This window comes from Allobosea sp. P5_A5 (assembly GCF_056400625.1).
Genome location: NZ_JBFUKY010000012.1, coordinates 1 through 56,059 on the forward strand (window position 1 = coordinate 1; position 56,059 = coordinate 56,059).

The 56,059-nt window shown below is 62.4% G+C and carries 56 protein-coding genes and 1 pseudogene (1 of these 57 cut by a window edge); 39 read left to right on the forward strand and 18 right to left on the reverse strand.

All coding sequences use genetic code 11. The annotated features are described in order from the left end of the window. Positions 1 to 1,891 (reverse strand): methyl-accepting chemotaxis protein (locus AC1DR6_RS19530; RefSeq protein ID WP_476830934.1); only part of this gene is annotated, 1,891 nt, incomplete at its 3' end. A 212-nt stretch (positions 1,892 to 2,103) separates the two neighbouring features. Beyond that, on the reverse strand, positions 2,104 to 3,282 hold the full coding sequence (locus AC1DR6_RS19535) for a DNA recombination protein RmuC (RefSeq protein ID WP_476830935.1): 1,179 nt from the start codon (positions 3,280 to 3,282) through the stop codon (positions 2,104 to 2,106). A gap of 113 nt (positions 3,283 to 3,395) precedes the next feature. Between AC1DR6_RS19535 and def the strand changes: the two genes are divergently transcribed. From def to truA, 3 genes are read left to right on the forward strand one after another with little or no spacing between them, the layout of a single operon-like run. After that, positions 3,396 to 3,932 (forward strand): peptide deformylase, encoded by a 537-nt coding sequence (def, locus tag AC1DR6_RS19540; RefSeq protein ID WP_476830936.1) that lies wholly within the window; start codon positions 3,396 to 3,398, stop codon positions 3,930 to 3,932. A 52-nt stretch (positions 3,933 to 3,984) separates the two neighbouring features. After that, positions 3,985 to 4,914: a methionyl-tRNA formyltransferase gene (gene fmt, locus AC1DR6_RS19545; RefSeq protein ID WP_476830937.1), complete on the forward strand. Its 930-nt coding sequence runs from the start codon at positions 3,985 to 3,987 to the stop codon at positions 4,912 to 4,914. A 56-nt stretch (positions 4,915 to 4,970) separates the two neighbouring features. Continuing rightward, positions 4,971 to 5,711: a tRNA pseudouridine(38-40) synthase TruA gene (gene truA / locus AC1DR6_RS19550; protein ID WP_476830938.1), complete on the forward strand. Its 741-nt coding sequence runs from the start codon at positions 4,971 to 4,973 to the stop codon at positions 5,709 to 5,711. Between the two features lie 26 nt (positions 5,712 to 5,737). Here the strand turns inward: truA and dapE are convergent, their stop codons facing one another. Continuing rightward, positions 5,738 to 6,937, reverse strand: coding sequence for a succinyl-diaminopimelate desuccinylase (gene dapE / locus AC1DR6_RS19555; RefSeq protein ID WP_476830939.1), 1,200 nt, complete (start codon positions 6,935 to 6,937; stop codon positions 5,738 to 5,740). Next, positions 6,934 to 7,365 (reverse strand): DUF805 domain-containing protein, encoded by a 432-nt coding sequence (locus AC1DR6_RS19560; protein ID WP_476830940.1) that lies wholly within the window; start codon positions 7,363 to 7,365, stop codon positions 6,934 to 6,936. The genes dapE and AC1DR6_RS19560 overlap by 4 nt, the downstream gene beginning before the upstream one ends. 219 nt (positions 7,366 to 7,584) lie before the next feature. Between AC1DR6_RS19560 and AC1DR6_RS19565 the strand changes: the two genes are divergently transcribed. From AC1DR6_RS19565 to AC1DR6_RS19610, 10 genes are all read left to right on the forward strand, one after another. Then, the gene (locus tag AC1DR6_RS19565) at positions 7,585 to 8,199 is read left to right on the forward strand and encodes a ribonuclease D (protein WP_476830941.1); all 615 of its coding nucleotides are present in this window, start codon (positions 7,585 to 7,587) and stop codon (positions 8,197 to 8,199) included. A gap of 123 nt (positions 8,200 to 8,322) precedes the next feature. After that, positions 8,323 to 9,093, forward strand: a complete 771-nt coding sequence (gene lptC / locus AC1DR6_RS19570) for an LPS export ABC transporter periplasmic protein LptC (RefSeq protein WP_476830942.1) — start codon at positions 8,323 to 8,325, stop codon at positions 9,091 to 9,093. Between the two features lies 1 nt (position 9,094). Then, positions 9,095 to 9,808, forward strand: a complete 714-nt coding sequence (locus tag AC1DR6_RS19575; protein ID WP_476830943.1) for an LptA/OstA family protein — start codon at positions 9,095 to 9,097, stop codon at positions 9,806 to 9,808. Beyond that, positions 9,735 to 10,763 carry an LPS export ABC transporter ATP-binding protein gene (lptB, locus tag AC1DR6_RS19580; RefSeq protein ID WP_476830944.1) on the forward strand — a complete coding sequence of 343 codons (1,029 nt, stop codon included), beginning with the start codon at positions 9,735 to 9,737 and terminating at the stop codon, positions 10,761 to 10,763. Before AC1DR6_RS19575 ends, lptB begins: the two co-directional genes overlap by 74 nt. 144 nt (positions 10,764 to 10,907) lie before the next feature. Beyond that, on the forward strand, positions 10,908 to 12,437 hold the full coding sequence (gene rpoN, locus AC1DR6_RS19585) for an RNA polymerase factor sigma-54 (protein WP_476830945.1): 1,530 nt from the start codon (positions 10,908 to 10,910) through the stop codon (positions 12,435 to 12,437). A gap of 129 nt (positions 12,438 to 12,566) precedes the next feature. Continuing rightward, complete coding sequence (gene hpf, locus AC1DR6_RS19590) at positions 12,567 to 13,151, forward strand: ribosome hibernation-promoting factor, HPF/YfiA family (RefSeq protein ID WP_476830946.1); 585 nt, start codon at positions 12,567 to 12,569, stop codon at positions 13,149 to 13,151. 74 nt (positions 13,152 to 13,225) lie between these two features. Next, the gene (gene ptsN, locus AC1DR6_RS19595) at positions 13,226 to 13,687 is read left to right on the forward strand and encodes a PTS IIA-like nitrogen regulatory protein PtsN (RefSeq protein WP_476830947.1); all 462 of its coding nucleotides are present in this window, start codon (positions 13,226 to 13,228) and stop codon (positions 13,685 to 13,687) included. 132 nt (positions 13,688 to 13,819) lie between these two features. Further along, positions 13,820 to 15,448, forward strand: coding sequence for a fumarate hydratase (locus tag AC1DR6_RS19600; protein ID WP_476830948.1), 1,629 nt, complete (start codon positions 13,820 to 13,822; stop codon positions 15,446 to 15,448). Next, the gene (locus AC1DR6_RS19605) at positions 15,445 to 15,774 is read left to right on the forward strand and encodes a hypothetical protein (RefSeq protein ID WP_476830949.1); all 330 of its coding nucleotides are present in this window, start codon (positions 15,445 to 15,447) and stop codon (positions 15,772 to 15,774) included. The genes AC1DR6_RS19600 and AC1DR6_RS19605 overlap by 4 nt, the downstream gene beginning before the upstream one ends. A 134-nt stretch (positions 15,775 to 15,908) precedes the next feature. Further along, complete coding sequence (locus AC1DR6_RS19610) at positions 15,909 to 16,565, forward strand: MBL fold metallo-hydrolase (RefSeq protein ID WP_476830950.1); 657 nt, start codon at positions 15,909 to 15,911, stop codon at positions 16,563 to 16,565. 305 nt (positions 16,566 to 16,870) lie between these two features. On the opposite strand, the gene AC1DR6_RS19615 is transcribed toward AC1DR6_RS19610, so the two are convergent. Further along, positions 16,871 to 17,389 (reverse strand): DUF1993 domain-containing protein, encoded by a 519-nt coding sequence (locus AC1DR6_RS19615; protein ID WP_476830951.1) that lies wholly within the window; start codon positions 17,387 to 17,389, stop codon positions 16,871 to 16,873. Positions 17,390 to 17,477: 88 nt separating this feature from the next. Then, positions 17,478 to 18,095, reverse strand: coding sequence for an elongation factor P (gene efp / locus AC1DR6_RS19620; RefSeq protein ID WP_476830952.1), 618 nt, complete (start codon positions 18,093 to 18,095; stop codon positions 17,478 to 17,480). Positions 18,096 to 18,228: 133 nt separating this feature from the next. On the opposite strand from efp, the gene epmA reads away from it, so the two are divergent. The 3 genes from epmA to AC1DR6_RS19635 are packed head-to-tail and all read left to right on the forward strand — an operon-like array spanning position 18,229 to position 21,039. Beyond that, entirely contained in the window at positions 18,229 to 19,293 is a 1,065-nt protein-coding gene (gene epmA, locus AC1DR6_RS19625) for an EF-P lysine aminoacylase EpmA (protein WP_476830953.1), read from the forward strand. Then, the gene (locus tag AC1DR6_RS19630; protein ID WP_476830954.1) at positions 19,290 to 20,357 is read left to right on the forward strand and encodes a lysine-2,3-aminomutase-like protein; all 1,068 of its coding nucleotides are present in this window, start codon (positions 19,290 to 19,292) and stop codon (positions 20,355 to 20,357) included. The genes epmA and AC1DR6_RS19630 overlap by 4 nt, the downstream gene beginning before the upstream one ends. A gap of 16 nt (positions 20,358 to 20,373) precedes the next feature. Further along, on the forward strand, positions 20,374 to 21,039 hold the full coding sequence (locus tag AC1DR6_RS19635) for a DsbA family oxidoreductase (protein WP_476830955.1): 666 nt from the start codon (positions 20,374 to 20,376) through the stop codon (positions 21,037 to 21,039). A 20-nt stretch (positions 21,040 to 21,059) separates the two neighbouring features. Here the strand turns inward: AC1DR6_RS19635 and AC1DR6_RS19640 are convergent, their stop codons facing one another. Further along, positions 21,060 to 23,387: a molybdopterin guanine dinucleotide-containing S/N-oxide reductase gene (locus AC1DR6_RS19640; protein WP_476830956.1), complete on the reverse strand. Its 2,328-nt coding sequence runs from the start codon at positions 23,385 to 23,387 to the stop codon at positions 21,060 to 21,062. 213 nt (positions 23,388 to 23,600) lie between these two features. Here AC1DR6_RS19640 and pyrF point away from each other — a divergent pair, with 213 nt between their 5' ends. From pyrF to terL, 6 genes are all read left to right on the forward strand, one after another. Continuing rightward, positions 23,601 to 24,308: an orotidine-5'-phosphate decarboxylase gene (pyrF, locus tag AC1DR6_RS19645; protein ID WP_476830957.1), complete on the forward strand. Its 708-nt coding sequence runs from the start codon at positions 23,601 to 23,603 to the stop codon at positions 24,306 to 24,308. Positions 24,309 to 24,352: 44 nt separating this feature from the next. Continuing rightward, entirely contained in the window at positions 24,353 to 24,640 is a 288-nt protein-coding gene (locus tag AC1DR6_RS19650) for a DUF1330 domain-containing protein (protein ID WP_476830958.1), read from the forward strand. A 3-nt stretch (positions 24,641 to 24,643) separates the two neighbouring features. Then, positions 24,644 to 24,952, forward strand: coding sequence for a DUF1330 domain-containing protein (locus AC1DR6_RS19655; protein WP_476830959.1), 309 nt, complete (start codon positions 24,644 to 24,646; stop codon positions 24,950 to 24,952). Positions 24,953 to 25,634: 682 nt separating this feature from the next. After that, positions 25,635 to 27,092, forward strand: a complete 1,458-nt coding sequence (locus AC1DR6_RS19660) for a site-specific DNA-methyltransferase (RefSeq protein WP_476830960.1) — start codon at positions 25,635 to 25,637, stop codon at positions 27,090 to 27,092. Continuing rightward, complete coding sequence (locus AC1DR6_RS19665) at positions 27,082 to 27,486, forward strand: DUF5681 domain-containing protein (RefSeq protein ID WP_476830961.1); 405 nt, start codon at positions 27,082 to 27,084, stop codon at positions 27,484 to 27,486. Before AC1DR6_RS19660 ends, AC1DR6_RS19665 begins: the two co-directional genes overlap by 11 nt. Beyond that, on the forward strand, positions 27,479 to 28,909 hold the full coding sequence (terL, locus tag AC1DR6_RS19670; RefSeq protein ID WP_476830962.1) for a phage terminase large subunit: 1,431 nt from the start codon (positions 27,479 to 27,481) through the stop codon (positions 28,907 to 28,909). The genes AC1DR6_RS19665 and terL overlap by 8 nt, the downstream gene beginning before the upstream one ends. Positions 28,910 to 28,931: 22 nt before the next feature. Here the strand turns inward: terL and AC1DR6_RS19675 are convergent, their stop codons facing one another. The 5 genes from AC1DR6_RS19675 to AC1DR6_RS19695 form a co-directional block, all read right to left on the reverse strand. After that, on the reverse strand, positions 28,932 to 29,240 hold the full coding sequence (locus AC1DR6_RS19675; RefSeq protein WP_476830963.1) for a hypothetical protein: 309 nt from the start codon (positions 29,238 to 29,240) through the stop codon (positions 28,932 to 28,934). An 81-nt stretch (positions 29,241 to 29,321) separates the two neighbouring features. Then, positions 29,322 to 29,675, reverse strand: a complete 354-nt coding sequence (locus AC1DR6_RS19680; RefSeq protein ID WP_476830964.1) for a hypothetical protein — start codon at positions 29,673 to 29,675, stop codon at positions 29,322 to 29,324. Further along, a complete protein-coding gene (locus AC1DR6_RS19685; RefSeq protein WP_476830965.1) occupies positions 29,669 to 30,340 on the reverse strand; it encodes a lambda exonuclease family protein in 672 nt (223 codons plus the stop codon). The genes AC1DR6_RS19680 and AC1DR6_RS19685 overlap by 7 nt, the downstream gene beginning before the upstream one ends. Positions 30,341 to 30,342: 2 nt before the next feature. Continuing rightward, positions 30,343 to 31,116, reverse strand: a complete 774-nt coding sequence (locus tag AC1DR6_RS19690) for an ERF family protein (RefSeq protein WP_476830966.1) — start codon at positions 31,114 to 31,116, stop codon at positions 30,343 to 30,345. Between the two features lie 192 nt (positions 31,117 to 31,308). Next, positions 31,309 to 31,710, reverse strand: coding sequence for a hypothetical protein (locus AC1DR6_RS19695; RefSeq protein WP_476830967.1), 402 nt, complete (start codon positions 31,708 to 31,710; stop codon positions 31,309 to 31,311). Positions 31,711 to 31,827: 117 nt separating this feature from the next. Between AC1DR6_RS19695 and AC1DR6_RS19700 the strand changes: the two genes are divergently transcribed. After that, positions 31,828 to 32,046: a helix-turn-helix domain-containing protein gene (locus tag AC1DR6_RS19700; protein WP_476830968.1), complete on the forward strand. Its 219-nt coding sequence runs from the start codon at positions 31,828 to 31,830 to the stop codon at positions 32,044 to 32,046. 214 nt (positions 32,047 to 32,260) lie between these two features. Here the strand turns inward: AC1DR6_RS19700 and rfbA are convergent, their stop codons facing one another. The 6 genes and pseudogenes from rfbA to AC1DR6_RS19730 form a co-directional block, all read right to left on the reverse strand. After that, positions 32,261 to 33,160: a glucose-1-phosphate thymidylyltransferase RfbA gene (gene rfbA, locus AC1DR6_RS19705; RefSeq protein WP_476830969.1), complete on the reverse strand. Its 900-nt coding sequence runs from the start codon at positions 33,158 to 33,160 to the stop codon at positions 32,261 to 32,263. A gap of 6 nt (positions 33,161 to 33,166) precedes the next feature. Beyond that, on the reverse strand, positions 33,167 to 34,060 hold the full coding sequence (gene rfbD, locus AC1DR6_RS19710) for a dTDP-4-dehydrorhamnose reductase (protein WP_476830970.1): 894 nt from the start codon (positions 34,058 to 34,060) through the stop codon (positions 33,167 to 33,169). Between the two features lie 18 nt (positions 34,061 to 34,078). Further along, complete coding sequence (gene rfbC, locus AC1DR6_RS19715; RefSeq protein WP_476830971.1) at positions 34,079 to 34,636, reverse strand: dTDP-4-dehydrorhamnose 3,5-epimerase; 558 nt, start codon at positions 34,634 to 34,636, stop codon at positions 34,079 to 34,081. 17 nt (positions 34,637 to 34,653) lie between these two features. Then, entirely contained in the window at positions 34,654 to 35,709 is a 1,056-nt protein-coding gene (gene rfbB, locus AC1DR6_RS19720; protein ID WP_476830972.1) for a dTDP-glucose 4,6-dehydratase, read from the reverse strand. A gap of 187 nt (positions 35,710 to 35,896) precedes the next feature. After that, a pseudogene (locus AC1DR6_RS19725) lies at positions 35,897 to 36,190 on the reverse strand (hypothetical protein); the annotation flags it as partial. 15 nt (positions 36,191 to 36,205) lie between these two features. Then, complete coding sequence (locus AC1DR6_RS19730) at positions 36,206 to 36,328, reverse strand: hypothetical protein (RefSeq protein WP_476830973.1); 123 nt, start codon at positions 36,326 to 36,328, stop codon at positions 36,206 to 36,208. A 211-nt stretch (positions 36,329 to 36,539) separates the two neighbouring features. Here AC1DR6_RS19730 and AC1DR6_RS19735 point away from each other — a divergent pair, with 211 nt between their 5' ends. The 16 genes from AC1DR6_RS19735 to AC1DR6_RS19810 form a co-directional block, all read left to right on the forward strand. After that, positions 36,540 to 37,232, forward strand: coding sequence for a winged helix-turn-helix transcriptional regulator (locus tag AC1DR6_RS19735; RefSeq protein ID WP_476830974.1), 693 nt, complete (start codon positions 36,540 to 36,542; stop codon positions 37,230 to 37,232). Beyond that, entirely contained in the window at positions 37,229 to 37,687 is a 459-nt protein-coding gene (nusG, locus tag AC1DR6_RS19740) for a transcription termination/antitermination protein NusG (protein ID WP_476830975.1), read from the forward strand. Before AC1DR6_RS19735 ends, nusG begins: the two co-directional genes overlap by 4 nt. Positions 37,688 to 37,812: 125 nt before the next feature. Then, positions 37,813 to 38,808 (forward strand): NAD-dependent epimerase/dehydratase family protein, encoded by a 996-nt coding sequence (locus AC1DR6_RS19745; protein WP_476830976.1) that lies wholly within the window; start codon positions 37,813 to 37,815, stop codon positions 38,806 to 38,808. A 67-nt stretch (positions 38,809 to 38,875) separates the two neighbouring features. Beyond that, positions 38,876 to 40,747: an asparagine synthase (glutamine-hydrolyzing) gene (gene asnB / locus AC1DR6_RS19750; protein WP_476830977.1), complete on the forward strand. Its 1,872-nt coding sequence runs from the start codon at positions 38,876 to 38,878 to the stop codon at positions 40,745 to 40,747. A gap of 59 nt (positions 40,748 to 40,806) precedes the next feature. Beyond that, positions 40,807 to 41,607 carry an ABC transporter permease gene (locus AC1DR6_RS19755; RefSeq protein ID WP_476830978.1) on the forward strand — a complete coding sequence of 267 codons (801 nt, stop codon included), beginning with the start codon at positions 40,807 to 40,809 and terminating at the stop codon, positions 41,605 to 41,607. 1 nt (position 41,608) lies between these two features. Further along, complete coding sequence (locus AC1DR6_RS19760; RefSeq protein ID WP_476830979.1) at positions 41,609 to 43,024, forward strand: ABC transporter ATP-binding protein; 1,416 nt, start codon at positions 41,609 to 41,611, stop codon at positions 43,022 to 43,024. A gap of 87 nt (positions 43,025 to 43,111) precedes the next feature. Then, the gene (locus AC1DR6_RS19765) at positions 43,112 to 44,677 is read left to right on the forward strand and encodes a glycosyltransferase (RefSeq protein ID WP_476830980.1); all 1,566 of its coding nucleotides are present in this window, start codon (positions 43,112 to 43,114) and stop codon (positions 44,675 to 44,677) included. Beyond that, entirely contained in the window at positions 44,677 to 45,612 is a 936-nt protein-coding gene (locus tag AC1DR6_RS19770) for a methionyl-tRNA formyltransferase (protein ID WP_476830981.1), read from the forward strand. Before AC1DR6_RS19765 ends, AC1DR6_RS19770 begins: the two co-directional genes overlap by 1 nt. A 55-nt stretch (positions 45,613 to 45,667) precedes the next feature. Continuing rightward, positions 45,668 to 46,807, forward strand: coding sequence for a DegT/DnrJ/EryC1/StrS family aminotransferase (locus AC1DR6_RS19775; protein ID WP_476830982.1), 1,140 nt, complete (start codon positions 45,668 to 45,670; stop codon positions 46,805 to 46,807). A gap of 16 nt (positions 46,808 to 46,823) precedes the next feature. After that, positions 46,824 to 48,365: a glycosyltransferase gene (locus AC1DR6_RS19780; protein WP_476830983.1), complete on the forward strand. Its 1,542-nt coding sequence runs from the start codon at positions 46,824 to 46,826 to the stop codon at positions 48,363 to 48,365. Then, complete coding sequence (locus AC1DR6_RS19785) at positions 48,352 to 49,797, forward strand: glycosyltransferase (protein WP_476830984.1); 1,446 nt, start codon at positions 48,352 to 48,354, stop codon at positions 49,795 to 49,797. Before AC1DR6_RS19780 ends, AC1DR6_RS19785 begins: the two co-directional genes overlap by 14 nt. An 8-nt stretch (positions 49,798 to 49,805) precedes the next feature. Further along, entirely contained in the window at positions 49,806 to 50,930 is a 1,125-nt protein-coding gene (locus AC1DR6_RS19790; protein WP_476830985.1) for a glycosyltransferase, read from the forward strand. 6 nt (positions 50,931 to 50,936) lie between these two features. Further along, positions 50,937 to 52,826 (forward strand): asparagine synthase (glutamine-hydrolyzing), encoded by a 1,890-nt coding sequence (asnB, locus tag AC1DR6_RS19795; protein WP_476830986.1) that lies wholly within the window; start codon positions 50,937 to 50,939, stop codon positions 52,824 to 52,826. After that, positions 52,786 to 54,366, forward strand: coding sequence for a glycosyltransferase (locus AC1DR6_RS19800; RefSeq protein ID WP_476830987.1), 1,581 nt, complete (start codon positions 52,786 to 52,788; stop codon positions 54,364 to 54,366). Before asnB (AC1DR6_RS19795) ends, AC1DR6_RS19800 begins: the two co-directional genes overlap by 41 nt. 80 nt (positions 54,367 to 54,446) lie before the next feature. Next, positions 54,447 to 55,571, forward strand: a complete 1,125-nt coding sequence (locus AC1DR6_RS19805; RefSeq protein ID WP_476830988.1) for a class I SAM-dependent methyltransferase — start codon at positions 54,447 to 54,449, stop codon at positions 55,569 to 55,571. A 10-nt stretch (positions 55,572 to 55,581) separates the two neighbouring features. Beyond that, on the forward strand, positions 55,582 to 56,059 hold the 5' portion of the coding sequence (locus tag AC1DR6_RS19810; RefSeq protein WP_476830989.1) for an NAD-dependent epimerase/dehydratase family protein. It continues 401 nt past the right edge of the window; 478 of the gene's 879 nt are visible here — the first part of the coding sequence; the start codon lies at positions 55,582 to 55,584; its stop codon lies beyond the right edge, outside the window.

The window sequence follows — 56,059 nt, forward strand, 5'->3', positions numbered from 1 at the left end:
CCAGCAGGTTGGTCTGGAAGGCGATGTCGTCGATCACCCGGATGATGTCGGAGATCTTCTGCGAGGCCGTCTCGATGCGGGCCATGGCCTCGACCGCCTGGCCGGCGATGACGCCGCCCGACTGCGCCATCTGCATCGCATCGTCGGCGATGCGCGCGGCCTCCTTCGAGCCCTGCGCGGAGGCCTTCACGCTCGCCGCAAGCTCCTCGGTGGTGGCGGCGGTCTCTTCCAGCGAGCTCGCCTGTTCCTCGGTGCGCTTCGAGAGATCGTCGGCGCCCATGTTGATCTCGCGGGCAGCCAGCCCGACATCGCCCGCCGTGACCTGGATCGTCGAGACCGTCACGGACAGACGATCCACCGTCTCGTTGATCGCCGCCTTCAGATCGGCGAAGCGGCCGCGATAGCCCGTCTCCACCCGGTTGGTCAGGTCCCCGCCCGCGATCGCCTGCAGCGCGCCTGCAAACTCCGTCGTCGCGCTGTCAACCACCGCGTTGATCTCGTTGATGCCGGCGACGAGCTTCTGCATCTGCGCATCGGCATCCTGGATCTGAAGCCGCGCCGAGAAATCGCCCGCCGCCGCAGCAGCCACGACCTCGCCCACATCCGAGACCACAGCCTCCATCGACTGCGCTCGCGCCAGACGTGCCGCGGATGCGGACCGCTCCTGCTCCTCGAGCGCACGGACCTTGATGGCGTTCTGCTTGAAGACGCCGAGCGCATGCGCCATCGCGCCGATCTCGTCCTTGCGGTCGGCATGGGGCACATCCGCCGTCAGGTCCCCATCGGCCATGGTCTTCATCGCATGTGTCATGGCGACGATCGGGCGCGACACCCGCGCTGAGACCAGCCGCAGGCTGGCGGCGGCGAGGCCGAGCGTCAGCAGCAGCAGCCCGCAATACATCACCAGCTCGAAGGTCGCACCGGATGCCTGCATGGCCGCCGTCGTCCGCAGCAGTTCGATGGAGATGCGCGTGACGGCCGCGATCTGGTCGAGCGCTGCGGTGACCTGATCGCGCCAGGCGATGACACCGATCGTCGGTATTTTGCCGCCGGTGACTTCGTCGACGAGCGTATCGTGGACCGCTTTGAAGGGGCCTGAGAAATAGGCGGCCTGCGCTTTTGCGACGGCGTCCTTGAGCTCACCCGGAGCGCTGGGGCCACCGACGATGGCGCGGACATTCTCCCAGCCGAAGTTCATCCGCGCCTGGGCAACGATGAGCGCCTGCGTATCCTTCGCTGTCAGGGCGCGCGCTTCGGCCACGGCCGGATTGAGGATGACCGCCTCCGTGCCGCCCGCCGCCCGGGCCGCCCAGCTCATGGCGCGAACGGCGACCAGGTTGGCGAAACCGGGATTGAGCGCGCGGATCTCGTTCTCGACCGCATTGGTGGTCGCTTCCAGTGCCTCCAGCAGCGTCGAGCCTTGCGCGAGAATGCGACCGCCGACAGCCTTGTCACGCCCTTCGAGCGGCTGCTTCAACGCGGTGTCGACAGCGGTCCGGATGGATTTGATGTCGCCATAGGACGCATCGAGCGTGGTACGGCGGGCCTTGAGTTCGTTGGAGGGCGCATCCGCCAGAGCCGCGAGAGCCGCGCTAAGGGCCGTGTCGACCGCCTTGCGGCGAGACAGGACGCCCTCCACGCTCTGGCTGTTCTTGTCCTGCGGCAGCGTCAGCGCGGTCGGCGTATCGCCACGCTCGGAGCGGAAGTTGAGCAGGGCCGCGAACAGATCGCCGTTGATCACCGTCAGCCGCCTGACCTCCTGGGCAGAGGCATAGGCGCGGTAGGAGGTCCAAAGCTCCCCGACACAGAAGGCTGTAACGAGGCAACTCAGCAGTCCGATGATGCCCATCAGCATCGTCTTCAGGGACAGGGAGCGGACAGATGGCGTCATGACAGGAAACTGCACCGGAGAAAGAGTTATGCTGCGGTGCAATATCGATCAGAATAGGTTGCGATATCCTTGCATCTAGGCGGATTTGGGCCAAAAAAATCCTGCGGTTCCGCATTTTTGCATCAAACCGCCGTTTTCACCGATCGTGAGCCGCGCCATGATACGACCTCAGGTGGTTCCGAAAACCGCCGGCACCCAGGACGCGCGGCGTCTTACTCGGCCGCGGCCTTGAGCTGTGCCCCCTTCGCGAAGGGCAACTTCGGCTCCTCGTCGTCGAATTCCAGCGCGCCGATTTTTTCGGCCCGGCCCGTGACCTTGCCGGCGGAGGTCTTGATCTGGCCGACATCCTCCTGCGCCTGGCGAAAATGGGTGTCGAGCTTGTCCACGCGCTCGCCGAGCCGCCGCACATCATCGAGCAGCTTTCCGACCTCGGTCTGGATCACGCGGGCCTCTTCGCGCATGCGCGAATCACGAACCAGCGATTGCATCAGCTGGATCGCGAGCGCCAGCAGCGAAGGTGAGACGATCATGATCCGCGCCCGATGCGCGCGCTGCACGACATCGTCGAAATGCTCGTGCAGATCGGCGTAGATCGATTCCGATGGCACGAAGAGCAAAGCGAGATCCTGCGTTTCACCCGGCAGGAAATAACGCTCCGCGATGTCCTTCACATGGACGCCGACATCGCTGCGCACGCGTTGCCCGGCCGCTTTCCGCGCCTCTTCGCCGCGCGCCTCTTTCAGCAACGTGAAGCTCTCGAGCGGGAACTTGGCGTCGATGACAAGCCCGCGCCCGTCTCCCGGCAGCGTCACCATGCAGTCGGGCCGGCGGCCGTTGGACAGCTGCGGCTGGAACGAGAAGAACGCGGCCGGCAACCCGTCGCGGATGATCGCTTCCATCCGGCCCTGGCCGTAGGCGCCGCGCGCCTGCTTGTTGGCGAGGATGTCCTTCAGCGTCACCACTTCGGTGGTGAGGTCGGTGAGGTTCTTCTGCGCCGTGTCGATCACGGCCAGCCGCTCCTGCAGCTTCCCGAGGCTTTCGGTCGTCTGCTGCACATTGCGCTCCAGTCCGGAGCCGACCTGCTGGCGCAGCCCGTCCATCCTGTCCGCGACGAGACGGGCAAGGTCGCCCTGCCGTGTCGAGAGAATCTCCGCCATGGATTGCAGCCGCCCCGAGAGTTCGGCCTGGGCGCGGTTCATCTCCGCGACCTTGTCGTCCATTTCGCGGGCCCGCTCGGCGGCCATCGCCGCTTCGACGGCGCGATTGCGTCCGCCGCGCCAGGCTGCCATCGCGGTCAGGGCCAGCAGCAGGATGGTGGCTGCCCCGAACCCGAACAGCGCCTGCGCCCAGGTGACGGGTTGGTCGAGCAGCGTGAAGGCGATCGCGTTCATGGCCCGACGCTAGCCGATTCTCCTCCGACTGGCGAACGAAAGTGGAACGGTTTGACCGTTTGCCCACAAATGCTTATGTCGCCCGCTGTTCAGATTTTCTCGCGCGGAAAACCATGGCCATTCGCCCGCTTGTCATCCTGCCCGACACCCAGCTTCGCCTTGTCTCGAAGCCGGTCGAGAGCGTCACGCCGACGATCCGCGCGCTCGTCGACGACATGTTCGACACGATGTACGAGGCGCCGGGGATCGGGCTCGCCGCCATCCAGATCGGTGAGCCGGTCCGCGTCGTGACGATCGACCTCGCCAAGCCGGCTCCCGAGGGCGAGCCGGCGGTGCCGAAGGAGCCGCAGGTCTTCATCAATCCAGAGGTCACCTGGTCTTCCGACGAAGTCGCCAGCTATGAGGAGGGCTGCCTCTCGATTCCGGAGTATTACGAGGAAGTCGAGCGGCCGGCCTCGGTCAAGGTCCGTTTCATGGACCTCGATGGACAGACGCGGGAGATCGAGGCTGACGGCCTGCTCGCGACCTGTCTGCAGCATGAGATCGACCACCTCGACGGCGTGCTTTTCATCGACCATCTCTCGCGGCTGAAGCGCGAGCGCGTCACCAAGAAATTCGCCAAGGCGGCCAAGCGCGAACGCGCGGCTTGAGCGGCCGACAGGGCCGCCGGCCCGATGCCGCATGTGAGGTAAAGTCGAGCGTATGAGTTTGCGCGTCATCTTCATGGGCACGCCCGATTTCGCCGTCCCGGTGCTGACCGAGATCGTCGGCCAGGGGCATGAGGTCGTGTCGTGCTACACGCGGGCTCCGGCGCAGGCGGGGCGGGGCCTTGAGCTGAAGCCTTCCCCGGTGCATCGCGCTGCCGAGCGCTTCGGCATTCCAGTATTCACGCCCGCGACGCTGAAGACGCCGGAGCAGGCGGAGATCATCGCCTCGCAGGATGCGGACGTCGCGGTCGTCGTCGCCTATGGCATGATCCTGCCCCAGGCGATCCTCGACCTGCCGGAGCTGGGGTGCCTGAATGTGCACGCCTCGCTTCTGCCGCGCTGGCGGGGTGCCGCCCCGATCCAGCGGGCGATCATGGCGGGCGATGCCGAGAGCGGCGTCTGCGTGATGAAGATGGAAGCCGGGCTCGATACCGGCCCGGTCGGCATGGCCGAGCGCCTCGCCATCGGCCCCGACATGACGGCCGGCGAACTTCACGACAGGCTGAGTATCCTGGGCGCCGATCTGATGGTGCGGGCCCTGGCGGCGCTGGCCCGTGGCGGCCTGCACTTCACGCAACAGCAGAGCGAGGGCGCGACCTATGCCGCCAAGATCGCCAATGCCGAAGCCCGGCTGAGCTGGGATCGACCGGCACGACAGGTGCATGATCTGGTCCGAGGGCTTTCGCCGTTTCCGGGCGGCTTTGCCGAGATCGATCTCGGCAAGGGGCCCGAACGACTGAAGGTTCTTCGAACCGCGCTGGCCGGCGGCGCGGCCGAGCCCGGCACATTGCTGGACGATGAAGGCACGGTCGCCTGCGCGGAAGGCGCCGTGAAGCTGCTGCAGGTGCAGCGCGCCGGCAAGGCTCCGATGAGCGGGGCGGAGTTCCTGCGCGGCGCCCGCCTGGTCGCCGGCGACAAGCTCTAGCAGGACCCGACGCCCTTGCCCGCGATCCGCTTCGAACGAACCACCGGGCGGCCCTGATGCCGCGTTACAAGCTCGTGATCGAATATGACGGCACCCCGTTTTCGGGTTGGCAGCGCCAACTCAATGGGCCGTCGGTGCAGCAGAGCGTCGAGGAGGCGATCGAAGCCTTTTGCGGCCACCCGGTCCGCCTGCATTGTGCGGGCCGGACAGATGCCGGTGTCCACGCGACGCATCAGGTCGCGCATGTCGACATCGCCAAGGACTGGCGTACCGATGTCGTGCGCGATGCCACCAATGCGCGGCTGAAACAACAGGTGCCGGTCGGCGTACTGAGCGCCGAGATCGTGCCGGCCGACTTCGATGCGCGCATCTCGGCCAGGCGGCGCTATTACCTCTATCGCATCCTGGACCGGCGCGCGCCGCCGACGCTCGATAAGCACCGAGTCTGGCACGTTCCGGTGAAGCTCGATCACGAGGCGATGGACCGCTCGGCCAAGGCGCTGCTGGGCCACCACGACTTCACCACCTTCCGCGCCGCCGAATGCCAGGCCAACAGCCCAATGCGCACCCTCGACCGGCTCGACGTGGTGCGCGAGGGGGCAGAGGTCGTGGTCTATGCCCATGCCCGCTCCTTCCTCCACCACCAGATCCGTTCGATCGTCGGTAGCCTGAAGATGGTCGGGATGGGCCGCTGGCCGGAAGCCAGGATGGGGCAGATTCTGGTGGCGCGCGAGCGGGCGCAATGCGCGGCGCTGGCGCCCTCCTGCGGGCTCTATCTTGCCGGCGTGGATTACTGAACGGCTGCCGGACCCGGCGGACGCGCCTAATTTACCGCGAAATAGGCGCTCAGGATGCGGTGCGTGATCCGTTCCAGCGCTTCGAGATCGGAGATGGCGACGCATTCGTCGACCTGATGCATGGTTTTGCCGACGACGCCGTACTCGACGACGGGGCAATAGCTTTTGATGAAGCGCGCATCCGAGGTGCCGCCGGTCGTCGACAAGGCCGGGCGCTTGCCGGTTTCCGCCTCGACAGCGTCGGCGACCATCGCGACGAAGGGCCCCGGCTGCGTCAGGAAGGCGACCGCGTTCGTTGGCTGGAACGAAAGCTCGTAGCGGACCATGTTTCCGGCTGCCTCGCGCAGGCGCCGTTCGATCTCGGCCGCCAGCGTCTCGGGCGTCCATGTATCGTTGAAGCGGATGTTGAACACCGCCTTCGCCTGACCGGGAATGACGTTGGTCGCGGGATTGCCGACATCGAGTGTCGTCACTTCGAGATTGCTCGCATCGAAATGGCGGGTGCCGCCGTCGAGCGGCGTTGCGTCGAGCGCCGCCAACAGCCGGACCATCCCCCGAATCGGGTTATCGGCCAGATGCGGATAACCGACATGGCCCTGCTTGCCCTGAACCGTCAGTGTGCCGGTAAGCGAGCCCCGCCGGCCAATCTTGATCATGTCGCTCATCGTGGTCGGGTTGGTCGGCTCGCCTAGCAGGCAATGGTCGAAGCGCTCTCCGCGCTCATGAGCCCATTTCAGCAGTTTGACCGTGCCGTTGATGGCGGGCCCTTCTTCGTCGCCGGTGATCAGAAAGGCGATCGAGCCCGGCGCCGTCGGGTTCTCGCGGCGATAGCGGATGGCGGCCGCGATCATGCTGGCCAGCCCCCCCTTCATGTCGCAGGCACCCCGTCCATAGAGCATGCCGTCCTGGATCGTGCCGGCGAAGGGGCTGCGCGTCCAGGCGGCCTCATTGCCGACCGGCACGACGTCGCTATGGCCGGCTATCACGAAGAGCGGCGCTTCGGTTCCGATCCGGGCGTAGAGGTTCTCGACATCGGGCGTGCCGGGCTCGCTAAAGACGGGGCGATGCACCCCGTAGCTTTCGCACTTCAGCGCTGCCGCGATCAGATCCAGTGCACCACCTTCGACCGGCGTCACAGAGGCGCAGCGCACCAGCGCTTGCGTCAGCGCCACAGGGTCGGCGGGATTGAAATCGAGGGCGGAGAGGGCGGTCGGTTGGCTCGTCATTCCGCCGCTTTAGCACCGGCGGTGACAGCCGCAAGCGCGGGTTCCTCCGGCCGTGCCGCCGGCATCAGGCCGAGGTCGACGAAGGCGATGACCCAGGCGATCGTCGCGATCGCTTCCAGCGAGGGCCGCCAGCCGATCGAGAGAACGGGGCGCAACTGCTCCGGCAGCACGATCGCGCAGATCAGCAGGATGCCGAACAACGACGATCCGCCGCGATCGCTCGCCCGCTTGGCCGCCAAAGCCGCCCACGGGAAAAGGGCGAAGGCGCCCGCGAAATGAACGATGAAATAGGCCGTGTCGCGGTCGAAAAGGATTGGCGCGGTCCGTTGAACCCCGAGGAGCAGGAGCGCCACAGCCGCGCTGCCGATCCAGAAGGGGCGCAGGCCGATGCGGCCATCGAAATCGCAGAGCAGGCGAAACAGGGACATGGGCAACTCCGGTGCTGCCCTTGTCGCATGTCTTAACGCTTCGTTGAAGCTCATGGTGAATAAAGGGTTAATGCACCCCTCCGGCCTTGTGCCGGCTCGGAAATGACTTGATGGAAGAAATCCTGTCAGCTAGCTGCGAGCTGGCGTTGATCAGAGGCGGCATCGCTGGATGCGCCGAGGAAGCTTGGGCTGCTCCGGCGGCCCTCATGAGGTTCGAGCATGACCATCCGTTTCCATCGCGGCGATCTCCCGGACGGCTACGAGGCCGGAGCCAGCGTCGCGATCGACACCGAAACGCTCGGCCTCAATCCGCACCGCGACCGGCTCTGCGTGGTGCAGCTCTCGCGCGGCGACGGCAGCGCCGATGTCGTGCAGATTCCGAAGGACGGCCCGCGACCGCCTAACCTCATCCGGCTGCTGGAAGACCCGGCCGTGCTGAAGCTCTTCCATTTCGCGCGTTTCGACATCGCGGTGCTGCGCCATGCCTTCGGCGTCGTCACCACGCCGGTCTATTGCACCAAGATCGCCTCCAAGCTGACGCGCACCTACACGGATCGCCACGGTCTCAAGGATCTGGTGCGCGAACTGCTCGGCATCGATCTGTCCAAGCAGCAGCAATCCTCCGACTGGGGTGCGGAGACGCTGAGCGAGGCCCAGCTCGTCTACGCCGCGTCCGACGTGCTGCATCTGCATGCGCTGCATCGCAAGCTGGAGGCAACGCTTGCCCGTGAAAACCGGAGCCATCTCGCGAAGGCCTGTTTCGATTTCCTGCCGACCCGCGCCGAGCTCGACCTTGCCGGCTGGGACGAGACGGATATCTTTGCCCACACTTGACAATTTTGAAGGTTTTCGGCGTCAGTCTGCATTGCGACGAGCAGCGCGGGGGCGCGATGCGGTTCGTCCGGCGACAAACAAAAGCCGTGAGCGACTGCCATTGCGCGGGGCATGACATTGGCGATGACCTTGACTGACTCGGCCGGCGAGCTGGAGGCGCATCTGCGCCGGCGCCAGGCCGTGTTTGCCGCCGCCAGACGCCATACCCGTTTCGTTCAGCTGCTCAGGCGCACGATTCCCGTCGTGGCGGTCGTCGCGGTGGCCGGGCTCATCGTGGTGCCGTTCCTGAACCCGCTGCGCGGCAAGGTCGCCAGCGTCTCGGTCAGCTCCGTCGGCATCACAGGCGGCAAGGTCAGGATGGAGACGCCGAGGCTCGCCGGCTATCGCAAGGACAACAGGCCCTATCTGGTAACGGCGGAAAACGCCTTTCAGGAGATCAAGAACCCGACGCAGATCGAGCTGCAGACCCTGACGGCCCGCCTCCAGATGGAGCGCGAGGGCTGGGTCACGGTCAACGCCCGGTCCGGCCTGTTCGATACCCAGAAGGAGCGGCTCAAACTCGTCGACGACGTGAAGATCCGCACCGAGACCGGTCACGACATGAACATGAAAACCGCCGATGTCGACTTCAAGACTGGCACGGTGGTTTCGAAGGACCCGGTCAACGTCCATATGGACGAGACGACGGTTGACGCGAACACGCTGGACGTAAAGAACAACGGTGAGTTGATCGCGTTCGAAGGGCGGGTGCGGGTGCTGATCAAGAACGCGCCGGCTGGAACGCTTGCCGGCCCGGAGCGCGAAGGCAGCACGCCGATGCCGGAGTTGCTGAACGCGAACCGGAATGCGCCGGCGGCCTCGCAAGGTCAGCCCGCCAACGATAAGAGGCAGTGAAATGAGCGCGCCCCTCCGCATCTCCCCGTTTGCCAAGGCCTGCGGCGCAGCGCTGCTGGCCGCCTTTTGCCTCGTTATCTCTACGGTTCCCGATGTGGCGAACGCCCAAGCCCGGCAGAAGGCCGGCGGCAGCTCATCCGCGCTCGGCGGTCTCGGCGGCGACAGCAAGGAGCCGATCAAGATCGACGCCGACAAGCTCGATGTTCTCGACAAGGAGAACAAGGCGGTCTTCACCGGCAACGTCGTGGCGGTGCAGGGTGAAACCACCGTGCGCTGCACGATCATGACCGTGCTTTATGAAGGACGCGGCGGTCAGGGTGCCGCCAAGCCGGCCGCCAATGGCGCGCCGGCCACTGCGACCGCGACGCCGGCTGCGGCGCCAGCAGCTCCCAATGGTAACGATTCCTCGATCAAGCGCATCCTGTGCAAGGGGCCGGTCACCGTCGTCTCGAAGACGCAGGCCGCCACCTCTGACAATGCCGAGTTCGATCGCGCCAACAATGTCGTGATCATGACCGGCAATGTCGCGCTGAATGACGGGCCGAACATCACCCGGGGCGAGAAGTTGACCTACAACACCGTCACTGGTGTCGCCAATGTCGAGAATCGGACAGGGCGCGTGCAGGGCTTCTTCGTCCCCAATGCCGGCGATGCCAACAAGGCCGATGCCAAGACCGGCACCAAGCCGCCCGCCGGCAAGCCAGCGACCAACTGATCGTCCTCAGATCCGCACGAGCACAGTGACCGTATCCGCGCCCCCACCCCGCACGACCCCGTCTCAGGCGCGCCCGCAGCCCAATGGCGCTCCCCGGCCTGCCAAGACACCGGCTGCCAAGACACCGACAGCCAAGGCACCCGGCCTGTTTGGTCGCCTGTTCAGCGGCAGGGGCGACGTCGCCAAGCCGCGCCCGGGCGATGCTCGTGCGACAGCTGCCGCGATCGGCGGTCCGGGCGTTCTGGCGGTCTCGGGCCTGCGCAAGAGCTATGGCGGGCGTGCCGTCGTCGCCGATGCGAGCATTTCGCTGCGGCAGGGGGAGGCGGTCGGCCTGCTCGGGCCCAACGGCGCCGGCAAGACGACGATCTTCTACATGATCACCGGGCTGGTTGCCGCCGATCTCGGCGTAATTTCGCTCGAGGGCAACGACATCACCGGCCTGCCGATGTATCAGCGCGCCCGGCTCGGCATCGGTTATCTCCCGCAGGAGGCCTCGATCTTCCGCGGCCTTTCGGTCGAAAACAACATCCGTTCGGTGCTCGAAGTGGTGGAGCCCGACCGCAAGGCGCGCGAGCGCCAGCTCGACCAGTTGCTCGAGGAATTCAGCATCGCGCGTCTGCGCAAGGCGCCTTCGATCGCGCTGTCTGGCGGTGAGCGGCGCCGCTGCGAGATCGCCCGTGCGCTCGCCGGCAAGCCGTCCTTCATTCTCCTCGACGAGCCCTTCGCCGGCATCGACCCGATCGCAGTCGGCGATATCCAGGCGCTGGTCCGCCAGCTGACCGATCGTGGGATCGGCGTGCTGATCACCGACCACAATGTCCGTGAAACGCTGGGTCTGGTGGACCGGGCCTACATCATCCATTCCGGGCGGGTGCTGACCGAGGGCTCGCCGGCCGAGATCATCGCCAATCCCGATGTGCGCCGGGTCTATCTCGGCGAGGATTTCAGGCTGTAGCGGAGATGCATCTCGCCGCGGCCCGTTAACCGGCCGGACGATCTCGCACGCATTGCCTTTGACGCCGCGCTGAACCAAGGCTAGGCTGCCTTTCAAGCAAGAAGCGTGCCGCAGTGGCGCGCCTGTAGAAGGGCCGTTCGCTAGATGGCGATGATGCCGCGCATGGAGTTGCGCCAGGGACAGTCCCTGGTGATGACGCCGCAACTGCTGCAGGCGATCAAACTTCTTCAGCTTTCGCACCTCGAACTCCAGAATTTCGTCGAAGGCGAGCTGGAGCGTAACCCGCTGCTCGAGCGGGAAGAGTCGAGCGAGACGCCTTTTGCGGCGGAATTGTCGGAAAGCAGACACGCAGCCGACGCCGAGAGCTACGCGAAGGCGGAAAGCCTCAACACCCAGGAGGGCATGGAGCAGCGGCTCGGCACCGGGCTCGACAACGTCTTCCCGTCGGAGCAGCCGAGCCCCGCGCGCATCGAAACTGCAGGGGCCGAGAGCTTGCCGATCGTCGGCGGCAGCTTCGGCTCGTCAGGCGGCTCCTTCGATGAAGGGCCGGAAGGCTTCGAAAGCGGGCTGACGGTCGAACTCTCGCTGCACGACCATCTCGCCTCGCAGCTCGATCTCGCGGTGACGGACCCGGCGCAGCGCATCATCGGCCGCCATCTGATCGACGCCGTCGACGACGCGGGTTATCTCGCCGAGCCGCTTTTAGACATTGCCGGTCGGCTCGGGATTGGAGCGGAGCGCGTCGAGAGGGTGCTGCGTATCGTACAGGGGTTCGATCCGTCCGGCATCGCGGCGCGCGATGTCGCCGAATGTCTGGCGATCCAGCTACGCGACAGGGACCGTTTCGATCCGGCGATGCAGATCCTGGTCGCCAACCTGCCGCTGGTCGCCAAGCGGGACTTCGCCGCTTTGAAGCGCCTTTGCGGCGTCGATGACGAGGATGTCGCCGACATGGTGGCGGAAATCCGCCGGCTCGACCCCAAGCCCGGCCGGGCTTTCGGCGGTTCGGCGGCCGAGACCGTCGTCCCCGACGTCTTCATCCGCGCTGCGCCGGACGGCTCCTGGCTGGTCGACCTCAACCCTGAGACATTGCCCCGGCTGCTGGTCAACCAAACCTATCACGCGCGTGTCACCAGGGCGGCGCGCAGCGACGAGGACCGGACCTTCATCGCCGAATGCCTGCAGACGGCGAACTGGTTGACCCGTTCGCTCGAGCAGCGGGCGCGCACCATTCTGAAAGTCGCCAGCGAGATCGTGCGGCAGCAGGACGGGTTCTTCGCCCATGGCGTCGAGCATCTGCGGCCGCTGAACCTCAAGACGGTCGCCGAGGCGATCGGCATGCATGAATCCACAGTCTCGCGCGTCACCTCGAACAAATACCTGACCTGCTCGCGCGGCGTCTTCGAGATGAAGTACTTTTTCTCGGCGGCAATCGCGGCCACCGGCTATGGCGAGGCCCACTCGGCCGAGGCCGTGCGTTTCCGCATCAAGCAGATGATCGACGACGAAATCCCGTCGGATGTGCTTTCCGACGATGCCATCGTCGCCCGGCTCAAGACCGGCGGCATCGATATCGCCCGTCGGACCGTCGCGAAATATCGGGAATCGCTGAGGATTCCCTCTTCCATGGAGCGCCGCCGCGAGAAGGTCGCGATGGCCCATGCGGGTCGCTGATACGGCTTTGTTCCAAAGTCGCAGCGCATGTCGTCATGACCGTGATCGCTCATTGACAGACCGGACTCGCAGTTCTTAGCTCCTGTTGGTGGCCGCGCTTCGGCCACGACTGAAAAGGGGAAGCACTCCATGAGCTTGCGAATCTCCGGCAAGAATCTCGACGTCGGCGAAGTCTTGCGTGGCCAGGCCGAGACCCGGGTCGCTGCAGCCGTCTCGAAATATTACGAAGGCGGCTATCAGGGCCATGTCACGGTCGACAAGGATGGCAGCGGTTTCCGAACGGATACGGTGATCCACCTGTCGTCGGGTATCACCCTGGAAGCCTCGGCCACGGCCCATGATGCCTATGTCAGCCTCGACAAGATGGCAGAGCGGATCGAGAAGCGCCTGCGGCGCTACAAGCGCCGGCTGAAGGATCGCTCGGGCACGCCCGCTCGTGGCGACGGCATCGAAATCCCCAGCTATGTGATCGCGGCGCCTGACGACGATCTCGAAGAGATCGAGAGCGATTCCGCTGGTGACAACCCGGTCATCGTCGCGGAATCGACCAAATCGCTGCACAGCCTGACGGTCGGCGATGCAGTTGCCGAACTGGACATGACCGGCTCGCCGGTGATCGTCTTCCGCCATGCTGGCAATGGCCGCATGAACATCGTATATCGCCGCGGTGACGGCAATATCGGCTGGATCGATCCGCCGGCATCGCTTTCCTGACCGGCGGCTTTGGCCGGCGACCGATTGACCCGCGCCGGACGATTGTCCGGCACGGGACATGCATGGACTGGCGAATGACGCTGATTGATCTCCTGAGGCCGGAGGCGGTGATTTCGCCGCTCCGCGCCAACAGCAAGAAGCAGGCGCTGCAGGAGATTTCCCAGCACGCCGCTGCCTTGACCGGTCTTCCGGAGCGCGAACTCTATGAATCGCTCCTGCAGCGCGAACGGCTGGGCTCGACAGGCATCGGCGACGGCATCGCGATCCCGCACGGACGCATGCCGGGCATCGAGCGCCTCGTCGGGCTGTTCGCCCGCCTCGACAAGCCGATCGACTTCGAATCGCTCGACGGGCAGCCGGTCGATATTATTTTCGTGCTGATCGCGCCCGAAGGCGCCGGCGCCGATCATCTCAAGGCGCTGGCCCGCGTCGCCCGGGTGCTGCGCAATCAGGCGGTGCTGGAGCAGGTCCGCAAGATCCGCGATCCGCAGATCATCTATTCGCTGCTGGCCGAGTCCGCCGCCCAGGCGGCTTGACCACCGGCCAGCCTGAATTTCGAAGCATGAAAGACTGCTTGGAGGCAGGTCTGCCAGGGGTTATGACCCCGGTCTGACGGCACCGCGCTGGCCTGAGAGCGACGCGGCGCACCTCGCTTCGGAGCGCCCATCATGGCTTATACGCATGTCGATCTCTTTCCGCTCGGCGAGGACACCACGCCTTACCGTTCGCTGGGCAGCGAAGGCGTCAGCGTCGAGAAAATCGGCGAGCGCGAGGTTCTCAGCGTCTCGCGCGAGGCGATCCGGCAGCTCTCCGAGCAGGCTTTCATCGACATCAATCATCTTCTGCGGCCGGGCCATCTCGCGCAGCTGAGCAAAATTCTCGACGATCCCGAGGCCACCTCGAACGACAAGTTCGTTGCCTACGACCTGCTGAAGAACGCCAATATCGCGGCCGGCGGCGTGCTGCCGATGTGCCAGGACACCGGCACTGCGATCATCATGGGCAAGAAGGGCCGTAATATCTGGACAGAGGGCGGCGACGAGGCCGCGCTGGGGGAGGGCGTCCATGACGCCTATTTCAAACGCAACCTGCGCTATTCCCAGGTCGCGCCGCTTTCGATGTTCGAGGAGAAGAACACCGCGACAAACCTGCCGGCGCAGATCGATATCTATGCCGAGGGCAAAGGTCCCAACGATTCCGCTTATAAATTCCTCTTCGTCGCCAAGGGCGGCGGCTCCGCCAACAAGACCTTCCTGTTCCAGGCAACGCCGTCTCTCCTGACCAAGGAGCGGATGACCTCCTTCCTGAAGGAAAAGATTCTGACGCTGGGCACGGCGGCGTGCCCGCCCTACCACCTCGCGATCGTCATCGGTGGCACCTCGGCCGAGCAGAACCTCAAGACGGTCAAGCTTGCCTCGACGAAATATCTGGACGCCCTCCCGACGCAAGGGTCGCCCTCCGGCCACGCCTTCCGGGACGTCGAGATGGAGCAGAACATTCATCTGCTGACGCAGTCGCTCGGCGTCGGCGCGCAGTTCGGCGGCAAGTATTTCTGCCACGACGTCCGTGTCATCCGGCTGCCGCGTCACGGCGCTTCGCTGCCCATCGGCCTCGGCGTCTCCTGCTCGGCCGACCGCCAGGCCAAGGGCAAGATCACCAAAGACGGCATCTTCCTAGAGGCGCTGGAGACCGACCCGTCGAAATATCTGCCGGAGGTCGAGGACGCCTCGCTTGGGGGAGATGTCGTCAAGATCGATCTCAACCGGCCGATGAGCGAAATTCTTGCCACACTCTCCCTTTACCCGGTCAAGACACGGCTTTCGCTGACCGGCACGATCATCGTCGCCCGCGACGCCGCCCATGCGAAAATCCGCGAGCGGCTGGACCGGGGTGAGGGCATGCCGGACTATTTCAAGAACCATCCGGTCTATTACGCCGGTCSGGCCAAGACGCCGGAGGGCTTCGCCTCGGGCTCCTTCGGCCCGACCACCGCAGGACGCATGGATTCCTTCGTCGACCAGTTCCAGTCCTTCGGCGGCTCGATGGTGATGCTCGCCAAGGGTAATCGCTCGGCCGCTGTCCGCGAGGCCTGCAAATCCCATGGCGGCTTCTATCTAGGTTCCGTTGGAGGGCCTGCCGCGCGGCTCGCGCAGGACTGCATCCGCAAGGTCGAAGTGCTGGAATACCCCGAACTCGGCATGGAGGCGGTGTGGCGCATCGAGGTCGAAGATTTCCCGGCCTTCATCGTCATCGACGAAAAGGGCAACGACTTCTTCAAGGAGTTGAACCTCGGATGAGAACCGCTGTTGTCTTCGCGCTCGCCTTGATGTTCGCCGCTGTGCCCGCTCTCGCTCAACAGCCGCGCCCCGCGACCTGCTCGCGCGATCTGTTCCAGAACGAGGCGGCCTTCCGCCAGCAGCAGACGCGGTTGGCGGCAGCGGCCGGCTTCGATCAGGCCGCGCAGTGCCGGGCTTATCGCGAACATGTCGGCTTCCTGCAGAAATCTCGTTCCATTTTCGCGACCTGCCAGAGCGGCGCGGAACGCGAGCGCAACGTGGCCGAGATGGATTCCGACCTGAAGGATTATCGCGCTCTCGTCGCCGGGCGCTGCGGCGGCCGATAAGGGTTCGTCATTGCGAGAAGCGAAGCGACGAAGCAATCCAGACGGACTGGGTTGAACGCTTCATTCTGGCCCCCCTGGATTGCTTCGCTGCGCTCGCAATGACGGGAGCGGCATTTGGATCGTCGAAGGACCCCATGACCGACCAGCCGCATCCGCCGTTCCAGATCGCCGTCGTGCCGGTGACGCCGTTTCAGCAGAACTGCTCCATCATCTGGGAGACGGCGACCAGGCAGGCCGCCATCGTCGATCCCGGTGGCGATGTGCCGAAGCTTCAAGCGGCGTTGAAGGAGCTGGGCGTGACACCGGTCGCGATCTGGCTGACGCACGGCCATCTCGACCATGCCGGCGGCGCCACCGAACTCGCCGAGGCGCTGTCGCTTCCGATCGTCGGCCCGCACGAAGCCGACAAATTCCTGCTCGACGGACTTCCGGCTCAGGGTTTGCGTTTTGACATCCGCGACATGAAGGCGGTCACGCCGACGCGTTGGCTTGAGGAAGGCGACACCGTCTCGCTCGGCGCCCTCGTCTTCGAGGTCGCCCATGTCCCGGGCCATACCCCGGGGCACGTCACGTTCTTCCAGAAGGAACTGCGCTTTCTCCTCGCCGGAGACACGCTTTTTGCGGGCTCGGTCGGCCGAACCGATTTTCCTTATGGCAGCCACGAAACCTTGATTGCGGGCATCAAAGACAAACTGCTGCCGCTTGGCGACGACGTGCAGTTCCTGCCGGGGCATGGCCCGGCAAGTACGCTCGGCGAAGAGCGCCTCAACAATGAGTTCCTGAAAAGCTGAGCGCCGAAAGCGTCGGCATCTTCAGGCCTCGCGCAGGTCGGGCCGTGGCGACCGCTGCCCGAAACGAAAAGACCCGCAGCGGATGTCCGCTACGGGCCTCGGAAGAACCAACGACCATGTCCTGAACGGGTGCGCGTACATCCGGCGTCAAACGTTCGACCATGGTCGTCTTCACCGACAATGGAAAGCAGCAGAACCGCCTTCAACATCGCCGTGATCTTCATTTAGGCAGGACATGTGGCGCTTTCAAGGCCCGGCGATATTTTAAATCTCGGGCCTCGCAGTTGCCGTTCCTGCCGCGACCGTCAGGCGTCGTACACACCCATCAGGAAGTCCTGTTTGCCGATCTGGAAGCCGTTCTGGCGCAGGATGTCGTAAGCCGTCGTCGCGTGGAAATAGAAGTTCGGGATGGCGAAGCGCGTCAGATAGGCCTCGCCCGTCATCGTCACGGTCGCCGACGGACCACGCGGGAAGGTGACGTCGCGAGTCAGGCCTGCATCGAGCGCCGCGCCGTCCGCCGCGTCGATGAAGGCCAGCGTCCTGGCGATGCGTTCCTTCAGCTCGGGAAAGCTCTTTTCCTCGTCCGGGAAACGGGGATTCTCGCCGCCTGACAACCGCGCCACGGCATTCTTGGCGAAATCGCAGCAAAGCTGGATCTGGCGGGTGAAGGCCAGCATATCCGGCGCCAGCCGCGCATTCAGCAGCACGTCAGGCTGAATCTTGCGCGTCTCTGCCTGTTCCCCGGCCTTGTCGAGGATGGCATCGATCGCCCTGAGCGTCTGTACGAAGCCGGAAAGGGCGGCGGCCTTGACTGTAAGCGACATGAAGATCCTCGAAACGAAAACGGGCCCGGAAGGGCCCGCTGCCGATCGCTATAGAGGATTTTTGGCTCTTCGGCTCTGCGCCTGTAGATCAGTCTTTCGCGCGCTCGACATAGGAGCCGTCCGTGGTCAGCACAACGATGCGGGTGCCGACGCCGATATGCGGGGGCACGGCGCTGCGCACGCCGTTGGCGAGGATCGCCGGCTTGTAGGAGGACGACGCGGTCTGTCCCTTGGTCACCGGCTCGGTCTCGGTGACCTCGACGGTGACGCGCTGCGGCAGCTCGATGGCCACCGCGCGGTCGTCAAACACCGAAAGCGAAACCTTCATATTTTCCTGAAGATAGGGCGCCATATCGCCGACCACGTCGCCATCGACATGGATCTGGTCGAAGGTCTCGGGGTTCATGAAGACGTATTGCTCGCCGTCCTGATAGAGATAGGTGAAGTCGCGATCCTCGACATAGGCGCGCTCGACCTGCTCGGTCGTCTTGTAGCGCTGCGTCATCTTAGTGCCGTCGGAAATGCGGCGCATGTCGATCTGCGTGGTCGGCGTGCCCTTGCCGGGAAAGAAGCTCTCGGCCGAGAGGACCGTGCAGAGATGTCCGTCCAGCTCGAGGACGTTGCCCTTGCGGACGGAAGAGGCGATGACCTTGACCACGTGAATGTCCTTCTGGTGCGCGGTTAGGCCCGCGCGATTCTTAATCATCTTGAGCCTTGCGCTCGCGAAAACCGGTTCCCAGTCCCCCGCGCAATGCTCTATGCGAACTCTTGATAGCCGCGCCACTACCGCATTTGCGCGTCAAACGGAAGCTTCACGACGGTTTCGAGACGTGAATTCGATGCCACTCTCCCCACCGCCGTTCTGGCGGCCTGACATCCACGCCGACCGCCGCCCCGCGCTGCTGGCGCGCGCACGGATCAAGGCAGCGTTCCGACGCTGGTTCGAGGCACGAGACTTCGTCGAGGTCGAGGCCGCGATTCTGCAGGTATCCCCTGGCAACGAGACACATCTGCACGGCTTCGCGACGACGCTGATCGACGATGCCGGTGCAAGCCATCCCTATTACCTGCAGACCTCGCCCGAATTCGCCGCCAAGAAGCTGCTGGCCGCGGGTGAGAAGCGCATCTTCGATTTCGCCCGTGTCTTTCGCAACCGCGAGCGCACGGCCCTGCACCATCCCGAATTCACGATGCTGGAATGGTATCGCGCCGGCGAGGATTACGACGTGCTGATGGGCGATTGCGCTGCGCTTCTGGGCGAGGCCGCGCGCGCTGCCGGCACGGTCACACTGCGCTTTCGGGGTCGGCAGGCCGATCCTTTCGCCGAACCGGAGCGCCTGACGTTGCAGCAGGCTTTCTCGCGCCATGCCGGCATCGATCTTCTGCGGACCGTGACGGCCGATGGCGAGGTCGATCGCGGCGGGCTCGCCGCCGACGCGCTCGAAGCCGGCATCCGCGTCGCGGACGACGACAGCTGGTCGGACATCTTCAGCCGCATCCTGTCCGAGCGGGTCGAGCCGCATCTCGGCCAGGGACGGGCGACGATCCTCTGCGAATATCCGATCAGCGAAGCCGCGCTCGCCCGGCCCAAGCCCGGCGACCCGCGCGTGGCCGAGCGCTTCGAGCTCTATGCCTGCGGTGTCGAACTCGCCAATGCCTTCGGCGAACTCACCGACCCTGCCGAGCAGCGGCGACGCTTCGAAGCCGACATGGACGAGAAGCAGCGTATCTATGGCGAGCGCTATCCCCTCGACGAGGATTTCCTGGCAGCGCTCGCCAATATGCCGCCGGCCAGCGGTATCGCACTGGGCTTCGACCGGCTGGCGATGCTCTGCGTCGGGGCGCGCCGCATCGAGGATGTGCTCTGGACGCCGGTGGCCGAACCGGGCAGGGGAGGGGCATGACCCTTCACCAGCCTCCGGGCGGCCAGCCGCTGCGCGGCATCGACGCGCTGATCAACGCTGGCCTGGTCCAGCCTGCGAACCGTGACGCGTTGCAAAAGGTGGCAGAGCGTTACGCCGTCTCGGTTACGCCAGCCGTCGCCGCCCTGATCGACAGCGCGGATCCCGCCGATCCGATCGCTCGCCAGTTCATTCCCGATGCGGCGGAGCTGCTGACGCTGCCACAGGAACTTGCGGACCCTATCGGCGACGAAGCCCATTCGCCGGTCGAGGGCGTGGTGCATCGTTATCCCGACCGCGCCCTGCTCAAGATCGTCCACGCCTGCCCGGTCTATTGCCGCTTCTGCTTCCGTCGCGAAATGGTCGGCCCCGGCGGTGACGCGCTTAGCGGTGCCAAGCTTGATGCCGCGATCGCCTATCTCGCGTCCCGGCCCGAGATCTGGGAGGTCATCCTTACGGGAGGAGATCCATTCATCCTCTCGGCGCGCCGGATCGCCGATATCGCGACACGCCTCGCGGCGATCCCGAATATCAAGGTGGTGCGCTGGCACACCCGCGTGCCGGTGGTCGACCCGGCTCGGATCACGGCAGACTACGCGCGAGCGCTCCGCATCCCCGGCAAGGCGAGCTACATCGCGATCCACGCCAATCATCCACGCGAGTTCACCGACGCAGCCCGCGCCGCGATCGCGACGCTCGCCGATGCCGGCCATGTGCTGGTGAGCCAGTCGGTGCTGTTGAGGGGCATCAATGCCGATGTCGCGACGCTCTCGGCCCTGATGCGGGCCTTCGTCGAGAACCGCATCAAGCCCTATTACCTGCACCATCCCGACCTCGCGCCCGGCACCTCGCATTTTCGGCTGACGCTGGAGGAAGGGCAGGCTCTGGTCAAAAGCCTGCGCGGCCATCTTTCCGGGCTGTGCCAGCCCACCTATATCCTCGACATCCCCGGCGGTGCCGGAAAGATCCCGGTCGGCCCGTCATTCCTCTCCGGTTGCGACATTCCGGGTGTGGAAGCGCTCGCGGAAGACCGGAACGGTTCGCAGCACGCCTATCCGTCAGCCTGATACGAAGGATTTCGACATGCAGGAGAAGCTTTCGCTCGCGATCGTCTCCGACATCGCCTGCCCCTGGTGCTTCATCGGCAAGGCGCGGCTGGAAACGGCGCTGGCGCAGAACGGGCTGGCCGATCGCTTCGCCATCACCTGGCTGCCCTACGAGTTGAACCCCGACATGCCGGCCGAGGGTGTGGACCGCACGCAATATCTCGAGGCAAAGTTCGGTGCCGGCAAGCGCAAGGAGATCGAGGTTCGGCTTTCCGAAGCCGCGCTGGAAAGCGGTGTGACGTTCAATTGGTCCAAGGTCAGCAAGAGCGTCAACACCCGCATGGCCCATATGCTGGTTGCCGCTGCCTCTACCGTTATGCGCGGCACCGACATGAAGGCAGCTCTCTTCAAGGCCTACTGGCAGGATGGGCGAGACATCGGCGATATCGAGACGCTCGTGGCGATCGCGGTCGAGCAGGGTTTCGACGAACAGGCCGCCCGCGATCAGCTCGCCAGCGACGAGTTGCGCGAGACGGTGATCGGGCTGGAAAACCGCATGCGGGAGATCGGCGTCGACGGCGTGCCCTTCTTCATTGTCGACGGCAAACATGCCCTCTCCGGCGCCCAGCCGGCGGATGTCTGGGCGCAGGTCTTCCAGCAGGTGTTCGCGGAGCGCGAACAGGCGGAGTTGCCGCAGTTCTGAGGGAGCCCCACCAACGCCGATCAGGCGCCTGGCGGCTCAAAAGCCTGGATCGGCGGGAGATTGCCGTCGAATCGTTCGACCTGCACGGTCGTGAGCTGGCCCGTGCAGCCCTGCGCCAGCGCCGAAGTGCCGACATCCTTCGTCAGGACATTCGGGTTCCCGTGCACGCAGAGCGGCTTGTCGTCCTCCGGATCAGCGGGATCGTACCAGGCCCCGGTCGGCAGCTGGATCACGCCGACTCGAATGTCCTGCGTTAGCGTCACCGCCGCGAGACAGGCGCCGCGCTGGTTGAACAAGCGGACGATGTCGCCCTCGCCGATGCCATGGCGGGCCGCATCCTGCGAATGCATCCGCGCCACCTCGCGCCCGCGATGCTTGGCCGCGTCGCTATGGCCGCCGAAGTCGAACTGACTGTGCAACCTCGTCCGAGGCTGGTTGGCGACGAGCACATAGGGTGAGGCGGCATCCGGGACATGCACCGGGCCGAGCCATGTCGGATGGCCGGGGCAATCGGCCTCGCCATAGCCGCCGATGGTCTCGCTGAAGATCTCGAGCTTGCCGCTCGGCGTCTTCAACGGCTTGCCTTCGGGATCGTTTCGGAAGGCGCGGAGATAGCCACCATCATCGTCCTGCTGCGGCAGCTCGTAGCCCTGGCTGTCCCAGAACTCGGCGAAGCTCGGCGCCGGCAGTCCCTTGGCGGCGAGGCCTGCGCGCGTTGGCTCGTAAAGATGCTCCAGCCATTGCCGCGAGGTGCGCCCTTCGGTGAAGGCTTCGCGAGCGTCGAGCCGCTCGGCCAGATCGGCGAAGATGTCGTAGTCGTCGCGCGCCTGCCCGTAAGGCTCCGCCACCCGGCGCATCGGCACCAGCAGCGGGTCATTGGAGTTGGCGCCGATATCCTCGCGCTCCAGCGTCATCGTGCAGGGCAACACGATGTCGGCATGGCGCGCCGTCGCCGTCCAGGCGAGTTCATGGACGACGAGCGTGTCGAGCCGGGAGAAGGCCTCGCGGAGCCTGTTCAGGTCCTGGTGGTGATGGAACGGGTTGCCGCCGGCCCAATACACCAGCTTGATCTCCGGATAGGTCCGCGTCTGCCCGTTGTAGCGATAGGGTTCCCCGGGCTTCAGCAGCATGTCGGAGATGCGCGCCACCGGGATGTAGTCCGTCACGCCGTTGCGGCCCTGCGAGAACGTCGGCAGCGGCACGGCGTTGAAGCGGCGCCCGTAATAGGCGATGGCGCCGAGCGCATAGGCATAGCCGCCTCCGGGCAGGCCGATCTGGCCGAGCGCTGCGGCCAGCACCATGCCCATCCACACCGGCTGCTCGCCATGCTCGGCCCGCTGCAGCGAGTGCGAGACGACGATGACCGCGCGCTTGCCCGAAAGCCGCCGCGCCAGCGCGACGATCTCATCCGCCGCGACGCCCGTGAGAGGTGCAGCCCAGGCCGCATCCTTGGGCTGGCCATCGGTTTGGCCGAGCAGATAGCGCTCGAAGATCGACCAACCCACCGTATAGCGTTCCAGAAAAGCGCGGTCATGCAGCCCTTCGCTGACCAGCGTATGCACGATCGCCATCATCAGCGCCGTATCGCTGGCGGGAATCGAGGCGATCCATTCGGCCTTCGCCTCGTCGGGCAAATCGGCCTTGAGCGGGCTCACCAGCACAAAGGCGCAGCCGCGCTCGGCCGCGCGCTCCATCGCGCCGCGCTCGACATGCCGGCTGACGCCGCCGCCGGCGACCATCGAGTTCTTCAGCGCCATGCCGCCGAAGGCCAGCACGATCTCGCTATGTTCGGCGATCTGCTCCCAGGAGACGTTGCGCTTCGTCAGCCCCTCATAGTCGCCGACGATGTGCGGGATCAGCACCTGCGAGGAGCCGGAGGAATAGCTGTTGACCGACTTCACATAGCCGCCGCAGGCGACGTTCAGGAAGCGGTGGATCTGGCTCTGGGCATGGTGGAAGCGCCCGGCGCTGGCCCAACCATAAGACCCGCCGAAAATCGCACCCGCCCCGAAATCGTCGCGGACCCGCTTCAGCTCGCCGCCGAGAAGATCGAGCGCCTTCTCCCAGCTTACCGGCACGAATTCGTCGCGCCCGCGCCGTTTGTCCGGCCCCGGTCCGTTCTCCAGCCAGCCGCGACGCACCATTGGCTGCGCGATTCGCGCCCTGTGGCGCAGCGCCGTCGGGAAATTATCGATGATGCCATTGGGATCAGGATCGGCGGAATGAGGCCGGACCTCGAGCTGTCCGTCCTTCATTCGGGCGGAGAACACGCCCCAATGCGAGCTGTGCGGCAGGAAGGCGCCATCGGCGTTCGTCCCGGTTACGTCGAGCGTATCGGATTCGTCCATGCGACGTTTCTCCCGCGGTCTTGCCGGTCAGCCCCCGACATCTAGCGCAATGTGAGAATGGGATCGAGCAACAGGCGGTGATGGAACCGATCACCTCCATGAAAGCCGATACGGCCGAAATGTTGGCCTGCATCAATCCGGATTGGCCGGCGGCAGCCATCCTTGCGTCCGGCCTCGAATCATGCGCCTTGCCCGGAAACTTGGGAGCCTGCCATGGCGCAGAAGATCAACGATATTCGCGACCGCCTGATGGTCGCGCTCGATGTGCCGACGGTTTGGGATGCCTATCGCCTCGTCTCGACGCTCGATGATGAGGTCACCTTCTACAAGATCGGCTACCGGCTGGCTTTCGCTGGCGGGCTCGATCTCGCCCGCCAGCTCGTCACCGAGGGCAAGAAGGTCTTCCTCGATCTGAAGCTCCACGACATCGGCAACACCGTCACCGAGGGCGTCGATTCGCTGACCAAGCTCGGCGTCACCTTCCTCACCGTCCATGCCTATCCCCAGACCATGCGCGGCGCCGTCGAGGGGCGCGGCGAGAGCGATCTGAAGCTGCTCGCCGTCACGGCGCTGACCTCCTATGACGACGAGGACCTGCGCGATGCCGGATACGGGCTGGCGGTCCGCGATCTGGTGCGGCTTCGCGCCGAGCAGGCGCGGATCGCGGGCATCGACGGCATCGTCTGCTCCGCCGCCGAGACCGAGATCGTGCGCGACGTGATCGGTCCCGACATGGCGATCGTCACGCCCGGCATCCGCCCTGCCGGCAGCGCCGCCGGCGACCAGAAGCGCACGCTGACCCCGTCCGAAGCGATTCGCGCCGGCGCCGACCATCTTGTCGTCGGCCGTCCCATCATCCGCGCGACAGACCCGCGGGGCGCGGCGGCCGCGATCATGGACGAGATCTCCCAGGCTTCGTAAGCTCGCGCAGACGATCCACCTCGAACAAGACGGACCGCGTCACCATGCCCAAGGGATATGTCATCGGCCGCGCCAAAGTTTCCGACGCGACCAAATGGGCGGGCTATGCCGCCAAAGCCTCCGAGGTCATGAAAATCTATGGCGGCACGCCGATCGTGCGCGGCGGACAGATGACGGTGGGCGAAGGCGAGGGCCGCGCCCGCAACGTCATCATCGAATTCGCCGACTTCCAGTCTGCCCGCGCCTACCTCTTCTCGCCGGAATATGCCGAGGCCCGCAAGCTTCGCGAGGGCGCCGGCGAGATCGACCTCGTCGCCGTCGAAGGAGCCTGAGCCATGGCCAAAGGCTACTGGATCGCCCGCGTCGATGTCGAGAACGACGAGGCCTATGCGAACTACCGCGCACTAAACGCCGTCGCCTTCGCCAAATACGGTGGCAAGTTCCTGGTGCGCGGCGGCGAATACAAGCTCGCCCGCGGCGAGGGACGCAAGCATAACGTCGTGATCGAGTTCAAGGACGAAGCGACAGCCCGCGCCTGCTATGCCTCGCCAGAATACCAGGAAGCGATCAAACACCTCAGTGCTGCAGGACAGGCCGATCTGGTGATCATCGGCGGCTATGATGGAGCGCAGCCGGGCGATTGAGCCCCGGCTCCATGGCTTGAGCTTTCTGCAAAAAGCTGAATTCTGATCGATGCTTCAGGCCTAATCCCGGTCGATAGAGGCGCCAGCTGTCCAATCATTCTCGTTTCGTATCGGAATGTGGATCGCGCATGGCCGCTAGGATAGTCGTGGGGGGTTCGTAGTTCCCTGATTTGCCTGCTATCAGGGAGTGATCAGCGAATTTTTCAAAGAATGCAGCACTATCGCCGCAGTCTTTCCGGCTGAAGCTGACTGATTTTACAGCATTTTCGCGCTTTCGGTACCAATTCTAAGCAGGCAATTTCTACGCCCTAACCAGCGATCGATTGCACTGCGAGCAGGGATTGGCCCGGTGGAAACAGGAAGGCGACTGCGCCAGGTGTCCATCGCGCGGATGACAGGCCTACGGCTGTGCAGCTGACTAAGAGAGTGTACCGCATTGAAAAGATTGGGCTCTTTTGCTTCAGCCCCTTGAGATCGTGCCACGCCGCTCGTAGCTTACGAGCTGTTCGCGAATCAAAGCGAGCGCATTGGAGAGGCGATCGGCGTTCGAAAGACCAAGGTTGGAAGCGGTGATGGGGACCGCAGGCTTCTAACTGCTCTTGGGGTAAGTGCTTATGGTCCGCACTTAAGGCAGGTTGAGTTCGTTCGGTTGGCCTCCTTTTTTTGAAAAGGATGTCAGACCATGAAGCCCGAGAAGGTCCCCACCGCGCCCGTTGTGCGCAAACGCCACCGCGCGTCAGCGCCGATCGGCGATCCCGCCTTGGAGCAGGCTGTCGCCAGCTTCGCGCCGCAAATTATCCAGCTGAAGCTGAGCGAGCTGAAGCCGTCGCCGCGCAACGCGCGCACGCATTCCCAAAAGCAGATCCATCAGATCGCGCAGAGCATCAAGGCGTTCGGCTTCACCAACCCGGTGGCGATCAATGGCTCAGGCGAGATCATCTCGGGGCACGGCCGCTGCGAAGCGGCCAAGCTGCTCGGCATGACGCACGTCCCGGCGATCCGCCTGGACCACCTGAACAGCGAACAGGCGCGCTTGCTGCGCATTGCCGACAACCGCCTGGCTGAGGCCGCCGGGTGGGACGAGGAGCTGCTCAAGCTCGAACTCGGCGAGCTGATCGAGCTCGATATCGAGATCGAGCTGACCGGCTTCGAGATGGCTGAGATCGACGTGATCCTGGACGGGCCGACGCCTGCGAAGGTCAAGGAGGATCCGGCCGATGCGCTCCCCGAGCTCACTGAGGCTGCGGTGACCCAGCGCGGCGATGTCTGGCTCCTGGGCAAGCACCGCCTGATGTGCGGCGACGCCCGCGATCCGGACGATTACGCGCGCCTCCTTGACGGCGAAAAGGCCCAGGCTGTGTTTATGGATCCGCCTTACAACGTCAAGATTGGCGGACACGTGAGCGGCCTGGGCAAGACGCAGCACCGCGAGTTCGCGATGGCGTCGGGCGAGATGAGCAAGGACGTGTTCACCGCGTTCCTGCGCGAGGTGTTCGGCCAGATCGCGTCCAACGTTCAGGACGGCGGATTGGTCTATAGCTGCATCGACGGGGCGCATCTCCACGAGATGCTGAACGCCGGTCATGCCGTCTTCGACGAGCTCAAGGGCATCATCACCTGGGCCAAGACCCTCGGCGGGATGGGTTCGTTCTATCGCAGCCAGACGGAGTTCGTGACCTTCTGGAAGGTCGGCAAGGCAGCCCACATCAACAATGTCGAGCTCGGCAAGCATGGCCGCTATCGCACGACCTTGTGGAGCTATGCAGGCGTCAACGGCTTCCGCAAGGGCCGGATGGAGGAGCTCGCAAGCCACCCGACGGTCAAGCCCTGCGCGATGGTGATGGAGGCGATCAAGGATTGCTCCAAGCCAGGCGGCATCATCCTCGACGCCTTCATGGGCTCGGGCACGACCTTGATCGCGGCCGCCAAGACCAAGCGCCGCGGTTACGGGCTGGAGCTCGATCCGCTCTATGTCGACGGCACGATCCGCCGCTGGGAGGCGCTGTTCAAGGCGGAGGCGCGCCACGCCGAGACGGGGCTGACCTTCGCCGAGATGGCGACGATGCGCAGCGGTGCGGCCGTCGCCGCCGTCGACTCCCTCGACTCTCTCGAACACGTTGGAGGGGGCCATGGCGCGTGAGGAGGATGACAACGAAGCCGTAGGCTACAAGAAGCCGCCGAAGCATACCCAGTTCAAGAAGGGCCAGAGCGGCAATCCGTCCGGACGCCGGAAGGCCAAGCCGCGCCTGAACATCATCGAGCTGCTCGACAAGGTCATGGCCGAGCCGATCCAGCTGACGAAGAAGGACGGCAAAGCTCGGACGGTGACCTTCCTTGAGGGCTTGGTGCGGAAGACGGCGGCATCGGCTGCCAATGGCGATACATCGGCTCGGCGCGATTTGTTCAAGCTCATGGCGATGGCTGAGAGCCGCCAAGAGGCCTCGGAAGATCCGCCGACGCAGGAGGAAGAGGCGCGCATCCTAGCCCGCTTCATCGCCCGCGAGCGCCGTGCCGATGGGGGTTGCGATGACTGACCCTGCTCTTCTCGACCTCGCCGTTCGCCGGGACCTTGCGAGCTTCATCGAGCGCTGCTTCGGCACGCTCGAGCCGGGCACCGCCTATCAGCACAACTGGCACATCGAAGCGATGGCCTATCAGCTGGCGAGGGTGGCGCGAGGCGAGTGCAAGCGGCTGATCATCACGGTGCCGCCGCGCTCGGCCAAGTCGATCTGCGTCACCATCGCCTTCAGTGCCTGGTTGCTGGGTCATGAGCCGCGCAAGCGGATCATGGCCATCAGCTATGCGCAGGAGCTGTCGCTCACCCACGCTGCGGGCTTCCGCAGCGTGGTCCAGTCGGAGTGGTATCGCCGGGCCTTCCCGCGCTTTGCGATCGCGGGCAATCGTGGCCATGAGATCAAGACCAAAGCTCAGGGCTATCGCTTTGCCTCCTCGATCGGCGGCTCGGTGCTGGGCCGCGGCGCCGATCTCATCATCATCGACGATCCGATCAACGGGTTGGAGGCGGCGACCTCGCCGGCCGCCCGCCGACGGGTGCAGCAGTTCTATGACGGCACGCTGTACTCGCGCCTTAACGACAAGCTGAACGGCGCCATCATCATCGTGATGCAGCGCCTGCATGAGGATGATCTCGTCGGGCATGTGCTGGAGAAGGAAAACTGGGAGGTCTTGTCGATTCCGGCGATCGCACCGGAAGCAGAGTGCTATCGGATCGGGGAGGGGGCTGAAGCGATCTATCACCGCCCCGCCGGCGAGGTCCTGCATCCCGGCCGCGACACGCTCGAATGGTTGGAGGCCGCCAAGCGCAATCTGGGCTCGCTCAACTTCTCGGCCCAGTATCAGCAGAACCCGCTGCCAGCCGAGGGGCAGATCATCAAGCGTGACTGGCTGTGCCATGCCGATGAGTGGCCCGAGACCTTCGACCTGACAGTCGCATCCTGGGATACCGCCTCAACCCAGGCCGAGCATTCGGACTGGTCGGTCGGGATGGTCTGGGGGGCGATCGGGCAGACCTATTATCTGATCGATCTGGTTCGCGGGCGCTGGGAGGCACCCGAACTGCGGCGCAAGATGATCGAGCTTAGCCAGCGCCATGCAGTCGACGCCACCCTGATCGAGGATACAGAGCTCGGTCGAGCGCTATCGCAGGACCTGCGCAAGAGCGGCGCGCTCTATCCGCTCTTGCAGCAATCCCGGATCGAGAAGACTGCCCGGCTAATGGCCCAAGCCGCTCGCTTCGAGGCCGGACAGGTCATGCTGCCGCGCAAGGCGAGCTGGATGAGCGATTATCTCGCCGAGCTCCTCGCCTTCCCGCTGGCGCGTCATGACGATCAGGTGGACGCGACCAGCCAGGCGCTTAAATATCTGACGGCCCGCACCCCGGTGATCCGGGAGCGGCCGCAGCGGATCGTGCGGCCCAAATCCCGCCCGCGTGCTTGACAAGCAATGGGCATGACCCCGGTCACGGCTGAACCGTGACCGGGGTCATGCTGTAGCCGCGCGCGGCCATGCAGCCGACCATGATCCGGTTGAGCGCCTGGCCACGCTGGGCATCGAGCATGCCGGCCTCCATCGCGTCAGCCAGGCTATGTCCGGAATAGATAGGTGCTGCCATGGCCTGAGCCCTCGCGACTTCGCCCTTGCAGATCGCATCATCCTGCTGGAACTGAGTGACGGCTGCCGCATCGCCACGCCCGTCGAGCCGGTCGAAGCGCATCAGGGTGCGCGGAGTACAAGCGCCAAGCGTAGCGGCTGCGGTAAAGGCAAGCATCAGGGAACGCCACCGCCATTGCGATGGGCGGTATCGAGACATCGAGATCATTGGGAATATCCTGGTCGGGTGAAAGTGTGATCAGTCCTGCTCGCAGCGCCAGGCGGCGGGCTTGGCGAGGGGGCGAGAGGCGCGCAGTTGCGGGGCTGCGCGGACAAAGCCGCGAGAGGACAGGGGCCTGATGCCAAGATGACGGGCCTCGCGGCGTTTGGCCTCGGCGATCACGGCGAGGTCCTGGGCGGTCTTGGCTCCGGGCGCGCGATGGCAGCAGTCTCGCCCCAGCACCCGTCCATCATCCACTGAGAGCTCTCGCGTTTTATCGAGGACAAGCGCTTCGGCGATGACATGGTCGAACTCGATCGCCTTGCCGGAGATGTTGAGCCCACAGCCTTCGCAGTGGATGCAGCCTTTGGCATCCATGGCGCGCTTCAGCATCGCGACTTTTTGGGCGCGGGTGAACTCGCGGCGGGCGCCCAGCAGGCCGCCTCCATCCGACCATAGGCCGCGATGCGATCGCTGACCCGGTCGAGCTCCGCGTTGAAGGCATCGACCGCTGCGGCGAGCTCGGCGATATAGGCCTCATCGCGCTCGGCCCGGCAGATGAAGATCGGCAGCCCTGGCCAATAGATCGCGAGATCGATCCAGGTCCGGCCTGACACCCAGAGCTGGCCCTGGCATTGCGCCTTGTGCTCCGCCGGGAACTCGCCCTTAAGCAGCGCCTCGATCAGAAGATGCGGCAGCTTGGTCTTGATCTCCAAAAGGCCATCCTGACCGATTAGGGCATCGGGCGAGGCGCCGGCTCGGCCGCGCCGCAGGAAGCCGACGCTCTCGCACTCGAGCCCGGTGATGAAGTGATAGGCGCTGCGAGCTTCCTCCTCCATCAGCTTGCCGCGTTCGAGATGGACGGAGGTGAACCCTTCCATGACCTCGCCGGTCAGTCGCTCACCGGCAAGCTTGTAGAGATAGCTCTGGCGGGTGCGGCTCTCAGCCCCGCCGCGTCCCTTGGTGAGGATCGAGGCGAACTCTGAAGCGGTGGGGATGCCGAGGCGCGCTTGCGCCCATTCGGGCGAGCCTTGGGTGCAGTTGATGATCTCCAGCATAATCAGGTCCGTCCCTTCCTGGCGTTCAGCATCACCAGCGCCTGCCGAAAGCGGCGGGCCGGCAGTTCGGCAAATCCCTTGATCTTGAAAAAGTGCAGCAGGGCCTCGCGCTCGGCGCCAACCTCCTCGATCAGCGCGAGGAGCTCTCGGGTCTGCTGGCGGGTGATGGTCTCGACCACTCCTGCGGCCTTGCCGTCATCGTCGTGCGCGGCCGCGAGCCCCAACGCTGCCTTCAGCGTCATCCGCTGCAGATAGGTCAGGGTCGAACCCACCGCCTGGATCGCGTTCTTCTCGCCGCTGTGGTCGGCGGCGGCCGACAAGCTGTTCTCTTCGCTATGACCATCGCGATGCGAGATCACACAGGTCAGCGTGACGAGATCACCGTCCGTTCGCGAGCGGAAGCGATAGGCCAGCCCATGTCGCGCCAGGATCGGCGATACCGTCCGAGCGATCTCGGCCAGATCCTCATGGCGATAGTGCTTGTTGCCGATGCTGGCGATCTGCGTCTTGGCGATCACTGGCAGCTCGGCCTTGGCGGCGGTCAGCGCAGCCTCAAACGCGCGGCGGGCATCATCGGCCCGCGAGCGCTCATGCAGCCCGATCAGCTGTGACAGCACCTCGCCGTCCGCGCCGCGATCAAGTGCAGCGCTGAGCAAGCTCAGTGGCGTGATCGCAGGTGCAGCGGCAGAGAGGGGTATGAGGGGAGGGGCAGTGCGCGTACCGCGCTGAGACAAGGTCACAGCGTCAGCCAGGCGGCGCCGGCGCATCGCGGTCATCGTGCGGTCCTCCTGCGCACAAGAGCCGGAACAGCGTCTCGTGCGCCCCCGAAACGCCAGGCCCGGTAAGCCTGCGCCAGTTCGGCTGGGCTCGCGATCGTGTTCTGCGGCAAGGGTTCGGCGACGGCAGTCGAAATCAGCGACGTCGAGGGTTGAGCCAAGGGTGGGATCAATCCGGTCATGGCGCGCCCCTCAATGCAGCGGAGCGGGCGCAAGGACGGCGGCCAGCGCAGCCTCTAGCCGGGCTACCGCCGCGAAATCCATGCGGTCGCGCATGGTCTCGCTCAGCAGCGCGGCTCGGATCCGATCAGCATCGCTGCCAAAGCGGATGGCATCTTGAAGCGCTGCCCGGCGGGCCGCGCTCCGGATCCCTTCATCCTGACGGGTCGCTACCCAGTCCCGTGCCCGCTGATAACCGGCCAGCTGGGCCTTGGCATCAGCCCAGCCACGCTTCAGACAGCGCGACAACAGCTCGGATCGCTCGGCGTGGTCGCGGGCCTGTCGCAGTGCCATCCGGGCCAGGCCCATGGCGTAGCGCAAAATGCCGCGCCGGTAGAAAATCAGTCGGTTCTCATACTCGAGGATCAGGGTCACGATCAGTCTCCAGCGACGAAAAACGTCGATGAAGGACGGTTCGCTTCCTATGGCGCCGGCAGTCAACTGGAAACACCGACGCTCGACGAAAAGCACCAATCAGGCTATGCAGCCACCATGATTACACCCGCACAATCGCGCGCCGCCCGCGGCCTCATCGACTGGAGCCAACACGACCTCGCCAAAGCAGCCCATCTTGGGCTAACAACCATCCGCGACTTCGAAAAAGGTAGGCGCATCCCCGCGCATAACAACCTGCTTGGGATCAAGACCGCGCTCGAACTGGCAGGGGTCGAGATTGGGGATGAGAAGTCGAGAGTGGAGCTTAAAAAATGAGCTGCATCGCATCGTCATGCAGCTCTCAGAAGTGCTCAATCTCAACTATAAATCGGAAGCTTGGCGACTAGTAGAAGGTCGCACGACCACGCGCCCGCCATAGACGCGCAAATCGGCATCAGTCGGCAAGACATTTTCAGGGCCGCTGACCTGACGCCGTCCTAAGAAATCAACGTTTTTGTTCCGCAGAATGGCTCGTGATCGGTAGTGCAGTTTATGACGTCATATCGTGCGAGCCGGATCTCACCCAGCTTTGAGCGACCTCTTTCAGATATGAGCCGTAAGTGCTTTTCGCGAGTTTCTCTGCGAGGCGCACCAAATCCTCGGCTGAAATCCATCCCTGTTTAGCTGCAATCTCTTCGGGACATGCAATACAGAGCCCCTGTCGGCTTTGGAGCGTCCGGACGAACTCTCCGGCTTCGAGCAAGCTGTCGGGTGTTCCGGTATCGAGCCAAGCAAACCCGCGGCCCATGCACTCGACCGAGAGTTCGCCGCGCTCCAGGTAAACCCGGTTAATGTCGGTGATCTCCAGTTCGCCGCGGGCGGAAGGCTTGAGGTTGGCGGCGATATCGACGACCTGTTCGTCGTAGAAATAGAGCCCCGTCACGGCCCAGCTCGACTTCGGCGCCTTTGGCTTCTCATTGATCGAGATCGCCTTGCCGGCGGCGTCGAACGCCACGACGCCGTAACGTTCCGGATCGCGCACATGGTAGGCAAAGACACTCGCGCCTTTGGTACGTAAGCCAGCCGAAGCCATCATCTCCGGCAGGGTATGTCCGTAGAACAGATTGTCGCCGAGGATCAGCACAGAGCGCTGGCCGGCGACGAACTCGGCACCGATGATGTAGGCCTGCGCCAGCCCGCCCGGATGCGGCTGCTCGGCATAGGACAGGCTCATGCCCCAATCGGAGCCGTCGCCGAGCAGGCGCTTGAAATGCGGTAGATCGTGCGTTGTCGAGATGATCAGGACCTCTCGGATGCCGGCCAGCATCAGCGTCGAAAGCGGATAATAGATCATCGGCTTGTCGTAGACTGGCAGAAGCTGCTTCGACATCGCCAGCGTCATCGGGTGCAGCCGCGTGCCGGAGCCGCCGGCCAGGATGATGCCCTTCATCGTCGTCTATCCCGTCTGTTCGGTGCTCAGGAGCCGGCGCACGCAGGATGCGAGCGAGTCCTGCCATGGCGGCAGGCTGACTCCATGAATGGTCTGAAGCCTGGATGAATCCAGGCGCGAATTGGCCGGGCGCTGAGCCGGCGTCGGATAATCTGCCGTCGCGATACGCCTGACCCGCACCGGTGCGCCACCCAGCCGCTCGCGTTCGGCGAAGATCGCCTCGGCCACATCGGCCCAGACCGCCTCGCCCTGCGCGCCCATATGGAAGATACCGCGCAGGGCGGCCTCGCCGGGCCGGTCGAGGAGATTGCAAGCTACCGCGAAGATCGCGTCGGCGATATCGAGCGCGCTCGTCGGACAGCCGGTTTGGTCAGCGACCACGCCGACCTCATCGCGCGTTTCCGCCAGCCGCAGCATGGTCTTGACGAAATTCTTGCCGAAGGGGCTGTAGACCCAGGCTGTTCGCAAAATCGCGTGGTTCGGGGTCGCCGAGGCTACCCCCTCTTCGCCAGCAAGCTTGCTGTGGCCATAGGCGGAGATCGGCCCGACAGGATCGTGCTCGCGATAGGGACGGTCGAGGCTGCCGTCAAAGACGTAGTCGGTCGAGATCTGGATCACCGGGATGCCGAGCCCGCCCGCGGCACGCGCGACCTCGCCGGCCGCGGCGCCATTCACTGTTCGAGCGGTCGCAACCTCGCTCTCCGCGAGGTCGACGGCAGTGAAGGCGGCGGCACTGACGATGAGGTCAGGCCTTGTGCCCGTGATCGCCGGGCCGATGGAGTCCAGCTGCTCCAGGTCGAACCCCGGGCGGCCCAGCGCTGTCACGGTCAAGCCCTCGGGCGCGCGCTCTAGCATCGAGAGCACGATCTGGCCCGATTGTCCCGTGACGGTGATCCTCATGGGCTGTTGCGCCTGCGCTCAGTCGAAATAGCGCGGAAGGTCGGCCAGACGCGAATGCTTGCGGTCCCTATCCGACAACACGAGTTCGCCATGCGGCAGGCGCCAGTCGATGCCAAGCGCCGGATCGTCGAAGGCAAGGCCATGGTCGTTGGCCGGACCGTATGGCGCCGTTACCTTGTAAAGCACCTCGGTATCCGGCTTGAGCGTGACGAAGCCATGGGCGAAGCCGATCGGCACCAGGAGCTGGCGCCAGTTCTCGGCCGAGAGCTCGACCGCGACATGCTGGCCGAAGCTCGGCGAGGAGGCGCGCAGATCCACGGCAACGTCGAGGATGCGGCCCTTGGCCACGCGCACGAGCTTGTCCTGTGCAAAGGGCGCCGACTGGAAATGCAGGCCGCGCAGCGTCCCGACCTGCGCCGAGAGCGAGTGGTTGTCCTGCACGAAGACGAGGTCGATCCCTGCCGCCGCCATATCGGATTCCTTGTAGACCTCGGAGAAGAAGCCACGATGGTCGCCATGCCGCTTTGGGGTGATGATCTTGACCGCCGGAATCGCGGTCTCCTCGACGCTGAGCATGGTCTCGTCCGTCCGGTTCAGGCCGCGCCGAGGCGCTCGCCGCGATAGACGCCGGAGCGGATGTCGCCCCACCATGTCTGGTTGGCGAGATACCATTCGACCGTGCGGCGCAGGCCCGTCTCGAAGGTCTCCTTGGGGGTCCAGCCGAGCTCGCGGCCAATCTTTCCGGCATCGATCGCATAGCGAGCATCATGGCCAGGGCGATCCGTCACATAGCTGATCAGTCGCTCATGCGGACCGGCGGGATCGGGCCTGAGCTCGTCTAGAATGGCGCAAATACTCTTCACGACGTCGAGGTTCGCCTTTTCGTTATGCCCGCCGATATTGTAGCTTTCGCCGAGCCCGCCGCGCTCCGCCACCGTCAGCAGCGCCTCGGCATGGTCATCGACATAGAGCCAGTCGCGGACATTAAGGCCGTCGCCATAGACCGGCAGCGGCTTGCCTTCCAGCGCATTGATGATCATCAGCGGGATCAACTTCTCGGGGAAGTGATAGGGCCCGTAATTGTTGGAGCAATTTGTCATCACCACCGGCAGCCCGTAGGTATGGTGCCAGGCCCGCACGAGATGGTCCGAGGCCGCTTTCGAGGCGGAATAGGGCGAGTTCGGCTGATAGGCCGTATCCTCACGGAAGAAACCCTCTGGACCGAGCGATCCGAAGACCTCGTCGGTCGAAATGTGGTGGAAGCGGAAGCGGGCCTTGGCTTCGCCGCTGAGCCCGCGCCAATGCCGCAGAGCCTCCTGCAGCAGGCAAAAGGTGCCGACGATATTGGTCTGGATAAAGTCGCCGGGCCCGTCGATCGAGCGGTCGACATGGCTCTCGGCAGCCAGATGCATGACGATGTCGGGCTGGAACTCGGTGTAGATGGCCCGCATGCGCTCGCCGTCGCCGATATCGGCCTGCTCGAATCGATAGCGATTGCTGCCCGACACCGAAGCCATGGAGGCGAGATTGCCGGCGTAGGTCAGCTTGTCGACGACCCAGACCTCGTGCTGCGTCTCGCTGATGATCTTGCGAACGACAGCTGAACCAATGAAGCCGGCACCGCCGGTGACGAGAAATTTCGACGGCATCAGAGTTACCGGCACCAGGAAGTTGCTGACATGCAGCTGTCTCAAGGATGGTCAACGCAGGTCGCATGTCATTATCGTCAAGTGACGGTCAGCGCTACCGTCTCGACTTCGGTCCATCAGCGGGTATTGCGTTTCAGAGATGTCCGCGCTTGGCAAATTCCCTAGATACCAGAGGCGGCTTAAAAGCCTACTGTTTCAGCAGCTTTCTAGAAGCGAGGATCAGGTGCGACGATCGAAACACGGTACTTGGCGCTTCCAATTGTAGCTTGGGATCTTTTGGTACGGTCGGGCTCGTTCGTCGATAACGTGGCGTCCATGCGCGAACGGTCATCACGCAGCCCTGACGGCTGGCGCGCGCCTCGGCCTCGAGCCTTTTGGCGAGGTCAATGGACATCGAAAAGCACCGCCAAGCTCCGGCACGGATGCAGGATTGGGCGATCACGATCGGCAGATGAGTCTTGCCGGTCCTGGTGCAGCTGACGAGGACAACGTGGCGCTAATAGGCGATAAAGTTGCCGCGTGCGAGGTCGTGGACGAGCGTCTCGTTGAGCGGCGTGCCGTCGACAACGAAGCCGCCGACGTCCTTGGCGATGGTGATCTCGTATTTGATCGCGCGCACCTGCTTCTCGGCGATCTCGCTTAGAGGAGATTCTAGCTTTCATCCCCGACTGCCCGTCTCACATCGAAACGGGCAGTCTCACCGCAACCGGCTCGGGGGTTAATAACTTGGATGCCGATCCCCGCCTTAAAAGGCCAAAGGTGAACGCCAAGACAAAGCCATGCAATACCGGGTTTGACGTTCACGTCATGAACATGATAAGTCGCGCCGTATGATTGGTGAGCTCAAAAGCCCCCCCCTTCCTGCGCCCGAACCGGCGGTAGCCGCCGCGTCTCACGCGAGCTCAACCTCGGCCGAGACTGAAGGACGTCATCTCGCCGGCCTGTTGGCGTATGTTGAGCGAGAGGCGCATGTCTCACAACGGGCACTCGCCGGTGAACTCGGTGTCGCGCTGGGGCTGGTAAACAGCTACATCAAGCGCTGCGTTAAAAAGGGACTTATCAAGGTTCAGCAGGTTCCCTCCCGCCGCTACGCCTACTTCCTGACGCCGAGCGGTTTCGCCGAGAAGTCCAGGCTGACAGCTGAGTATCTTTCCTGGTCGTTCTCCTTCTTTCGCCAAGCGCGTATGCAGTGCTCCGAGCTGTTCGAGACTGCTGCTGGCCGGCAATGGCAAAACGTAGCGCTCTTCGGAGGTAGCGACCTGACAGAAATCGCTGCCTTGTGCGCTGCCGAGCAGGGTGTGACGATCGTAGCCATTGTTGACGCGAGCATGCGGAGGCCAAGCCTACTCGGAATTCCGGTCGTGGCTGCGTTGGAACTCGCGCCGTCATCGCCGGACTGCGCAATCGTTACCGGTATCCATAGCGCCGAAGCCTGTTATGAACTAGCGATCGGACATCTTGGCGCCGACCGCGTTCTGGTTCCGCCGATGTTGTCGATTAGATTGAGGGCGTCGCGGTCATGAGCGCGACTTTACCTCAACAAGCCGGCGATTCCCGTTGGTATGTCGTCGTATCTGAAGAAGCGCCGGAACGCCCGCAAGGTTGTGATGGTCGCTGCCCCCTTTTTCCTGTCCTATCTGTTTGCGTGTTCGACAAGGAACAGCAGCGTTGGCGGGCGGTCAACGGCACTCACGGTGTCGCCAGAATTATCGCGGGCGAGGATGGGCCGCTGCCTATTTCCGGTGGGGTCGTTGCCGCGTTGCGGGCACGATTGAATGCCAAGGGTTTCGTCGAGCTGTGGACGCGGCCAGATTTCGCTCCAAGCGAATTGGTCAGCATCAAATCGGAAAGTTTCGTCGATACATTGGGCCTGTTCGAAGGCTTCAGGGATCAGGACCGCGTGGCTGTGCTGCTGGATTTACTGGGAAGCAAGGTGCGTGTTGTGCCGGGGGAAGAACTGGTCGAAAAGGCCGCGTAGTCGCGGCGGTTTCGTCGAGGTCGAGTCTTGTGTAGATCGGGCGCTCGTTGCACCCGGACTGTGGTAGCTTGGAATAATCATGCGATTGCGCCGGCTGTCGCATTGCAAACAAGGAAAGCGGAACAGTGGAACTCCAGGGAAAGCGCGTCGTCGTCATCGGGGGCGCGGGCCTTATCGGCTCGCATGCAGTCGATCAACTCACGAAAACGGATGTCGGCGAGATCGTGATCTACGACAATTTCGTCCGTGGGACCACCGAGAACCTTGCGGAGGCGCTGAAGGATCCGCGAGTCAAGATTTTCGAGGCCGGCGGCGACATTACCCAGACCGACATCCTGGATGCGGCGCTCAAGGGCACGGATGGCGTTTTCCAGTTCGCTGCCCTTTGGCTGCTGCAGTGCCATGAGTTCCCGCGCACGGCTTTCGAGACCAATGTGCGCGGCATGTTCAACGTGCTCGACGGTTGCGTCCGGAACGGCGTCAAGCGCCTGGTCTGGTCCTCCTCGGCCTCGGTCTATGGCGACGCCGTCCAGGAGCCGATGCCTGAGGACCATCCGTTCAACAACAAGAATTTCTACGGTGCGACCAAAATCTGCGGCGAAGCCATGGCCCGCGCATATCATTTCCGCTACGGGCTCGACTATGTCGGGCTGCGCTACATGAACGTCTACGGTCCGCGCCAGGATTATCGCGGCGCCTATATCGCCGTGATCATGAAGATGCTCGACGCGATCGATCGCGGCGAAGGGCCGACCATCATGGGCGACGGCTCGGAAGCCTTCGACTTCGTCGCCGTCGAGGATTGCGCGCGCTCGAACCTCTGCGCGATGCAGTCGACCGCGACGGACAGCTTCTACAATGTCGGCACCGGCAAGCGCACCTCGCTCAAGGAGGTCGCGGAGAAGCTCCTCAATCTCACGGGCTCGAACCAGCCGATCAACTACGCGCCGCGCAGCCAGGCGACACTGGTGCGCAACCGCATCGGATCGCCGGTCAAGGCCAGCAAGGAAATCGGTTTCACGGCCTCTATCGATCTCGATGAAGGCCTGAAGCAGCTGATTGAATGGCGCAAGACGCATATCGATCAGGTCGCGCAGAGGCGCAGCAAGGCGCAGATCTGATTTTCAGAAGCAGAGCGGCCTTATGGCGGCTACCGCCTCTGAATTTCACACGATCGGACGATAAGACATGTGTGGTATAGCAGGCATCCTGCACCGGGATGGCAGGCCGGCTTCGCCGGTCACCGTGAAAGCGATGACGGACATCATCGCCCATCGGGGCCCAGACGGCGAGGGACACTACTGTGACGGGCCTGTCGGTCTCGGCCACCGTCGGCTTTCGATCATCGACCTCACCGATGCCGCTCGACAGCCAATGGCGACGCGCGATGGCCGCTATGTCCTGACTTACAACGGAGAGATTTACAATTTTCGCGAACTGAAAGCTCTGCTCAGCGCGCGCGGCCACCTATTTCATTCGAGTGGCGACAGTGAAGTCCTGCTCACCGCTTTCGCCGAGTGGGGCCTGAAGGCGCTCGGTCGTTTCAACGGCATGTTCGCCTTTGGCATCTGGGACACGGTGGAGCGCAAGCTCACCGTGGCGCGGGACCGCTTTGGCGTGAAGCCGGTCTACTATGCAGAAGTCGATGGTGCGTTCCTCTTCGCGTCGGAGATCAAGGCCTTTCGAGGCGTGCCCGGATTTGCCGGGCGCATGAACGTGGCGGGGCTGGCAGAGTACCTTACCTTCCAGAATTTCTTCACCGATCAGACCCTGTTTCAGGGCGTGAAGCTCCTGCCGGCCGGTTGCTACGTCCAGGTCGCCAGTGGGCGCGAGCCTCCCGCGCCTCAGCGCTACTGGGACTTTCATTTCCAAGAGCCAGAAGGCGAGATCAACGAGGCCGACGCCCTCGAGAAATTGGACTTTCTGTTCCAGCAGGCTGTCAGCCGGCAGATGATTTCTGATGTCGATGTCGGCGCCTATCTCTCTGGTGGCATGGATTCGGGCTCGATCACGGCCTTGGCCGCCAAGCAATTGCCGTTCATGCGGACTTTCACGGTGGGATTTGACCTGAACTCCGCTTCGGGCGTCGAACTCGGCTATGACGAGCGCTCCAAGGCCGAGCACATGTCGTATTTGTTCAAGACCGAACACTACGAGATGGTGCTCAAGGCCGGCGACATGGAGCGCGCACTGCCGCACTTGGCGTGGCATTTGGAAGAGCCGCGCGTCGGCCAATCCTACCCAAACTACTATGCGGCAAAACTCGCCTCGAAATTTGTCAAGGTGGTACTCTCGGGCACGGGCGGCGACGAGCTCTTCGCCGGTTATCCTTGGCGTTACTATCGAGCCGTCGTAAACGATGATTTCGACCACTACGTCCAGAAATACTCAGGATTCTGGCAGCGGATGGTTCCGACTGAACTGCTTCCACAGATGATGCGCCCGGTGTGGGGGCAGGCTTCGGATGTTTCGATGCTCGATATATTCCGTGATGTTTTCCAGGATCACGCGCACACTCTGACGCGGCCTGAGGATTACATCAACCACTCGCTCTATTTCGAAGCCAAGACGTTTCTCAACGGGCTGCTTGTGGTCGACGATAAGCTTGCAATGGCGCACGGTCTGGAAGGCCGCGTCCCATTCCTCGATAATGATCTCGTCGATTTTGCGATGCGGTTGCCGGCCAAGATGAAGCTCGGAAATCTGACGGATGTCGTCCGCCTCAACGAGAACGAGCCTGGGGGCAAGGCCGAACGCTATTTCGAGAAGACTCGGGACGGCAAGTTAATCCTGCGGAAGATGATGGGTCGGCATATTCCCGCTCAGGTCGCCGATCGGGAAAAGCAGGGCTTCTCTGCTCCGGACGCAAGCTGGTTCAAGGGCGAAAGCATCGACTACGTCCGCCGACGCCTACTCAATGATCGGGCGCGGATCTACGACTATCTCGACAAGAAGACGGTCAAAACACTGATTGACGACCATCTCGAAGGCCGCCAGAACCGCCGACTGCTGATCTGGTCTCTGCTTAATCTCGAACAGTTCTGCGAGGCGTACTTGTGAGTGCACCAATTATATCGCCGCAAAACCAAGTCGCTAGTCGGGCTCCGTCACTTTTCGTCATGCTACAAGATTTTCTGCGCACGACGATCCGCAACTACGCCCTCATTCGCGAGATGGTGATCCGGGACCTAAAGGGCGGCCATGCCGGCCATGGTCTCGGCTCCCTTTGGATATACATTCAACCGCTGGTCGTGGTTGGCACATTCATGCTGATCTTCGGGGTGGTAATCGGCACGAAAATAGCCGCTTCGTCCACTTTCCCGGGCGACTATGCGAGTTATATCCTGATCGGGCTCGTGCCTTGGCTATTGATGTCGAATGCACTTAGCCGTGCTCCCGGCGCATTCTCGGGCAACTCGAACCTCGTCAAGCAGGTCGTATTCCCGATCGAGACATTGCCGGTGGCCAGTATGATCGCATGCTTCGTGATCTACGTTCCTTCAATCGTGCTCATGCTGATCTACAAATTCTCACTCGGTGGTGGGTTTACTTGGCTGGCATTGCTGCTTCCACTCGTGCTGTTAATGCACGGCATGCTGGCGCTAGGGCTGACGCTTCTGCTTTCTGTAATCACGCCCTTCCTTCGCGACGTGCGTGAGTTCGTGACCATGTATATGTCCGTTTCGATGTACTTTACCCCCGCGATTTACCTGCCGGACTGGGTTCCGGCCAAGGTTCGTCCAATCCTCTATCTGAACCCGTTCAGCTATGTGGTCTGGGTCTATCAGGACACGCTGTTCTTCGGTGAGATCCGGCATGGCTTCGCATGGATTGTGTTTGCGCTGATGTCCTTTGGGACGCTGCTCGCCGGCCTACTCGTCTTTCGCCGCGTGAAACCCTTTCTTGGTAATGTGCTCTGATATGACTGTGCAGAAAACAAATCCCGCACTTCCGCAAGAGGTAGCGATCCGCGTCAGGGGCCTCAGCAAAGCCTACAAGATCTACGAGAACAATAGCGACCTCTTGCGCGAGGTGTTCACGGGCAAGCAGCGCCACAGAGACCACTGGGCGTTGAAAGACATTTCATTCGAAATCAAACGGGGTGAGATTGTCGGAATCATCGGCCCGAACGGTTCGGGCAAGAGCACTCTGCTGAAAATCATCACGGGATTGCTCGACGCGACCTCTGGGTCTGTCGAGGTGGCCGGCCGAGTCTCCGCGATCCTTGAGTTGGGCACTGGATTCCATCCGGACTTTACTGGTCGCGAGAATATCGTCACGGGTGGCATGTGCCTTGGCATGAGCCGTAGTGAGATCGAAGCCAAATTACCTTGGATTATAGAGTTTAGTGAGTTGAGGGAGGTCATTGACCAACCTTTCCGCACCTATTCAAGCGGGATGCAGGCGAGGTTAACGTTCTCTACCGCTATTGCCATCGACCCCGAAGTTTTCATTGTGGACGAAGCGCTAGCTGCCGGCGACGCCTACTTCAACTCCAAATGTATGAAGCGCATCCGGGAGATTTGCGATTCCGGTGCTACCGTTTTGTTCGTTAGTCACGGAACCGGGCAGGTCGCCCAGCTTTGCGATACCGCTATCTGGATCGAGAACGGGTTGCTAAGAGGCGTTGGGCCGGCGCAAGCCGTGACGCGCCGGTATGACTATAGCGTGCACGAGCGTCTCGCGGCGACAGGTCAAGTGCTTGAGATTGACCTGGAGAGCATTACTGGAGGAGCAGAGGTCGTTGATGCGCCGTCATTAGCTACTTTGGATTCTAGGGATTCAGAGGATGAGCCTGGCAGTAAGATAGAGATTTTTCGCAAGGGTCCCGTTCGTATTGTAAAGGTAAGATTTATCGATCAATCCGGTAAAACGACTAATGTTTTCAGAACTTGGGATCGGTGGCGTATCGAGGTGCACTACACTTGCGACGGTGAATTGCCCGTTTATCCGCTAGGGTTTCTGATGACGATTGAGCGCGAGGGCGATCTCACGCGTATCGCACAATTCAATACTAGTAATCCGGCAGGGCGTGGTGATGACGCACAGGTCCGCGCAAAATTTGAAAAAACGCCTGGCCGGACAGGTGTAGTGTCCTGCACGATGGCAGAACTTCAGATATTGGAGGGGGATTATATACTGTCTGTTGCTCTGCAGCCAAACGTAACAAGCTTGAATGATTACTACGAATATCATCAAAGAGTCCACAGATTCTCTGTTATAGCTGCAGCATACCCTTCGGGTTCGGTTTTTTATCCACTTGTTGAATGGGATCATAAAACCCAAAGCGATGTCATCGAACTTTCTGATTGTGATATAACCGGTCATATCTCATGAAAGAGAGAAATATTCTAAACTATATGAAGCATTCGCGAGCGGCTTCGGCGTTGAATACGCCTCTAATGAAATAGTAAAAGGCCTCTGATGCCATCTGTCGATTTTGGTTCTGCGTTGCGCCGCTTGCGTAAGGTTCCCTCGCTGGCCGTTGCGCTGATGCGATACCTTCGGGACAGGGATATGCTGCTTAGCCATCTCGAAGAGCTTTCCGGACGGGTTGGTTTGCTCGCGGCGGAGTTGAGCGAAACGCGGGAAATATTTGAGCAGAGGCAACGTGATGCATTTAAAAGGCTTCTGCTGGGCAGCGCGCGGGATCTAGCCGGGGCCGGAGATCACCGCATGGTTGCGGCCTATGAGGTGCGGGACGAAGTCAAAAAGACTGGACGCGCACTTCGCATAGGTTTTTTTGATAACCTGGCCAATCAGGCATTCATTACTGCGCGCGCTCTGCGCAAGCTCGGTCATGAGGTTGATGTCATCGTTCAGGAAAACGCCATCGATAGCTATCTGTTCGCTCGCCCACAATGGGAGGAGTGCAACGTCGAGAACGTGTCAGCGGGGGATTTCAAGCCGGAGGCGTTGAATTGGGAGCCCCCCGAGTTTGTACGATATGTCCCCTACGATCACGCTATGCAGCACCGCTACGTGGGCCGGCTCGAAGCAAGCGAGGAGGTGGCCGCTCTGTATCAAGAGCAATTTGGCAAGCCGCTGCCTGTCGATGCGGCGCTGGTTCTCGCCCAGCATATGGGACAATGGAACTACATTGCCGCGATGAACGATTACGATGTGGTAGTGTTATCTATGTCAGCCATTATGCTAGGTGCTTTCAGTCCTAGGCCTTCTGTTGTTTTGCCTTTGGGTGGTGACCTTTATATTCGCCCCTTCGAGCAGGACATGGTGGGATTGATGTTCCGTGCCGCATATAGACAGGCAGCTTACTTGTCCGTGTGTGAGACGGACTATTTCGCCTATATCGACAGGCTCGGATCCAAAGCTCCGAGGGCTTTCCTGCCGCTCGTGGTCGATACCGACGTCTATCGCGTCGGCGAAGAGCCTGAACTGCGCCAAGAATGGAAGGCCGCTGTTGGAGGCGAGCATTTTTTGCTTGGCGTCTGCCGGCAAGATTGGAATTGGAAAGGTAGTGACAAGCTCATCCGCGCTTTCGCGCGCTTTCGTGCTCAAGGAGCACAAAATTGGCGACTTTTGCTGCAAGCTTGGGGGGAGGATCTCGAAAAATCTCGCGCATTAGTCACCGAGCTTCGCCTCGAGGAGGCCGTTGTATGGCTTCCCATGTGCTCGAAGCCGCTCCTGCGCCGCCGCCAGCGCGCTGCGGATGCTGTGGCAGACCAGTTCGTGATGGAGGGATATGGGGCTTCGGTATTGGAATCATTAGCCGCCGCAAAGCCCGTGATCATGCGACCAGTTCCCGATGAAGCAAAACATCATTTTCGGAATGGACCGCCCCCTTTGGTCGGAGCCTTTGATGAGGAGACGATCACTTCAGCGCTGCGGCAGCTCGCAGACAGTAATACACGTGAACAGATTGGGCGCGCGTCCCGTGCTTGGGTCGAGGCGGAGCACGGCCATCGCGCCATTAGCCCAGCTTATATCCGAATGTTGAATCTAGCGGCTCACTTCGGCAAAGAAAACTGATGACTAGGGCTGTTTATCTCGGCTCCAAAGCGCTTGGACTCAGGGTGCTGAACTGTCTGGCCGAATCGCGCACTGATGTATTGTGGACAATTATCCATCCGAATGACGTGCACGATGATCGCAGTGATCTTGGCGCTTTCCGAGATTTCGCAGCGAGCAGGGATATCGAGCTGCAAGTCGTGCAAAGCCAAGCCGAAGCACGATCTATTATTGCGGGCCTGAATCCATCCATCGGTTTTGTGTGCGGATGGTACTGGCTTTTCTCCCCGTCCGACATTGATTTTTTTCCTAAAGGTCTATGGGGCATTCATAACTCGCTTTTGCCTAAATTTAGGGGCGGCGCACCACTGGTCTGGTCGATCATCGCAGGAGCACGGGAGGTTGGCTCAACAGTATTCCGTCTAGGGTCTGGAATAGACGATGGTGACGTGCTGATGCAGGTGCCCGTTCAACTCGGCGATTCTGACGATGTGGGACAAGCTCTGACACGGATTGAGGCTGGCCTTCTCTCTCAGCTGGGGGCTAAATGGCGGGACCTCCTCGCTGGGCATGCCGTCCTGGCACACCAGAATGAGGCATTCGCGACCTACTGCGGTCAGCGGAGTGATGAAGACGGCATGATCGAATGGAGCTATCCAGCAGAGAAGCTGCATGATTTTGTTCGCGCTCAGGCTCCACCTTACCCTTGTGCATGGACTTTGATGGGCCAGGAGCGCCTCCGCATTGTGAAGAGCAAACCTTTCTGCGGCATTTATCACGGTACACCAGGGCAGGTCTTACGCCGTACAGGCGGGACGGTGCTCGTATCCTGTGGAAGCCAAACGGCCCTTGAACTTCTCGCGATACGCCGAGAGCCAGACTCGGAGGTGAGGGTGCCATCGACGATCATCCGTTCCGTTAAGGACCGGCTCTCTTCAACGCCGAGATTGCCGTAGCGTTAAGGCTGCAGACTGGGCATTCCAAACACCTCACTCAGGTAGGCAAGCTGCTATGATCAACATCACCGAACCTAGCTTCGACGAATCCGAGATCGAAATGGTACGCGCCGTGCTTGCTTCGAAATGGGTGACGCAAGGCCCGATGACCGAGCGCTTCGAGCGCTTGATCGCGGAGAATCAGAAATCCGCTTTCGCCATGGCTTGCACCTCCTGCACGGCGGCGCTTCACCTCGCGACTCTGGCACTGAACTTGAAGGCCGGAGACGAGGTTATCGTACCCGCCTTCACTTGGATCACGAGTGCCCATGCCGCGGAATATGTCGGTGCTAAAGCAGTCTTCGTCGATGTTGACTTGGAAACATTTAACATCGATCCAAAGGCACTGGAAGCAGCGATCACGCCGCATACGAAGGCTGTCGTTGCCGTACATCTGTTTGGCCTCGCCGCTCCCATGGACGAGATCAAGGCAATCTGCGCGCCGCGCAACATCCACATTATCGAGGATGCAGCCTGCGCGATCGCGACGACTTACAAAGGAGACCCGGTCGGCGCTCTTGGCGACCTCGGCTGCTTTTCGTTCCACCCGCGAAAGGTAGTGACGACAGGCGAGGGCGGTGCGGTCACCACCAACGATCCCGTGCTGGCTGCGGCGGTCAGGTCTCTACGCAACCATGGCACTACCGGGCTGCCCTCGGCGGAAATTGAGATGCACGGCCCGTGGACGATGGGTACCTTTGACAGGCTGGGTTTCAATCTGCGCCTTTCAGATATTCAGGGGGCGGTGGGTGTGGCTCAGATGGGCAAGCTCGAGATACTTGTTGCCGATCGCCGCGCTACGGCGCATCGCTACACTCGGATGCTTAGGGGGATGAAGGATTTGATCCTTCCAGTTGCGGGCGATGTCGCCGGGCATACCTACCAGTCTTACGTCATCCGTCTAGCGGAAGGCGGACGCAAACGCCGTAACGCCGTGATGTCCGCGATGGCCCTTGCGGAGATGCAGAGCAGGCCCGGAACACATGCCGTCCATCGTCTAGGGTACTATCGCAATAAGTATGGGTTTAAGCCCGAACAGTTCCCCAACGCCTGCGTCGCGGAAGACACGACCGTCACGCTACCGATCGTGCCCTTCATGCGTGAATCCGACCAGGCCCGCGTGGTCGAGGTTGTTATGCAGGCGCTGAAAAGCTAATTCGGAGCATCAGAAATTGCCGGGTTGGCTGAAATTCACTCGCGACGCGGTGCGGAGCCGGGTGAGTGCGCTGCCGGCTCCCCTTTGCGGGCCGGCGCGCACGCTTCTGCATGGGCTAAAGGCCTTTTTGCTCATCGCTCTGCGCCTGTATCGGGTGATCCCGCGATCACCGCTGTTCTTATCGAGACGGGCAAGATCGTGGCTGGTTGCATGTGCTGGCCGTGTGCGTCTCGTCCTGCTATCTTTTGTGAACGCGAGCTCTGGCTGGTTGCTTGAACGGGTGGCCGTCCCGTTGGGACGCCGGCTCACCGAGGCCCGCCTCGCGCAGGGCCGGCCTCGCTCGCTTTGGGGAGTGACGCCGATCCTGACGCTGCCGTTGAAGGCGCGCGCCGACAGGGCTCTTGGCTTGGAAAGTCATTCGTTGGTCTTCGTCACCTATTACATAGCGCGAAACTTCGATTTCAATCTGCAAAAGCCGATGCAGTGGCTGCAGGGCAATGCTCATGGCCTGATCCCGGCTTTCGAGCGTTGGCTGCTCGCCTGGGCCATCCTTCGCTACGACGTGTTCCATTTCTTCTATGATCAGGGCCTGATGTCGCGGGCCACACGCTTTGGCGTCAATCCGCTGGAGCTCGATCTGCTGCGCCTCGCCGGCAAGCGTGTCTATCTCTACGCCTACGGTGCTGATGTCCGGCGCCGCGAGCCGACGCTGGCGCTCGGCAAGTGGAATTTCTGCTCGGATTGTCCCGAGCCCGGCCGCTTCTGCGCCTGCACAGAAGATAACGCGCCGATCATGGCCGCGATGTGCGAAAAGATCACGACTGCGGTCGCGTTGGGCGACATGCTTGCTTACGTGCCCACCCCCCGAAATATGCACTACTGGCCTATCGATCTTGAGCGCGTCCCTCCCGCTGCATCGCCGCGGATCGACGGCGCGCTGCGTATCGCTCACGCGCCGAACCACGCCCACTTCAAGGGCTCGCACTATCTCGAGGCGACGATCGATGCACTGCGCGCCCAGGGACATGCCATCGATTATGTGAAGGTCCAAGGCGTTTCGAATGCGGAGGTGATCCGCCTCTTCGGCGAAGCCGATCTCGTGGCAGACCAGTTCATTGGAGGAGCGTATGGCTACACGGCACTTGAAGCCATGGCCCGTGGAAAGCCTGTCATGACCTACGTGCGCGCTCCTGAACTGGTCGAGGCTGTCGAAGAGTGCCCGCTCATCAATGTCACTCCCGATACGCTAGAGAAGACGCTGCTTTGGTGTCTTGAGAACCGTGACAAGCTCGTCGCCATCGGAGCCCAAGGAACGGCATATGTAAGCCGCTGGCATTCGATCGATGCCGTAGCGATCCGCTTCGGACGTATGTATGAGGAAACCGCTGATTTTCCGGATGCTACGAGACGCATGATACGCGAGCGTGTCATGGGTCTCGAAAACGCACGCGATAATATTCGTCGGGTTAGTGGATGGAACCATCCTTTTACTGTCATGCGACCCATCCCCGAAACGAAGCCGTTTGAAAGAAGTTTCCTGTCGCATGCCAAATTTTAAACAGATTCTCGCGGCGCTTGCCAAAAGATTTCCGCAGCTTGCTAGCTTATCAAAGCCCGCGATCCTGCCGATATTGCGATGGGTGACGACTTTTTCTGTGGCGAAACGGGATGTCTGTGGCGGTTCTTTTTTGACTGCGGCGCCTTCGAACTTAGATCCCAATTTTGGATTGCACAGTGCTGCTTCGACATCGGCTATGGCGGGGATTGGAACGTCTGCCAATGGGCAAAATGTGCTGATGCTCGTCATATCCGATCTGCGGATCGATCCTCGCGTGGAACGTGAGGCTAGGGTTCTCGCCGAGAAAGGGTATTACGTCACTGTCGTTTGTCCTGATCCTACGCATGGGGCTGCCAATGATATCCGAATCGACTGGGGATCAGGTATCGATACAAGATTTATTGACTCGCGTGCTATTACCGACATTATATTTCGCCCAGGATTTAACTGCGGCGTTATGTTCGATATTACTTTTGAAATCGCAAAAGAAATTAGGCCATTCGCAATTCACGCTCATGATTTGAATACATGTTACGTTGCTTTGGCGATATCGAGGATATTAGGATCGCATTTTATTGCCGATTTCCACGAGTGGACATCAGAGAATGTGCACTGGAATAGCATAACCGCGAGCCACGAACCTTATCCACCGGCTTGGAAATCGGAACTGCAAGCGCTGGAATCACGGGTTATGTGTTCGGCTTCGGCTGTCGTGACAGTGTGCGACTCGATCGCGGATGCGATCGCCGGAGAGCTGGGAGGCGGAAGGCGACCGGAGGTTGTCCGTAACATCCCCGCTCTTAATGCCGAGCCGACTTGCGATTATCCACCGATCAAGCAGCAACTTGGGTTGCCTGAAGAGAGCTTCGTCTTGCTTTGGCAGGGCGGTACTGGTTCTACGCGGCTTATCGAGCCGATCATTGAAGCGCTTGCCTTTTCGCCAAAATGTACTTTCGTTATACGAGGCCCCTCGCTAGATCTATTCGGCGCAGATTATTGCGCCATCGCCGCACGGGTCGGCGCTAGCGACCGGCTGATCCTGCAGGGCCCGGTTCCCTCGCGCGATGTCGTGGCAGCGGCTCGGGGGGCTGATGCGGGTATCTGGACATTGCCGCGGCTATGCCGGAATTTCACTTACGCGCTGCCGAACAAGATCTTCGAGTACACCGCCTCTGAGCTCGCGCTACTGGTTGCCGATTACCCGGAAGCGCGGCGCATGGTCGAAACCCATGAGATTGGGCTGACATTCGATCCCTATGATCCGAAGTCCATCGCAGCGGCGATCAACCGGCTGATCGAGGAGCCGGGTCTCGCCGAGAGACTGCGGCGAAATACCGTCAAGGCGCTTGAGACACTCGACGCTGAGGGCGAGTGGCAAAAGCTGGTGACGCTCTATGACGGGTTGCCTCGGACCGGCGCCGTACCGCATTGAGCCCGCACATGCGTATCCTTCATGGCCCCGTCAATGTCGGCAATCAGCCATGGACGCTGTCGCGCGCCGAGCGTGACCTCGGTCACGGCAGTGATGTCGTGCAGAATTACGGGACCTGGATCGGATACCCCGCCGACAGGACTCTGAGCGAGTATGCAAAGAATACGCGCAGGGCGAGGTTCATCCGCAGCCTATTCTCGCTGGCTATGCCCTTCAGATATGACGTGATCCACTATTACTTCGGCCGGAGTTTCATGTTGTGGGATGATTTTGGCCGCGTTCTCGGCCGCAGCCCGCAGGAGGATCGCGCCGCATTGCGCGACGTGCGCCTCGCCAAGGCCCTCGGCAAGCGTGTGGTGATGACGTTGCAGGGTTGCGATGCGCGTCAGGCCGATGTTTCCAACCGGACCAACGCGATCACCATGTGCAAGCCGGATGGCTGTCCGGCTTATTCTGCCTGCACGGCCACGATCGATGTGACGCGGCGCGCCATGATCGAGACGATGCTGCCGCTGATGGACAGGGTCTTCTACCTGAACCCGGAGATTGGCCATCTGCTGGAAAAGGGCGAATTCCTGCCCTACGCCAACGTGGATGTGATGGGCGAGACGGTGACGCCGCCCAACCCCGGCCTCCGGCCGCATCTCGTGCATGCGCCCAGCAACAGCGGCATTAAGGGCACCTCGCATATTCTGGCCGCGCTGGAGCGGATGAAGTCGCGTTTCGATTTCGAGCTGTTGCTGATCGAGAACACGCCGCATGCCGAGGCGATGAAGCTGTACCGCACGGCCGACCTGGCGATCGACCAACTGCTTGCAGGCTGGTATGGCGGCTTTGCCGTCGAGCTGATGGCGATGGGCAAGCCTGTGGCAGCCTATATCCGCGAGGAAGATCGACGCTTCGTGCCGGAGGCCATGTGGGCGGATATGCCGATCTTGAGGCTAGATCAGCGCACGCTCGATCATGATCTGGCCCGCATCCTTGGCGATCCACAGGCGCTGATCCAGGCAGGCGCTCGCTCGCGAGCGTATGTCGAACGCTGGCACGATCCGCTTAAGATCGCGGGTGCGTTGACGGCCGTCTACCGCGACGTGTCCGCGCCGCTGGCGCTGGGCCGTATTTTAGAGAGCTAGATCACGATGTGTGGCATTGCAGGTATCCTCCATCGTGGCCGCCAGCCGGATGCGCCCCAGCGCGTGAAGGCGATGGCGGATTCGATCGTTCATCGCGGTCCCGACGATGAAGGCTTCTGGTCTGACGGCGATGCCGCGCTCGGTTTTCGGCGCCTCTCTATCGTTGATCTGGAGACCGGGCATCAGCCCATGTCGAACGAAGACGGCACTGTCTGGGTCGTTTTCAATGGGGAGATCTACAACCACGTCGGGCTGCGTCGCGAGCTCGAGGCGGCAGGCCACCACTTCGCTACCGATCATTCCGATACGGAAGTGCTGGTCCATGGCTATGAGCAATGGGGCGAGGGGCTTCTCGACCGGCTGAACGGCATGTTTGCCTTTGCCGTCTGGGACAGACGCAACCAGCGCCTTATGCTCGGCCGAGACCGCCTCGGCATCAAGCCTCTTTACATAGCCGAGCGACCCGACGGAATGCTGCTCTTCGCCTCCGAGATCCGGGCGATCATCGCATCGGGCCTGATCGAAGCTGCGCCGGACGAAAGCGCTGTCTACGCCTATTTCCTCCAGCAGAATGTCTGGGATGGAAGATCTATGTTCAAGGACGTGCGCCAGCTTCTCGGCGGACACCTCCGTGTCGAAGAACCCGGCCGCAGCACGACCCGCCAGTTCTGGGATGTCGGCTTCAGCCGTCGCAGCATGAAGCCGGCTGACGCGGCTGCAGCGCTTCGCGCCGCGATCGAGGACACGATCAACCGGCAGATGGCGGCAGACGTGCCGGTGATGGCCTATCTTTCCGGCGGGATCGATTCGAGTGCCCTGGTCGCGGGAGCGCACAAGATCGACCCCGGCGTGAAGTCCTATTCATGCCTGTTCGACCTGGCCGACGTCGGTGACGACCGGGTTGTCGACGAGCGCGAATTTTCTCGCGCCGTAGCCGCCCATCTCGGTAACGACCACGTCGAGATGGAACTAGCTCCGACCTCTCTGATGGGCTCGCTCCATGCCACGATCAACGCGCTGGAAGAACCACGTATGGGAATGGCCTATGTGAATTACCTGATTGCCGGCCGTGTCGCGCAAGACTCGAAAGTGGTTCTGTCTGGATGTGGCGGCGACGAGATTCTCGGCGGCTATGTCGGGCGGTACGGCCATCTACGGCTGCCCTATCCCGTCGGCAACGCCCCTAAACCCAGCTTGCTGGCGCGCATTCTCGGCCAGGCGCTCAAGCCAACAGGCCTCTCGCTCGACCCTTTGCGGCGGCAATTGGAGATGTATTGCTTTCCGGTTCCGCCCGAAGCCGTCGAGGCTGCTTTTACGCCCGGCATGATCGCGTCGGGAGCGGGCTACACCGTAAGTGGCGCGCTTGAAGAGGTGCTGCGCTCGTGCCCCTCGAAGTTCGATTGGGACAGGCTGATGTATGCCGATACCAAAACCTATCTCGCCGGCTTGCTCATGGTCGAAGACAAGCTCTCCATGGCGCATTCTTTGGAAGCGCGCGTGCCGCTGATCGACAACGAGGTGATCGACCTCGCGCTCGGCTTCGACTGGGACTTGCTGACCGACGGCGCCACCGGCAAGAAAGTGTTTCGCGACGCGATCCGGGACTGGGTGCCGCCTATCGTCGCCGACAAGCCGAAAATGGGCTTTGGACCGCCTGATGCGTCCTGGTACCGCGGGCCGCTTCAGCCCTGGATCCGCGACATCCTCGCGCCTGAACGCATCGCGGCGCGAGGCATTTTCCAGCCTGCCTATGTCGCCGACGCCATCGAGCAGCATATGAGTGGGGCTGCCAATCGCTTGCCACTGATCTGGTCTCTGCTCTCTTTCGATGCCTGGTGCGAGATCAACAGCTTCTATGGTGGCGATCTCGGCCGTCCATTCCGGCCGGCGGCGTGAGACCGCGCTTCAGACCATGACAAAGCCGACTGCGGACGACGAACTGGAACGTATGGCCGTGCAAGCCGAGCGGCTACCCATCATTGGGTCAGTCGTGCGGGGGCTGCGCTCATTCGTAAGGGCTCGCCCAGCGCTGCAAGCGACGCTGCGACCTCCCGCAATGCGTCTAGCAGCCTTGCTGAAGCCGGCGCTGCGCTTCCTGTACATCGCACTCCGGTACTGGGGACGCCTCCTTATCGGCTGCATTGCCTTACCGGGTGCGGCGCTGACCTTTGTTGCCGCCTGGTTTGCTCCTGGTAGGGCCGGGATCGGCATGCGCCCCGAGGGCCGTATGGTCGTGATGCTGGTGGTGGCGGATATGCGCTTCGACCCCCGCGTCGAGCGCGAGGCGCGCGCGCTGGCCGCGAGCGGTTTCCAGGTGCACGTGATCTGGACCGATCCGCAGTTCCTGAAAGGCGGCCCGCAAGTCTGCATCGCGTGGGGGCAGAATGTCTCCTTCGAGGCGCTGCCGATGTCGGCCGCACGGTTCTCCGAGCATTTTCCAGGTTTCCTCGGTCGTGGCATGCTTAAGGCCGCACGGGCGTACCGCCCGTACGCTTTTCATGGTCACGACCTTAATACGGCCCTGGTGGCGCTCACAGCAGCACGGGCTAGCGGCGCGCACGCAGTCTGCGATTTCCACGAGTGGTACTCGGAAAACGTTACCTGGGCGCCGCTCAGTGGGGTCTATCGTCCTCATAACCACTTTCAAAAGGCCGCTTTCCGCTGGCTAGAGCGCCTATGTTTCCGTCATGCCTCGGCGTTGGTGACGGTGTGCGCCTCGATCGCCGATGAGATGGCGCAGACATTGGGCGACGGACGCGTCCAGGTGGCTGTGATCCGTAACATTCCCGATCGCGCCCGTGAACCGAGCCGGCTCTACCCGCCGTTAAAGCAGCAGTTCGGCATTCCCGACTATCGCTTCACGCTGCTCTGGCAAGGCGGGATCGGCCCGTCCCGTATGATCGAACCCGTGATCGAGGCTCTTGCTCATGCGCCGGACTGTACGCTCGTCATACGCGGTCCGGAAATCGAGACCTATGGTCCGGGATATGCGCGCATCGCATCGCGCATTGGTGCCTCGGACCGGCTGTTTCTCGCCCCAGCCGTGCCTTCGCGGGATGTCGTGGCGGCTGCGCGCGGCGCGGATGCCGGAATCTGGACCTTGCCGAACCTGTGCAAGAACTTCTCCTACGCCCTGCCTAACAAAATCTTCGAGTATCTGTCATCCGGGCTGCCCGTGCTCGTCGCCCATTATCCCGAAGCAAGCCGGCTCGTGGAGGAATACCAAGTCGGCCTGACCTTCGATCCCTATGATCCCCGGTCCATCGCGGCTGTAATCAAATGCCTTGCCGAGGATAAGGTCTTGCGGGAGACGCTAGCGGCCAACACGGAAGCGGCCCTGGCCGGTATGGATGCGTCCGCCGAATGGCAAAAGCTCGTGAGGCTTTATTCCGCCCTTCCCGCTTCGCCACTGCGTTCAGCGCCAGGCGTTGCGTGAAAGCTCTGGACGCCCATTGTCCCGCTGGCTAGGACCAAACGGGCTTCAACTGAGACTCCAGACGACCAAGGATCACGGCTTTGCACGCGAGCAGCGTTTCCCACTTCCGCCCGGCCCATTTCGGCAGTGATCCACTCAGCGTGGAGGCTTTCGAAACCGAAGGTGACCAGATTCGCGAAGGCGTTTTGCGGGCAGCCAATGGGCGTTGGATCCCGATCATCGACGGCGTGCCGTCTTTCCTAACAGGCGTGCTCCAACAGGATCTCTCTGCCTTTGCGGAGAAGCACGGCTTAACTTGGCAGGAGACGTCGGCCCGCGCCGCAGCAGGCGAGCAGGCCAAGACCAACGAGACATTCTCCGACAAATGGCGGCGCTTCAAGAATTACGGGCTTGAGCCTCAGCATCAGGAATTCCTGTACGGCTGGTTCATGAAGAAGTTCAATCTTGCCAATCTCGACGAGTTGAAGGCCTTTCATGCCAAGCGGACGCGCATCCTGGAATGCGGCCCAGGCTCGGGCTTCAACTCTCGCTTCATGGCGGAGCAGACGAAAGGAGAGGTCTTCGCGCTTGATATTTCTGCAGCGGCGATCACCACCTATGAGAACACTCGGGATTTGTGGAACTGCACCGTCGTGCAGGCCGACCTGATGGAAGCCCCATTCCCGGACGACTATTTCGACTTCATCATTGCCGACGGCGTCCTCCACCATACGCCAGACACACGGCTCGCCGTAGAAGCGCTGTACCGCAAGCTCCAGCCAGGCGGTCAGTTCTTCTTCTATGTATACAAAAAGATGGGGCCGGCGCGCGTTTTCTGTGATGAACACATTCGCAAAAACTTCATGCCGATGACGCCCGACGAATGCTATGCGGCCTGCGAGGGCCTCACCGAACTCGGCCGCGAACTCTCGCGCATCGATGCGAGCATCACACTCGAAAAGCCAATTCCGGTCTTGGGCATTCCGGCCGGCACGCATGATGTTCAGCGTCTCATCTACTACAATTTCGTCAAGTGCTTCTGGAATGACGCCTTCGACTACGAGACCAACAACATGGTCAATTTCGATTGGTATCATCCTCATAACGCCTGGCAGCACACGCAGGATGAAGTCGAGGGCTGGCTGCGCGATCTTGGAGTCAAGGAGTGGCAGGTCAATGACGCCAATCCCAATGGCATCTCCGTGCTGGTGACGAAGCCCGCCTAAGGACGAGCGGATGCACATCCTCATCACTGGCGCGTCGGGTTTCGTGGGCCAAGCATTGGTCCGCGTGGCGTTGGCCGGCGGGCATCGCGTAACGGCCCTCGTCAGGGATGGCGCAGCAGTGTTTGCAGGCGCCCAGATCCTTGGCCATTCGCTCGGCTCGGGTGCGGCGTTGACCTTGCCTGCGGGCATAGATGCTGTCGCGCATCTGGCGCAATCGCGCGCTTATCGTGCGTTTCCGGGCGATGCAGATGAGATGTATCGCGTCAATGTGGCCGGTACGCAAGAATTGCTGAAGGCGGCGGTCGAGGCGCAAATCTCGCGCTTCTGCCTCGTGTCTAGCGGCACGGTTTACGAACCTTTCACGGCCAGGCTGCGTGAAGATGCGGCGCTGTCCCCCGTCTCCAATCTCGGCGCCACGAAGTTGGCTGCGGAGGTATTGGCCAAGCCATATCGCGCGCTGTTTGCGCTTTCTATTCTGCGGGTCTTTT

Coding starts and splice junctions, on each gene's coding strand:
- AC1DR6_RS19660 (WP_476830960.1), top strand. CDS start 25,635: ATGAAGCCCGAGAAGGTCCCCACCGCGCCCGTTGTGCGCAAACGCCAC.
- AC1DR6_RS19560 (WP_476830940.1), bottom strand. CDS start 7,365: ATGTCCCTGTTTCGCCTGCTCTGCGATTTCGATGGCCGCATCGGCCTG.
- epmA (WP_476830953.1), top strand. CDS start 18,229: ATGCCACTCTCCCCACCGCCGTTCTGGCGGCCTGACATCCACGCCGAC.
- AC1DR6_RS19650 (WP_476830958.1), top strand. CDS start 24,353: ATGCCCAAGGGATATGTCATCGGCCGCGCCAAAGTTTCCGACGCGACC.
- AC1DR6_RS19760 (WP_476830979.1), top strand. CDS start 41,609: ATGACTGTGCAGAAAACAAATCCCGCACTTCCGCAAGAGGTAGCGATC.
- AC1DR6_RS19770 (WP_476830981.1), top strand. CDS start 44,677: ATGACTAGGGCTGTTTATCTCGGCTCCAAAGCGCTTGGACTCAGGGTG.
- AC1DR6_RS19665 (WP_476830961.1), top strand. CDS start 27,082: ATGGCGCGTGAGGAGGATGACAACGAAGCCGTAGGCTACAAGAAGCCG.
- AC1DR6_RS19735 (WP_476830974.1), top strand. CDS start 36,540: ATGATTGGTGAGCTCAAAAGCCCCCCCCTTCCTGCGCCCGAACCGGCG.
- AC1DR6_RS19535 (WP_476830935.1), bottom strand. CDS start 3,282: ATGAACGCGATCGCCTTCACGCTGCTCGACCAACCCGTCACCTGGGCG.
- fmt (WP_476830937.1), top strand. CDS start 3,985: ATGAGTTTGCGCGTCATCTTCATGGGCACGCCCGATTTCGCCGTCCCG.
- nusG (WP_476830975.1), top strand. CDS start 37,229: ATGAGCGCGACTTTACCTCAACAAGCCGGCGATTCCCGTTGGTATGTC.
- terL (WP_476830962.1), top strand. CDS start 27,479: ATGACTGACCCTGCTCTTCTCGACCTCGCCGTTCGCCGGGACCTTGCG.
- rfbB (WP_476830972.1), bottom strand. CDS start 35,709: ATGCCGTCGAAATTTCTCGTCACCGGCGGTGCCGGCTTCATTGGTTCA.
- rfbD (WP_476830970.1), bottom strand. CDS start 34,060: ATGAGGATCACCGTCACGGGACAATCGGGCCAGATCGTGCTCTCGATG.
- rpoN (WP_476830945.1), top strand. CDS start 10,908: ATGGCGATGATGCCGCGCATGGAGTTGCGCCAGGGACAGTCCCTGGTG.
- lptB (WP_476830944.1), top strand. CDS start 9,735: ATGCCGGCGATGCCAACAAGGCCGATGCCAAGACCGGCACCAAGCCGC.
- AC1DR6_RS19675 (WP_476830963.1), bottom strand. CDS start 29,240: ATGCTTGCCTTTACCGCAGCCGCTACGCTTGGCGCTTGTACTCCGCGC.
- AC1DR6_RS19685 (WP_476830965.1), bottom strand. CDS start 30,340: ATGCTGGAGATCATCAACTGCACCCAAGGCTCGCCCGAATGGGCGCAA.
- AC1DR6_RS19785 (WP_476830984.1), top strand. CDS start 48,352: ATGCCAAATTTTAAACAGATTCTCGCGGCGCTTGCCAAAAGATTTCCG.
- AC1DR6_RS19690 (WP_476830966.1), bottom strand. CDS start 31,116: ATGACCGCGATGCGCCGGCGCCGCCTGGCTGACGCTGTGACCTTGTCT.
- AC1DR6_RS19790 (WP_476830985.1), top strand. CDS start 49,806: ATGCGTATCCTTCATGGCCCCGTCAATGTCGGCAATCAGCCATGGACG.
- AC1DR6_RS19615 (WP_476830951.1), bottom strand. CDS start 17,389: ATGTCGCTTACAGTCAAGGCCGCCGCCCTTTCCGGCTTCGTACAGACG.
- AC1DR6_RS19755 (WP_476830978.1), top strand. CDS start 40,807: ATGCTACAAGATTTTCTGCGCACGACGATCCGCAACTACGCCCTCATT.
- efp (WP_476830952.1), bottom strand. CDS start 18,095: ATGATTAAGAATCGCGCGGGCCTAACCGCGCACCAGAAGGACATTCAC.
- AC1DR6_RS19635 (WP_476830955.1), top strand. CDS start 20,374: ATGCAGGAGAAGCTTTCGCTCGCGATCGTCTCCGACATCGCCTGCCCC.
- asnB (WP_476830986.1), top strand. CDS start 50,937: ATGTGTGGCATTGCAGGTATCCTCCATCGTGGCCGCCAGCCGGATGCG.
- lptC (WP_476830942.1), top strand. CDS start 8,323: ATGACCTTGACTGACTCGGCCGGCGAGCTGGAGGCGCATCTGCGCCGG.
- AC1DR6_RS19700 (WP_476830968.1), top strand. CDS start 31,828: ATGATTACACCCGCACAATCGCGCGCCGCCCGCGGCCTCATCGACTGG.
- AC1DR6_RS19800 (WP_476830987.1), top strand. CDS start 52,786: ATGGTGGCGATCTCGGCCGTCCATTCCGGCCGGCGGCGTGAGACCGCG.
- hpf (WP_476830946.1), top strand. CDS start 12,567: ATGAGCTTGCGAATCTCCGGCAAGAATCTCGACGTCGGCGAAGTCTTG.
- asnB (WP_476830977.1), top strand. CDS start 38,876: ATGTGTGGTATAGCAGGCATCCTGCACCGGGATGGCAGGCCGGCTTCG.
- AC1DR6_RS19630 (WP_476830954.1), top strand. CDS start 19,290: ATGACCCTTCACCAGCCTCCGGGCGGCCAGCCGCTGCGCGGCATCGAC.
- AC1DR6_RS19765 (WP_476830980.1), top strand. CDS start 43,112: ATGCCATCTGTCGATTTTGGTTCTGCGTTGCGCCGCTTGCGTAAGGTT.
- pyrF (WP_476830957.1), top strand. CDS start 23,601: ATGGCGCAGAAGATCAACGATATTCGCGACCGCCTGATGGTCGCGCTC.
- AC1DR6_RS19655 (WP_476830959.1), top strand. CDS start 24,644: ATGGCCAAAGGCTACTGGATCGCCCGCGTCGATGTCGAGAACGACGAG.
- AC1DR6_RS19640 (WP_476830956.1), bottom strand. CDS start 23,387: ATGGACGAATCCGATACGCTCGACGTAACCGGGACGAACGCCGATGGC.
- rfbA (WP_476830969.1), bottom strand. CDS start 33,160: ATGAAGGGCATCATCCTGGCCGGCGGCTCCGGCACGCGGCTGCACCCG.
- AC1DR6_RS19610 (WP_476830950.1), top strand. CDS start 15,909: ATGACCGACCAGCCGCATCCGCCGTTCCAGATCGCCGTCGTGCCGGTG.
- AC1DR6_RS19605 (WP_476830949.1), top strand. CDS start 15,445: ATGAGAACCGCTGTTGTCTTCGCGCTCGCCTTGATGTTCGCCGCTGTG.
- ptsN (WP_476830947.1), top strand. CDS start 13,226: ATGACGCTGATTGATCTCCTGAGGCCGGAGGCGGTGATTTCGCCGCTC.
- AC1DR6_RS19575 (WP_476830943.1), top strand. CDS start 9,095: ATGAGCGCGCCCCTCCGCATCTCCCCGTTTGCCAAGGCCTGCGGCGCA.
- rfbC (WP_476830971.1), bottom strand. CDS start 34,636: ATGCTCAGCGTCGAGGAGACCGCGATTCCGGCGGTCAAGATCATCACC.
- AC1DR6_RS19565 (WP_476830941.1), top strand. CDS start 7,585: ATGACCATCCGTTTCCATCGCGGCGATCTCCCGGACGGCTACGAGGCC.
- def (WP_476830936.1), top strand. CDS start 3,396: ATGGCCATTCGCCCGCTTGTCATCCTGCCCGACACCCAGCTTCGCCTT.
- AC1DR6_RS19775 (WP_476830982.1), top strand. CDS start 45,668: ATGATCAACATCACCGAACCTAGCTTCGACGAATCCGAGATCGAAATG.
- truA (WP_476830938.1), top strand. CDS start 4,971: ATGCCGCGTTACAAGCTCGTGATCGAATATGACGGCACCCCGTTTTCG.
- dapE (WP_476830939.1), bottom strand. CDS start 6,937: ATGACGAGCCAACCGACCGCCCTCTCCGCCCTCGATTTCAATCCCGCC.
- AC1DR6_RS19680 (WP_476830964.1), bottom strand. CDS start 29,675: ATGCTGAAGCGCGCCATGGATGCCAAAGGCTGCATCCACTGCGAAGGC.